Genomic DNA, 56,798 nt, shown 5'->3' with positions numbered 1-56,798 from the left:
TCTCGGCGCCGACGAGTACCGGGCGCTGACGGTGTCGAACCCGGCGGCCTCGTATCCGCAGCTGGCCGCCGCCGCGAAGGCCAAGTACGGCTCGGGCGCCGGGATCGCGGACCTCGCGACCGGGTGGCTCAACGACCGGGCCGACGTGATGCGCGGGCACGACCGGACCGTACGGGCCTGGAACGACGGGTTCTTCCCCGGGGGCGCGGTGCAGGCCGACGACGACATCCAGGTCGCGTACTGGACGGGCAAGGAGATCGGCGCGCGGCAGCCGGCCGAGTACCTGCGGGCCGGGCGCGAGGTCATCAACTACAACGACGAGTACCTGTACTACGTGCTCGGGCAGCCCAACGCCTTCGTCTACCCGACCGGGCAGCGCATCTACGAGCAGTGGACCCCGCTCGTCGTGCGCGGGACGACGCCGGTGCCACGGGAGTACGACGACCAGATCCTCGGCGGCTACTTCGCCGTCTGGTGCGACCTCTCCGCCTCGCAGACCCAGGACCAGGTGGCGGCGGGGATCCGGATGCCGCTGCGGGCGCTGACACAGAAGCTCTGGGATCCGCGGAAGCCGGGGATGCCGTGGGCGGAGTTCAAGGAGCTCGCGGGGAAACTGGGCTGAGGATACGGACGAGGCGTACGTGACGGTCGTGTCGCGTGGACGTCAACGCCCAGGTGACGGTATGCAGGACGAAAAGGCCTGGCCTGGATCACGCGCCGGTGTGGCGCAGTTGCGGCGGCTTGCCCGTTTCGGTGGCGAACTGCCGTGCGTGTGTGGTGTATTCACGCTGGCCGAACCGATACACCGGGGGAGCGGGATGGGCTACTGGGGATATTTCGTCGTAGGCAGGAGCGAGCAGCCGCTCGCGGAACTGGAGGCGCTGTCGGGCGCGTCCGGCCTGACGCTGCACCAGACGGCGGAGGACGGCTGGCAGGTGTGGGAGTACCCGAACGCTCCCGACGACCCTGCCAAGGGTGACGTCGGCAACATGAACGACCTGGCCCAGGAGACGGGCGCGCCCGCGCTGTTCGGGTACGTGATGGACAGCGACTGCGTGGTCGTCGAGGCGGCCGCGCCCGAGAGCGGTGCCTGGACGACCTGCCTGGACAGGGACGCGATGGCCGGGTACCTCGGCGGCAACGAGGACGGGCTGGCCGTCGACGACTTCTTCCTCGAACCGCACGACGCTGTCGGACGGGCCGTCGCCTGGGCCGCCGAATCAGGGCGTCCCGTGCCCGAGGAGCCCCTCCTCGACGTGCTCACCTCCGACGCCGATCCGTCGGCCGAGATGCTTTTCTTCCGATTTCTGGACCGGCTCGGCGTTGTCCCCATGTAGATTTCGGCCAACTCGCAGTGTGACGTTCCGGCCACAGTGCACGCAGTAAGGGGAAGTGCGGGCTCCGTTACCAGAGGCGGCCCCACCGAGGGAGGCGTGATGAGCCTGGTGGAACTGATCGCTCAGGCCGACGAGCGTGGTCTTGCGGCGAGCGGGCTGGCGTGTCTGGACCGGTGCGTGCCGCTGTTGGGCGGGGACGACGAGATTCTGCGGCCGTTGTGGGCGAGCCTTGCCGAGAGCGAGGGGTGGGGCGAGGACTGGGGGGAGCGGGTCGAGCAGGCGCGCGCCAAGCTCGATGTGCCCGGTGTTGCTGCCGGCGGCCCGGGTGACGGGGGGTTTGCCGAGGGGGAGGCCACCGTGCTCGCTCATCGGATGCTCGGTGCCGTTCCGGTGGACCGTGGTGCCGGGAACCTTCGTGAGTGGGCTGACGCCTGTTCCGTCGCCGCGCTCCAGATTCACCGGCTCCTCGATGCCGCGGGCGACGGTGCGTCCTCGGTGACGGCTCGGCGGGAGGGGCGTACGCAGGACATGTCGCCGCTTGTCGCGGCCGAACTGCGGCGTCAGATCGCCATCCTGGAGCTGTTGTCCGCCCATGGTCCGGCGGGGATTCGTAAGGCGCTCGATCTGTCGACGGAGGGCCGCCGCGTCCTCCGCGCGGTCGTCTCGCGCCGGGCGCGCGGCCGAGTCTGAGGGGTTATCGCCCCCGCCGCCCCTACCCATTCCCGTCCCCTGGGGCTCCGCCCCAGGCCCCGTGGGGTGTGTTGTCGGGTGCGGGTGCGTTGTGGCTGGTCGCGCAGTTCCCCGCGCCCCTTAAAGGGGCGCGGGGAACTGCGCAATCTTTTGGCGGGGGTTCGGGGGCGGAGCCCCTGAGTTAGTGACGATGGGGGTCCCCCCGCTCGAGCGAAGCCGAGAGTGGGGGAGGGTAGGGGCGGCGGGGGCGAAGAAAAGCCGGAGCCCCAGACGTGCGGGCCCCGGCTCTCCCTCGTGGGGCTAAGGGGTCAAGAACTGCCCCAGGCGGCCAGCCGTCGGCGTGGTGAGTTGGGTTACGCCGTAGTACGCCGACTTGGCGACGGAGACGCCCGAGGCCGTCGTCGGGAGGTACAGGAGCGTGCCGTTACCCGCGTCCTCGCCCTCCGCGCCGATGAGGAGATGAGCGCGGCCGTGGCCGGAGACGTCCGTCAGGGAGACGGACGAGCCCAGCTTGTCGTCCTTCTCCGTGGAGCCGGGGATACCCGCCGTGTCCTGGGAGTAGGAGAGAGAGCCCGTGCCCGTGAGGCCCGACGAGGCGCCCTTGAAGAGCCAGATCGCGCCCGCGTTGGCGCGGTTGGTGGTGCGGGTGATGTCCTCGTTCGGGGCGCCGGCGAGGACGTCCGCGTAACCGTCGGCGTTGAAGTCGCCCACGGAGACCGAGGTACCCAGGGCGTCCCCGGACTCGTTGGCGCCCGCGACCCCCGCGGTGTCCTGGGTGATCTTCGTCATCCCGGTCGTGGTGAAGCCGGTCGACGTGCCCGGAACCATGGTGACCTGGCCGCCGGAGATGGCGCCGGACTCCGTGGCGTACGGCTGCCCGATGACGATGTCGTCGTAGCCGTTGCCGTTCACGTCGCCCGAGGCGATGGACCGGCCGCCCTTCACGGAGAGTGTCGAAACCTTAGACAGGCCCAGCGACTTGGAGCCCTTGAACCAGGTGACCTTGCCGACTCCGGACGCGTCGCGGTAGTTGAGCGCCACGTCCGCGTAGCCGTCCCGGTTGAAGTCACCGGTCGTGGCGTCCGCGTACGAGAGGGCGCCGGAGACGGTGGTGAGGTCGCCCGCGACCTCGTGGCCGTCGTTGAAGCGGGCCGCCCAGTTGCCGCCCGTGCCGGTGGCCGCGGTGAAGACGTCCGCCTTGCCGTCGGCGTTGAAGTCGCCGACCGCGACCGTCGCACCGAAGCGCGCGCCGACCGGCTCGTAGTCGTCGCCCAGCGCCATGGTGTCGGCGCCGGTGTCGAACTTCGGGCCGTACAGGATCGTTACGGCACCGCGGTCGGCGTGGCCAGTTGTGTCGTCCTCGCCGGGCGCACCGATCGCGAGGTCCGCGTAGCCGTCGGCGTTGATGTCGCCCCAGGCCGTGGCCGTGCCCCACTGGTCGCCGGACTCGGCGGCACCCGGAACACCGGCGCTGCCCTGGTTGAGCTTCACCTTCGAGGCGGAGACGGGGCCGTTGACGCCGCCCGGCACGAGTGTGAGCCAGCCGCTGCCCTGCTTGGGCGTGGCGGCGACGACGTCGCTGATGCCGTCACGGTTGAAGTCGGCCGTGGGGACAGCGGAGTTCTTGCCGGGGCTGGAGGCGTACCGGCGGATCTCGCTCAGCTTCGAGTACAGGTTCTTGCCGGGGCACGCGGTGGCGAAGCCGTCGCGGTGGCCGGAGATCGTGTTCAGCGTGGCCTGCTCGCCCGCCTTCCACACCCCCGTGTCGGCGGCGGCGGTCAGCGTGACCTGGCCGCTCGGGTTGCCCCCGTACTGGCCCAGCTTCCAGGCGGCGACGCGCGCCACGGACTCCAGGGCGGCGCGGGAAGGCCTGCCCGCGGCCTTGGCCGGAGTGGTGGAGGTGGCGGCAGCGCCCTCGAAGTCACCGAGGACGGCGATGCCCGCCGAGTCGCCGTTGAAGCCGTACGTGTGCGCGCCGCGCACCGGCAGGTCGATGCCGCCGCCGCGGCCCTCGAAGATCCGGCCGCACTTGTCGACCAGGAAGTTGTAGCCGAGGTCGTTCCACCCCTCGCTCTGCACGTGGTACGCCATGATGCCGCGGACCAGCGCCGGGGACTCGGCGCAGCTGTAGTCGTTCGTGCCGACCGTGTGGTGCACGAAGACCGCGCTGACCTTGTCGATGTACTCCGGCGGGTCCTTCACCATCGACTCGTTGGCGCCCCACTGTGCTCGGGAGATGATCGGCGGCTGCACCACGGTGGACGGCGGCGGGGACGGCACCGGGTCGGGGGTCGGCGAGGCGGACTCCGACGGGCTCTCCGAGGTGCTCTCGGTGGGCGACGCCGGCGCGCTGGTCGTGGGCTCCGTACCGGTGGACTCCGTCGGCGACGGGGAGTCCGAGGCCGGGTCGGTCGGGGTCGGGGAGTCGGTCGGGTCCTCGGCGACGAAGGCGGCGTTCTCCAGGGAGGTGCCGGTCGTCGTGCCGAGTGCCTTGTTCTTCGCCTCGGCCGAGGTCACACCCGGGTCGACCAGGCTGACCTCAAGGCCCTTGGGCAGCGGCGAACTCGTCGAACCTCCCCCAGACTCCGTCCGGGAGGTGCCCCCAGCCGCGACGACCCGCGCCTCGACACCGTCGCTCGGGCCGACCCACAGCGGGTCGGAGGCCCCGCGGGCTTCCTTGGCGCCCGGCTCGGCCTTGTCGACCGGGTGCGGCTCCAGATCCAGGTTCTGCCAGCCGGTCCACTCGCCCGTGGCCAGGTCGCGGGTGCGTACCTGGGCGGTGCCGTCCAGGTCGGTCTTCGCGCCGGTCCAGGTGACGCCGAGCAGCGAGAACTGCTCGGTGCTCGTCCGCTCGACCTCGCGCCGGCCCGAGCCGTCGCTCTGCATCGTGAGCTCGTGCACCTTCACGGGCCGCTTGCTGCGCGCGGCGTCCACGGCCGGGTCCGTGCTCGGGTTCGCGACGGCGTACGTCACGGCGCCCGTCCCGCCCAGCACCACGGCCCCTATCGTCAGCCACGCTCTCCGCTTCAGACTCAGCGGCTTGTACGCATGGGTCGTCCGGCGACTCAAATGCCCCACCCCTAGGAAATCCTCACAAAAAACCCACCCGTCACTGGGGTGGCTTTCTAATTCAGCGGTAAGACGAGGTTAAACATCACCCAACAGGGGTGTGGGGTACGTCACTTCAGGTTCGCGCGGACGCCCGAGAGGGTCGGATGGTTGTACGGGTATCGGCGACTTGTGGCGTGACCCTTGTCACTGTGGTGACGTGTGATGTTCGCGGCGCCCGCCCCGCTTGGTCTGCCAGAGGCAGATGCGTGACCACGGACGTGTGACCACGGACGTGTGACCACGGACGTGTGAGCCAGGGGGGCGGAAGCGGTGGAAAGGACAAGGCTGTCGGCCGATCTGCGGATGCGGCGGCACGCTGCGGAGTTCGTACGGGACGTCACGGCCCGCAGTCGGCTGCCGTTGGACTACTCGGTCGCGAGCCTGCGGGTGGTCGACTTCGTCGTCGACGGGCTGCGCAAGAGCGGCCGCGACCGCACGGCCGTGGGGCACGTGCTGTTCGGGCTGGGGGTGTACGCCGGTGAGGTGCTCGTCCGCCGGGCCGGTGCCGTGTGGGTCGAATTCGACGAAGGCCAGCGGGAGTTGTTCGGCCAGCCGGTGGGCGTACGGATGCCGGACGGGCGGGTCTGGAATCCGCTGGGCAAGGTCGTGAAGCGGTTCGAGGCGGGGGAACGGGAGTCGCTGCGGACGTTCTATCTGCAACTGCACGGGCGGACGCGGGCAGGGTTGCCCTGGCAACCCGGGCTCACCGACGCGGGCGGGACCGGTGACCGTGCCGGGCATGGCGCCGACCGCGAGGCCGGTCATGGCGTCGGCCGTAGGGTCGGTGGGCCATCTGACGGGCTGTGACATTTCCGTGCCGCCCGGCGCTGATGACCTTGGAGGCGCGCGGGCATGGCGACCCGCGCCGCGCGGTGCGCATTCGGTACGAACTCGGCGTGAACGAGGACACTGTTGGGCCAGGGAGGGGAACCCCACCGCGGGCGGACGTCCGACGGTGAACTCGGCGCGGCCGTCGCACGGGCGCAGGAGGGCGACGAGGCCGCCTTCGCCGTCGCGTACCGGATCGTGCAGCCCGGACTGCTCGGGTATCTGCGGGGGCTGGTCGGCGACGAGGCGGAGGACGTGGCGTCGGACGCGTGGCTGGAGATCGCCCGGGACCTGGGGCGGTTCCGCGGTGACGGGGCGGGGTTCCGCGGCTGGAGCGCGACCATCGCCCGGCACCGGGCCCTCGACCATCTGCGGCGGCTGAAGGTACGGCCGCGGGCGTCCGCGCTGGAACAGGACATGCTCGAACTGCCCGGCCCGCACAGCACGCACGACCAGGCCCTGGAGTCCCTCTCCACGGAGTACGCGCTCGAACTCGTCGCGAGTCTCCCGCGCGACCAGGCCGAGGCCGTACTGCTGCGTGTCGTCGTCGGTCTCGACGGCCCCGCGGCCGCGCGCGTCCTCGGCAAACGCCCCGGCGCGGTACGCACCGCCGCGCACCGGGGTCTGAAGCGCCTCGCGAGCCGGCTCGACGCGGAGAGTGTGACGGATGACGGGCCCAACGCGCTGGGGGAGTCGAGATGAACGGCAAGCGGTCCTTGGCCGGCGAGGGTGGATGCGGACATGCCTGAACGACACGACCCCGACGGCCCCCGGAATCTCCCTGCCGGGAACCCGCCCGACCTCGGCGAACTGCTCGCCGCCGCCGTGCGCGGCGACGCGGTCGATGCCGATGCCGAGCGGCGGGTCCTCGCCGCGTTCCGGGCGGCGCGGGACGAGGGGGCGCACCGGGCGGCGACGCGCAACCGGCGGCGGGACGACTGGCGGCCGGAGCGGCGGGGCGGCCGGCCGGTGCGGGCGACCCTGGTCGCGCTGGTGGCGAGCCTGACGCTCGGCGGGGTGGCGGTCGCGGCCATCGGCTCGGGGAGCGGCGGAACGCGGGACGAGGGTGCCGAGCGGGGCGGGCCCCTGCCCACGAGCAGTGCTCCGACCGGCCCGGCCGTCGCCGCGCCCGATCCGTCCGCGCCCGCGCAGGCCGACCGCGGTTTCCGCCGTCCGCCGTCCGCCCGGGACATCGAGGCCCACTGTCGCGCGTACGACTCCGTCAAGAAGCGCGGCAAGGCCCTCGACTCGACCGCCTGGCGGCGGCTGATACAAGCCGCGGGCGGCGAGGAGAACGTCGAGGCGTACTGCGCCGAGCAGTCGGCCGAGAAGAAGGAGAAGAAGAAGGAGAAGGGGGACGCCGGCAAGGACAAGCCGGGTAAATCACCCAAGGCGTCCAAGACTCCCGGCGTCGGCACCACGAAGAACCCGAAGAGTACGAAGAGCCCGAAGATCAAGGTCGACTGACCGAGAGCGGCCGATAAAAGGTGCAAAGCGGGATGAAACCCCAGTTCCACTGTGCCGATGGCAACGGCCGGAGCCGCCACCCCCCACAGGAGAGGCCCCGGCCGTCGCGCGGCACGGGCCGCGCGGCGGCCCGTACTTGCTTCAGCGTCGGAGGTGCGTTTTGTGTCACACCCCACGCCGTAACGCGTTAGTTGCACGTTGTACGGACATGGACGGGGAACGGTTTCACGCCGTAACGTGCCTTTCGCGCCGGGCTGTGGAGGAGTACTGAGTTCACGAAGGCTCCACGACCGCAACCATCGATTGAGCAACCACGACGGCGAGAACCCGGTCCGCGAGAGCGGCGCCGGTTTAAGGCGCAAAGAGGGGCGTTCGGTGCTGGGGGACGACGCGGAGCTGACCGCCGCGGTGCTTGCGGCACAGGACGGAGACGAGACCGCGTTCCGGACTGTGTACCGAGCCGTGCATCCACGGCTCCTGGGGTATGTACGGACGCTGGTCGGCGACCCGGACGCGGAGGACGTCACGTCCGAGGCCTGGCTGCAGATCGCCCGTGACATCGAACGGTTCAGCGGCGACGCCGACCGCTTCCGCGGCTGGGCGGCCCGGATCGCCCGCAACCGGGCCCTCGACCACATACGTATGCGCGGCCGCCGCCCCGCGATAGGCGGCGACGAGACCGAGCTCACCGGCCGGGCGGCCGAGTCCGACACCGCCGGTGAGGCCATCGAGGCCCTCTCCACCGGCAGCACCCTCTCCCTCATAGCCCAGCTCCCGCAGGACCAGGCCGAGGCCGTCGTGCTGCGCGTCGTCGTCGGCCTCGACGCGAAGACCGCCGCCGAGACCCTGGGCAAACGGCCGGGCGCCGTCCGCACGGCCGCGCACCGCGGTCTGAAGCGGCTCGCGGAGCTGATCGGCGCGGATCCGGAATCGGCCGGATCGCTGAGTTCCGTACCCCCACAAAGACCCCCACACGCAGAACCGCGTACCCGCGCGGTGACGTCCGCCGGTGTGACGCATACGCGTTCGCGGACGCAGAAGGACATGTGATGGCCGACGAGCAGTACAGATGGCTGGACCGCGAAACGGCGGAGCGGCTGCTGCGCGGCGAGCCGCTGGACGCCGTCGACGCCGGCAGCCGTGACCAGGCCGACCGGCTCACCGAGGCACTCGAAGCCCTCGACGCGCTGGGCGCGCAGACCGCCGAATCCAAGCCGGCCGACGCCGAACTCCCCGGCGAGGCAGCCGCGTTGGCAGCCTTCCGCAAAGCACGCACCGGCAAGAACGGCGAACAGGCGACCCTCGGCCCGCGCACCCGTACCCGCTCGGCGGCCTCGGCCACAGCCGCTTCCTCCGCGGCCTCCCACATCTCCTCCGACGCGGGTCTGATCCACCTAGGCCGCCCCGCCGAGCATCGGCGCGTCCCCTCCCGCTGGGGTCGACCGGTGCGATACGGACTCGCCGCCGCGCTGGCCGCGGGGATGATCGGCGGGGCCGCCATGGCCGCGACCTCCGGTGTCCTGCCGTTCGGCGGAGAGGAACCGGAACCCGGCTCGTCCGCGACGGTCTCCGTCACCACGGACCGCCCGCTCGTCTCGCCGTCCCCCGAGAAGAAGCCGGGCGGCGGCCCCGACAAGCCTCGGCCCGACGGCAGCGCGGGCGGCCCGGCCGGCAAGGATTCGGCCCCGGGCGGAGAGGCGCGCGGCGGTACGGACCCGGGCGTACGGCCCGATCCCGGCGACGACCGGCGCGAGGGGCGGACCGTCCGGGGGTGGCGCTGGCTCGCCACGGCCTGCCGCGACTACCGCGACGGCAAGAACCTCGACTCCGACCGCAGACGCGGTCTGGAGGACGCGGCGAACGGCTCCGAGCAGGTGAAGAAGTACTGCACAGGCATCCTGAAGAACTGGGACGGCCGCGACTCCGGTGACGGCCGGCGCGGCATCGGGTCGGGCCGGGGCGAGTCGGGCCGGAGCGGCTCGGGCTGGAACAACGACCGCGAGGACAGGGACGGCAGGAGCGACGATGACGACGGTGATGAGGGCGGGGACGGCTCGCACATAGGCGCGGGCGCGTTCCGGAGCGGCGGCGGCAGCGGCACGGTCCGCCTCGCCGCCGGCGCGGCCGAACCCACGGCCTTCGCCCCGGCCCGGCCCTCGACGACGCGGACTCCGGCACCTGTACGGACACTGCTCCAGACAACGAGCGCACCGAGCGCACCGAGCCGGACGCCGGTTCGGACGCCGATTCGAGCGCTCGCTTCCGATGCCGGCGCCCCGGCGCGACCCACGGCCGCCGCCACCGCCGCGCGCTCCACGCCGGACCGCTCCACCCCGGCCCGGTCCACGGGATCCAAGCCCCGGTCCACGGAGCCCAGGGCATCCGCCCCGCGCACCCCGCGGGCGCTCCCCGCGCTCTCGTCATCCTCCTGAACCGCCGCCCGACCTGGGCTTTCCCACCGATGCCCGGCCGCCGCCGCCCGGGTGTGACGTTTTCAGCCGCACTGACGCAGTAGTAAGCGAGCCGACTGGTCATCGGCTGTCGCACGAGCCGGGGTTCCCCCCGTACCCACGGCTCAGTGCACAGTGGCGCGGGCGGGACACGTTCCCCCGGTCCCGCCCGCGCCCACGTACTCCTCCCGCCGCCGGTTCCTCACCAGTAGACGACGACCTTGTCGCCGTTCCTCACCTGGGAGAACAGCGCCGCGATCTTCCCTTCGTCCCGTACGTTCACGCAGCCGTGCGAGGCTCCGTAGTAACCCGTCGCCGCGAAGTCCGAGGAGTAGTGGACGGCCTGGCCGCCGCTGAAGAACATCGCGTACGGCATGGGTGAGTCGTAGATCGTCGACACATGGTGGCGCGACTTGAAGTAGACGTTGAAGACACCTTCCCGGGTCGGCGTGTACTGCGAGCCGAAGCGCACGTCCATCGTCGAGACCGTGCGGCCGTCGATCATCCAGCGCAGGGTGCGGCTCGTCTTGCTGATGCACAGCACCCGGCCCGTGAGACAGCGCGGGTCCGGCGTCGCGGCCGGCTGGCCGCCCGACGCGTACAGCTCCCACTTGCCGGGCTCGCGCGTCATGTTCAGCAGTCGCTGCCACGTCACGGTGTCCGTCTTCCCGGTCTTCGGCAGGCCCCGCTTGCCCTGGAAGCCCTTGACCGCGGTGACGGTCGAGCCGTCGTACGTCCCGGTCGGACCCTCGAAGAGCCAGAACACCTGACGCAGCCGGGCCTGCAGCTCCCGCACGTCCCTGCCCCGGTCGCCCTTCGACCACAGGGTCTTGGGCGCGGGCGCGGGCGGCGCGGCGGGCTTCGGCTTCGACGGCTTGGCGTCGTCCGGGGACGTGTCGTCCAGGGAAGAGCCGGGCACCGATGACGTACCGGCCGGTGGCTTCCCGGTGGGTGTCTGTCCGCCGGTGGTCCCTTCGGCGGGCGTGCCGACGGTCTGGACGGTGCATCCGCTCACCGCGACGAGCGCCACCACCGTCGTCGCCACCGCGCCTGTTCGCCACATGACCGGAATACGCATCCGAACCCCCCGTTGCTCACCGACCCCCGGTGGCGCGTCGTGTCCCCTGAGAAGTTTCCCGCGCGTGCCTGGTTGCGAACTACGCGGCATTGTTGAGGGCGCAGGCCCGTCCCCGGTCCAGTGGGAGGCAGACATCATGGCGCGCGAGTCGGAGTCCGGACTGCCCATCGAGCCGGTCTACGGGCCGGACGCCCTGGAGGGCTGGGACCCGGCGGAGCAACTGGGCGAACCCGGTGCGTATCCCTTCACGCGGGGCGTCTACCCGTCGATGTACACCGGGCGGCCGTGGACCATGCGGCAGTACGCCGGGTTCGGTACGGCCGTCGAGTCCAACGCCCGCTACCAGCAGCTGATCGCGAACGGCACGACGGGCCTGTCGGTGGCGTTCGACCTGCCGACCCAGATGGGCCACGACTCCGACGCCCCGATCGCGCACGGCGAGGTGGGCAAGGTGGGGGTGGCGATCGACTCGGTCGAGGACATGCGGGTGCTGTTCGACGGGATCCCGCTGGACCAGGTGTCGACGTCGATGACGATCAACGCGCCCGCCGCGCTCCTGCTGCTGATGTACCAGCTGGTCGGCGAGGAGCAGGGCGTGCCGGCCGACCGGCTCACCGGCACGGTCCAGAACGACGTGCTGAAGGAGTACATCGCGCGCGGCACGTACATCTTCCCGCCCAAGCCGTCGCTGCGGCTGATCGCGGACATCTTCAAGTACTGCCGGGCCGAGATCCCGCGCTGGAACACCATCTCGATCTCCGGCTATCACATGGCGGAGGCGGGTGCCTCGCCCGCGCAGGAGATCGCGTTCACCCTCGCCGACGGCATCGAGTACGTGCGCACGGCCGTCGCGGCCGGCATGGACGTGGACGACTTCGCGCCCCGACTGTCGTTCTTCTTCGTGGCCCGTACGACGCTGCTGGAGGAGGTCGCCAAGTTCCGGGCGGCGCGCCGCATCTGGGCGCGGGTGATGCGCGAGGAGTTCGGGGCGAAGAACCCCAAGTCGCTGATGCTGCGCTTCCACACGCAGACGGCCGGGGTGCAGCTGACCGCGCAGCAGCCGGAGGTGAATCTGGTGAGGGTGGCGGTGCAGGGCCTGGCCGCCGTTCTCGGCGGCACCCAGTCGCTGCACACGAACTCGTTCGACGAGGCGATCGCCCTGCCGACGGACAAGAGCGCGCGCCTCGCGTTGCGCACCCAGCAGGTTCTCGCCTACGAGACGGACGTGACCGCGACCGTCGACCCGTTCGCCGGCTCGTACGTGATCGAGAGGATGACCGACGACGTCGAGGCGGCCGCGGTCGACCTGATGGGCCGGGTCGAGGAGCTGGGCGGCGCGGTCGACGCGATCGAGCACGGCTTCCAGAAGGGGGAGATCGAGCGCAGCGCGTACCGGATCGCCCAGGAGACCGACTCCGGCGAGCGGGTCGTGGTCGGCGTCAACCGCTTCCAGCTCGATGCGGAGGAGCCGTACGAGCCCCTGCACGTCGACCCGGCGATCGAGGCCCAGCAGGCCGAGCGCCTGGCCAGGCTCCGCGCCGAGCGCGACCAGCCGGCGGTGGACCTGGCCCTGGCCGCCCTGAAGAAGGCCGCCGAGGGCGAGGACAACGTCCTGTACCCGATGAAGGACGCGCTGCGGGCCCGGGCGACGGTCGGCGAGGTGTGCAACGCCCTGCGGGAGGTCTGGGGGACCTACGTGCCGAGCGACGCGTTCTGACCCCGCTCCCGGATCCCGCTCCCGGATCCCGCTCCCGGATCCCGCTCCCGGATCCCGCTCCCGGATCCCGGTCCCGGACACCGGTCCCGGACACCGCTCCCGGACCCCGGTCCCGGACCCCGGTCCCGGATCCCGCTCCCGGATCCCGGTCCCGGACACCGGTCCCGGACACCGCTCCCGGACCCCGGTCCCGGACGCCGCTCCCGGATCCCGCTCCCGGACCCCGGTCCCGGACGCCGTTCGAGGCGTCGCGGCGGGGCGGTTCGCCCGGCCCGCACGGCGGCTGTCCCGCAAGGTGAAACCCCCGGGCGGATTGTCGTACCCGCGTGCCACACTTCGTCCCATGCTTGGCGTAATCGACCTCCCCACCTATCTCGCGGGTCTCGTGCTGATCGTCCTGCTGCCCGGGCCCAACTCCCTCTATGTGCTGTCCGTCGCCGCGCGGCGGGGCATCAGGACCGGATACCGGGCCGCCGCGGGCGTCTGGTGCGGGGACGCCGTGCTGATGACACTGTCGGCGGCCGGAGTCGCGTCGCTGCTCCAGGCCAACGCACTGCTGTTCGGGATCGTGAAGTACGCGGGAGCCGGGTATCTGACCTGGCTGGCGATCGGCATGCTGCGGGCCGCGTGGGGCATGTGGCGGACCCGGAAGGAGCGGACCGAGTCGCAGGAGGTCTCCGCCCCGGGCGCCGAGGAGCGGCCCTTCCGGCGGGCGCTCGTCATCAGCCTGTTCAACCCGAAGGCGATCCTGTTCTTCGTCGCCTTCTTCGTGCAGTTCGTCGACCCGGCGTACGCGTACCCCGCCCTGTCCTTCGTCGTGCTCGGCGCCTTCGCCCAGCTGGCGAGCGTCCTCTACCTCAGCGCGCTGATATTCGGCGGTACGAAGCTGGCGGCGGCCTTCCGGCGGCGCAGGCGGCTCTCCGCCGGGGCCACCTCCGCGGCCGGCGCGCTCTTCCTCGGCTTCGCCGTGAAGCTCTCCCTCGCCAGCAGCGTCTAGCCGACGGCCTGCGACCCGGCCCGGTCACCGGCGCCCGGACCCACGCCCACACCCGCCGCGTACTCCGTGAGCCCCTCCGCGGTCTCGCCCGCCCAGCCCACGTAGCCGTCGGGCCGGACGAGGAACACCCCGGTTCCGTACGCCTCGTACGCCGGAATCCGGACCGTGCGGGCCGCGAGTCCGGGCAGGCCGGTGTCCGTGCCCACCGCGAGCAGCGTCCAGTGCGGACCGCGGAACGCGTCGAAGAGGCGTACGCCGCCGCGGGTGCCGTCCGGTGCGCGGTCGCCCGCCTGGAGGGCGTCCTCGGGCAGGTCCTCCCGGGTCTCCCGCGCGAGCGAGGAGCCCCGGTAGCCGAGGCCGAGCTGCTGCGTGGCCGTGCCGCGCCGGACCTCGCCCCGGTGGACGCGGGTGGAGAGCCCGAGCATGTGCGCGGCGATCGGCAGCCGCTCCTCCTCGTACGAGTCGAGGAGGGCCTCGGGAGCCTCGCCCCGCACGACGGCCGCGAGCTTCCAGCCGAGGTTGTAGGCGTCCTGGACGCTGGTGTTCAGGCCCTGTCCGCCCGCCGGTGAGTGGACGTGCGCCGCGTCGCCCGCGAGGAACACCCGCCCCTGCCGGAAACGGTCCGCCATCGCGGCGCGCGGCCGGAAGTCGGAGGCCCAGCGCACGTCGGTCACGTCGTCGGCAGCGAGGTGCGTCCGCGTGGCGACCAGCTTCCGGATGCCGTCGAGGGACAGGTCCGGTTCGGCGGCCGGATCCTCGAAGCCGCCCGCCAGCTGGAAGTCCTCCGTGTGCGGCAGTGGGCAGATCGCCAGGAAGCCCTCGCCGTCGGCGGGCGGGAACACATGCCAGTTGTCGCGGTCGAGTCCGCTGATGCGCAGGTCCGCCACGATCGCCGGACCCGGGTCCACGGTCTCCCCGGTCATGCCGATGCCGAGCGCGCGCCGCACGGCAGAGCGGCCGCCGTCCGCGGCGACGGCGTACCGGGCCCGGACCGGGGCGCCGGAGGCGAAGGCCGCGGTCACGCCGTCCGCGTCCTGGGAGAGGCCGGTCAGCTCCCGGCCGAAGGCCACGCTCCCGCCCAGCTCCTCCAGGCGCGCGAACAGGATCTCCTGCGTGCGCCACTGCGGAACCATCCAGGGGACGCCCGCGTAGGGCTCGGCCTCCGTCACCTCCGACGCGTCGAACATCCGGTGCTCGCCCTGCCGCGTCCCGTCCTGCCAGATCATCCCGACGGGATACACGCCGCCCCCGGCCCAGATCGCGTCCAGCACGCCGAGGTCCTCGAACACCTCCAGGGTCCGTGGCTGGATGCCCTTGCCACGCGAGCCGGGGAAGAGCTCGCCGGCCCGCTCGACGACGAGGGCGCGCACCCCGCGCCGGGCGAGGTCGACCGCGAGGGCGAGCCCGGTGGGGCCCGCGCCGACGATCAGCACGTCCGTGTCCGTCGTGTCCTTGTGTTCATGCGTATGCGTGGTCATACCCACACTCCTTAACGCTGTTAAGTTCGCTGCTCCATGAGAGTGGCCTTAACGCCGTTAAGCTGTCAAGTGTGAATACGGAACGCCGAGCGCCCCTCGACCGCAAACGGGTCGCGGACACCGCCCTGAAGCTGCTGAACGAGGTGGGCCTGGACGGCCTCAGCCTGCGGGCCATCGCGAAGGAGCTGGACGTCAAGGCGCCCGCTCTGTACTGGCACTTCAAGGACAAGCAGGCGCTGCTCGACGAGATGGCGACCGAGATGTACCGCCGGATGATCGCCGGCACCGCCCTCGACCCGGACGACACCTGGCAGGAGCGGCTGCGCAAGGCCAACCGGGGGCTGCGAGACGCGCTGCTCGGCTACCGGGACGGCGCGAAGGTGTTCAGCGGCTCACGCTTCACCGGCATCGAGCACGCCGGGCAGATGGAGGACAACCTGCGCCTGTTCACGGCCGCCGGTTTCACCCTCGCCCAGGCGGTCCGCGCGATGTCGACCACGTACCTCTACACCCTCGGCTTCATCACCGAGGAACAGGGCGTCGAGCCTCTGCCCGGCGAACGCCGAGAGGGCTACGACGTACAAGAACGCGCCCGCCTGATGGCCGACCATCCCTTGTCGGCGCAGGCGGGCGCAGAGATCTTCGAGAACTACGACGACCACTTCGAGGAGGGCCTGGAACTGGTGATCACGGGCATCGCGGTGCGATACAGGAGCGCCCCATAGGGGCGCGGGGAACTGCGCGACAAGCCCCCACCGGCCCGCAGACGGCACACCACGCTTCCGGGCGGAGCCGCGCGAAGCGCCCAGCCGCGCTCCGCGCGCTACGAACGCTTGGCGGCCCGGCTCCGCCGCACAGCCCGCGTGACGACCGGCGGCAACAGGTCGAGGGCGATACGGCGGGTACGAGACCGCCCGGCACCGCGACCCGCGGGCCGGACCGAGGCCTGCGCGGCGGCCGACGCGGGCGCCGGAACCAGCTCCGGTACGGGCTCCACGTAATGGCGGGAGTACGGAAACGGCGGCGGCTTCATCCCCTGGGACCGCGTCCGGATCAGCCGGTGCCCCGCGGCCATCTGCACACTCAGACCGAAGTCGTCCCGCTCCTTGATCATGGCGAGCAGCTTCTCCTGGAGCGGCTCGGGGTCGCCCCAGGTCCCGTACAGCTTCTGGGTGCTGAGGCAGATCGGCCGCAGACCGCGGTTGAGCACGGCCTCCCACGCGGCGACCGAGACCCCGGGGGTGTGCTCGGAGCGGAAGTCGTCGAGGACCACGATGCCGCCGGGCAGCAGGATGTCGTGGGCCGCGCCGATGTCGCCGTGGACGTGCTCGTACAGGTGCGAGGCGTCGATGTGGACGAAGCGACAGGTCGTGGGCGAGACCTCCTTGGAGATCACGGAGCTCGGTCCCTGGATGACCGTCGGCAGCGTGTCGTGGAAGGAGAGGTAGTTCCGCTCGAAGGCCTGCCTCGTCAGTGACGAGTACGACTTGGTCGCCTCGGCCCGGTTGGACTCGTCCGGCGCGTCCCCCTCGAACAGGTCGCACACCGTGAACTTCTCGCCGTCCCTCAGATGGTGGCCGAGGAGGATCGCGCTCTTGCCCATGTAGACGCCGAGCTCCAGCAGGTCGCCTTGTATCCCCTCCGTCTCCTGCTGTTCGAGCAGCCAGGTGAAGAGCACCTGGTCCAGCGGCGGGAACCAGCCCGGGACGTCCTTGAGCTCGCCGGGGTGGCTGGGGGTCTGCTGTGAGTTGGCCATGTGATGAGTCTTCTCCCTCGGTACGTGGCGAACTTTCGAGAACCTGAATGTCCGGTGAACAGAGCGCGCGCCGTCGCTGGAGAACCCGGCGTCAGCGCGGCTTGGAGAGCATCTTGCGCATGCGTGGTGTCAGCGGGTCCTCGACGAACCGGTTGAGGAGCCAGGCCAGGGTGAGCATCGTCAGAACCGTCAGGGGCAGGGTCGCGTACGCCGGGATGTCCAGCTTCTGGTGGTACGCCTCGATGGCCACCCAGCCCAGGTGCTCGTGCACCAGGTAGAAGGGGTATGTGAGGGCGCCCGCGACCGTCAGCCAGCGCCAGTTCGCCCAGTTCAGCCAGCCCAGGGCGATCACGGAGACGGCGACGAAGCCGAACGTGACGACGAGGACGATTCCGAACGAGGTGCGGTAGGAGAAGAAGTCCGGGTTCGGCGCGTGCCACAGCCCGCGCACCGCCTGGTTCTGGCCGATCAGCCAGCTCACGACGACGATGCCCCAGGCGTACGCGTCGTGCCGGTCGCGGTGGACCAGGTAGAGGCCGATGCCGCCGATGAAGAACGGCGCGTACTCGGGCATCACGACCAGGTCGAGCAGCGGCTCGTTCGCGGCCTGGGTGAGCACGGCGGCCAGGGTCCAGCCCGCGCAGAACATGATCACGCGCTGCCGGGTCGCGCCCGGCATCACGACGCACAGCGCGAACAGCGCGTAGAAGCGGACCTCCGCCCAGAGCGTCCAGCAGACCCCGAGCACCCGGTCCGCGCCGAGCGGCTGCTGCATCATGGTCAGGTTCACAAGTGCGTCGCTCGGCGAGACCGTCTTGTACGCCACCACGGGCAGCGCGAACACCACCGTCACGATGACGATCGCCGCCCAGTAGGACGGCAGCAGCCGGGACGCCCTGGAGGCGAAGAACGAGCGCAGCGGCCTTCCCCAGCCGCTCATGCAGATCACGAAGCCGCTGATGACGAAGAAGACCTGCACACCCAGACAGCCGTACGCGAACCACGAGTGCAGCGTCGGGAACTGGGCCTTCGCCGAGGTTCCCCATGCCTGTGTGACCTCGCCGCCGCGACCGCCGTAGTGGTACGCCGCCACCATCAGCGCGGCGATCAGCCGCAGCCCGTCCAGGGCGCGCAGCCGGTTCTCCCGCGGCCTCTTCACCTGCGGCGGGCTGGGCCTGTCGGCCGCCGGGAGGACGGCACGGACCACCGTGCCCACGGACGTCGTACGTGTGTCCTCGGGAATGTCGGTCACGGGTCCCCTCAACGGCCGTTCTGTGAAGTCGTGCGCACTGCGGGCCGTGGATTCCGTGACCCGGGGCCTCCGAGGGCCTCAGTTAATTCACAGCACACTAGTCCGACTCACAGGTGGCGCCCGGTTGAAGAACTGATCATTCCCCGACCGGACCCCATGAATTCACCGTCTGTTTGTTCTTGTTTCCCGGAGGAACTCAGCGGCCCACTGCTTTCTTCAGGGAGCGGGCGCGGCGGGCCACCCGGCGCACGGTCGCGTTGCGCGGAAGGAACGCCAACTGCGCCGGGACCGCGCCGGGCAGCGCCAGCGAGGTGAGGCGCTTGCGCTTGAAGTACCGCCAGGTGTGCGTGTTCAGATGCTTCGTCAGATAGGCCTCGGCGGCCGGGCGCAGGTCCGGGTAGATCTTCGGCTGCATCGCGTACCCGACGGCCCGCACAAGGTCGGTCAGGCCCTGCTCGTCCGTGCCGCGGCGCTGCCCGGTGACCGCCGTGCGGTCGGTCAGGTCCGGCAGCAGCGCGTCGACGACCGTCACCGGCACGCGGTTGCTGTTCTCGTACGGCGTCAGCCGGTCGAGCAGCGTGGCGGTGCCGACGCGGGCGACCGGCAGGCCGTACAGCGCGTAGGCCGTGAGCAGTGCCGTGGAGAAGCAGCCGACGACCAGGGCGGGACGCATCCGCTGGTAGAGGACCTCGGCGAGGACCGGGGTGTCGAGCACCGTCAGGTCGGCGCCCAGCTTCTCGGCCTCCTTCTCCAGACCGCGGGTCCAGCGGGCCGGCGCGGAGGGGTGCGGTTTGAACACCACGCGGGTGTGGCCGAGTTCGACGGCGCCCTTCAGCATCCGCACATGGAGGTCCTCCTCCTGCTCGGGCGTGAGGATGCCGAGCGCGGAGAGGTACTGGCCCAGCAGCAGGGCCGGTTCGTCGACCACCGGCAACGAGTCGCCCGTGTCGACCAGTTCGGCGAGCACCTTCACGAAGGCGTCCGTCGGCACGATCTCCGACTTCACACCGAACTCGGTGAGCAGGAGAGGCTGGAGCCCCGGAACCAGGTCGAGGTGGAGCAGCCGGTCCACGCGGGTGCCGACCAGCGGGTCGATCTTGTTGCGGGTGGGGCCGTAGCTCATCAGACCGTCGGCGTACACGGTGACGGGCGCGCCGGTGAAGATCTGCGTGACGCCGAGCGCCGGATTGACCTGGATCGACTCGACGGCGAGTTCCACGGGGTCGTCGCCCAGCTCCCACGCGAGACGCAGGTGCCGCTCCCAGATCGGGACGTCGTCGAGCCGGGGAGCCCAGCCGCCCGGGTGGAAGGGCGAGATGGTCTCGTTCCACGACACCACGTCGTCGAACCGCTCGCGCAGCCGCTCGAACCCGGGCATCTCGTCCACACCGGGCGTCGTCTCGGGCGTCGCCGTGTTGTTGCAGACCAGCAGGATGCGGCGGTCCGCCGGCGCGAAACAGTCGGAGTCGAGGGCGGCGGCGAGCGTGGCCGTGCCGTACAGCGTCGACGCCAGGAAGATCTGCGTGGTCACGCGGCGACCCCCGCGGCGGCCGGGCGGCGGCGCAGCCTGCGCAGCCGGGTGGCGCGCTGGATGTCCATGGAGTCGAGGGCCTCGTCGAGGACGTTCTGCGGCATACGGCGCAATGCCGCGGCGCTCATCGACTTCAGTTTCCGTGCCACCTGTGGCTCGAACCTTTCGATGGATCCCAGATGATGGGAAATAATCGCGCAATATGTGCGCACGGCCTTGGGAAGCAGTTTGTCCGCGTCCGGGTCCTGCGCGGTTTCCACGACGACCTGGTCGAACGCGCGAATGAAATCGAGTTGGCGCACATCGCCGATCTGGGTCAGCGAGGACGCGACACCACGCCGGTAGAACACGCCGAGCAGCCCCACCGTGGCGAACGACTCGGCCTCCCGGTGGAGCTTCCAGATCCACGGCCGGTCCTCGGCCGTGCGCAGCCCGTCGGTGAAGTGCAGCAGGCCCCGGTCGACCAGCCGGCGGTGGTAGATGCCCGCCCACGCGTACGCGTAGTCGACGGAGGTGGACCGGTCGGCGGGCAGGATCGCCTCGCGCGGGTTCAGCACGACACCGCGCCTGCCGTGCGGCACCCGGTGGATGGCGCGGGCCCGCGCGGTGCACTGGACATGGTCGGTACGGACGAAGTCGCACCCCAAGTCCTCGATGGCGGCGAGGAGTTGCTCGTAGTAGCCGGGGGCCAGCCAGTCGTCCCCGTCGAGGAACGTGAGATATTCGCCGCTTGCCGCGTCGATACCTGTGTTGCGCGCGGTGGCCAGCCCTCCGTTCTGCTCGTGTCTGACATGCACCGCGCCCGGGAGCTCGCGCTCCGCGCGCGCGAGAATGTCCGGGGTCTCGTCGCGCGAACAGTCGTCGACGAGAATGAATTCGAAGTCCTCGCGTGCGTTCGCACGCAGACTCCTCAGGGTGTCGGGTGCGTATTGCTGCACGTTGTAGAACGGCACGATGACGGAGAGCTTGACCACCCGTGTGACGTTAGGCGGCGGCCCGGCATTCGTCTTGACCGCCGGTGAGATGCAAGGTGAACGACGCGTGGCGGATTGGTGAATCAGGTCTTTTCCGCTGCCGATCCGAGGCCGATTCGCCATTCGGCGATGTGCTGTTAACCCTTTGTTGCATTCTGGTTGGGCCGCACATCGGAATCGCTTCCTAGCGTCTTGTACGTGCCAGCAAGTACCTCGAAGTCCCTGCGAGTCGCCGTCCTCGCCGATTCCGACACCCGGTGGAAATGGGGCTCGCTCACCGCGAACCGCATCGCACCGGCCGATTCGGACATCAGGCTCGACGGCTACCTCCTGCGTGGCCGTGCGACCCCCACCGCCCGACAGCTCGAAGAGGTCGGCGTGCGCGCCGACTCCCTCCGGGAGGTCACCGCCGTGGAGTTCCTGCGGGAGATGGCCCGCGCCTCCGAGGGAGCCGAGGGCACTGAAGAAGGGGCGCCCGCGTACGACCTCGTCGTGCTCTCGCTCGTCGGCGGGGCCGTCCAGGCGATGCTGCACGGACTCTCGTACCAGTGGCGGGAGCGCTTCGGACCGGGGCGCGTGAAGCGGCCCGTCGTCGTCACCGGCTATGTCGGGGTCGTCTACGAGAAGCTCGCCGACGGTCTGCTGCTGCGGCACGGCGCGGACCTCGTCCTCGCCAACTCCCGCCAGGACGCGGACCGTTTCACCGCCGTGTACGAGGGAGTGGGCGCCGACGCCTCCTCGGTGACCGAGGTCGCGCTGCCCTTCCTCGGCGGCGCCGCCTACGAGAAGCACGACCCGTACACGGTCGTCTTCGCCGCGCAGCCCTCCGTCCCGGAGAGCCGCAAGGACCGTACGTACCTGCTGAACCGGCTGGTGAAGCACGCCCGGCTGCACCCGGACCGCGAGGTCCTGCTGAAGCTGCGCTCCAAGCCGGGCGAGCACACCACGCACATCGAGGAGCAGCCCTACCAGCGCCTCGCGGAGCGGATCCCGGGCGGCCTGCCCGCCAACTTCCGCCTCGTGTACGGGCACATGGGCGAGGTCCTCGACCGTACGGACCTGCTGGTCACCATCAGCTCCACGGCGGCCCTGGAGTCCCTGCACCGCCGGATCCCCACCGTCGTCCTCACCGACCTCGGTGTGCGCGAGTCGCTCGGCAACCACCACTTCGTGGGCTCCGGGTGCCTCGCCTCCTGGGACGAACTCGACGCCGGGCACGAGCCGTCGCCCGACGAGCAGTGGGTCGCCCGCCAGGGTGTCGCCGCTGGGGGCACCTCCCGGACGGAGTCTGGGGGAGGCTCGTACGAGACGGCCTTCGACGCGGCCCGTGAGCGCATCGCGAAGCTGCTCGGCCAGGGCGGACTGACCGCCCTCGCCCCCTACTACACCCCCGCCACCGCGCCCGGCTATCTGCCCGGCATCCTCGCCCGCCACCACCTCGGCCCGGACGGCAGCCCGCTGCCCGGCGCCCCCGACGCCGACAGGGAACCGGGCCCGGTCCGGCAGATCGTGCGCCGGGCCGCGCGGGGTGCCTACCGGCACGGGGTGCAGCGGGTGGCGCCCGTCATCCGGCGCATGGGCGAGCTGTGACCGCCCTCCCGACGGATCCGCGAGCCGCGGGCGTCCAGAACCCTCCTCAAGGAGTACAGCCAATGACCAACTCGCAAGCGGGCCAGGCGACAGCGGGCCGGGCGAAGCCGGTGCGCCGGGTGCTCGCGGTGATCCCCGCGCGGGGCGGCTCCAAGGGCGTCCCCGCCAAGAACCTCCTCCCCGTCGGAGGCGTACCGCTGGTGGCCCGTGCGGTGCGCGAGTGCGTCGCGTCCCGGCTCGTGACGGACGTCGTGGTCTCCACCGACGACCAGGCGATCGCCGCCGCCGCCCGCGAGGCAGGCGCCGAGGTCGTGCTCCGCCCCGCCGCCATCGCCGGCGACACCGCCACCTCCGAGGCCGCCGTCCTGCACGCCATGGACGCCCACGAGGCGCTGCACGGCTCCGCCGTCGACGCCGTACTCCTCGTGCAGTGCACCAGCCCCTTCATCATCCGCGAGGACATCGACGGGGTCGCAGGCGCGGTCGTCGAGAACGGCGCGGACACCGCGCTGACCGTGGCGCCCTTCCACGGCTTCATCTGGCGGGACGCGGACGACGACCCGACCGCCGTCGACACCGAGCGCACCCGGTCCGTAGGCGGCGGCACCACCGTCGCCAACACCACGGCCACGGACGGCGGTTACGGCGTCAACCACGACAAGTCCTTCCGCCCGCGCCGCCAGGACCGCCCCCAGGACCTCCTGGAGACCGGCGCCGCCTACGCCATGAACGCGGCGGGGCTGCGCGAGCACAAGCACCGCTTCTTCGGCCGTACGGAACTCGTCCGCACCGACCCCGCCAGGGTCCTGGAGATCGACGACCCGCACGACCTCGCCCGCGCCCGGGCTTTGGCGCCCCTCTTCGACGCCAACCGGCCCGGCACCCTCCCGACCGCCGAAGACATCGACGCGGTCGTCCTCGACTTCGACGGCACCCAGACCGACGACAGGGTGCTGATCGACTCCGACGGACGGGAGTTCGTCTCCGTGCACCGTGGAGACGGACTCGGCATCGCGGCCCTCCGCAAGAGCGGCCTCACGATGCTGATCCTGTCCTCGGAGAAGAACCCGGTCGTCGCCGCCCGAGCCCGGAAGCTGCAGATCCCGGTGCTCCACGGCATCGACCGGAAAGACCTCGCACTGAAGCAGTGGTGCGAGGAGCAGGGCATCGCGCCAGAGCGCGTGCTCTACGTCGGCAACGACGTCAACGACCTCCCGTGCTTCGCCCTCGTGGGCTGGCCCGTGGCGGTCGCGAGCGCCCACGACGTCGTACGCGGCGCCGCACGCGCGGTCACCACCGTTCCCGGCGGCGACGGCGCGATCCGAGAGATCGCCAGCTGGATCCTCGGCCCCTCTCTCGACTCCCTCGACAGTTAAGGAACTTCTCCACCATGAGCACCAACTCCCGTCTGCGCCAGTTCGGTTCGAAGACCGCCGGCCCGGGTCACCCCGTCTACGTCGTCGGCGAGATCGGCATCAACCACAACGGCTCCCTCGAGAACGCCTTCAAGCTGATCGACGCCGCCGCCGAGGCCGGCTGCGACGCCGTGAAGTTCCAGAAGCGCACCCCGGAGATCTGCACCCCGCGCGACCAGTGGGACATCGAGCGCGACACCCCCTGGGGCCGCATGACCTACATCGACTACCGCCACCGCGTGGAGTTCGGCGAGGACGAGTACCGCCAGATCGACGAGTACTCCAAGTCGAAGAACATCGCCTGGTTCGCCTCCCCGTGGGACACCGAGGCCGTCGCCTTCCTGGAGAAGTTCGACGTCCCGGCCCACAAGGTCGCCTCCGCCTCCCTCACGGACGACGAGCTGCTGCGCGCCCTGCGCTCCACCAACCGCACGGTCATCCTCTCCACCGGCATGTCGACGCCGAAGCAGATCCGCCACGCGGTCGAGGTCCTCGGCAGCGACAACATCCTGATGTGCCACGCCACGTCGACCTACCCGGCGCAGGCCGAGGAGCTCAACCTCCGCGTCATCAACACCCTCCAGGCGGAGTTCCCGAACGTCCCGATCGGCTACTCCGGCCACGAGACGGGCCTGCAGACCACCCTCGCCGCGGTCGCGCTGGGCGCCACCTTCGTCGAGCGTCACATCACCCTCGACCGCGCGATGTGGGGCTCCGACCAGGCCGCCTCCGTCGAGCCGCAGGGCCTGACCCGCCTCGTCCGCGACATCCGCACCATCGAGGCCTCCCTCGGCGACGGCGTCAAGAAGGTCTACGAGTCCGAGCTCGGCCCGATGAAGAAGCTGCGCCGCGTCCCGGGCGTCGTCGCCGAGGCCGAGATCGCGGCGGCGGCGGGCGAGCCGGTCGCGGTCTGAGTCACCTCCGAATCCCGATCAGGATCAAGGGAAAGCGACGGTCGTACGTCGATGAGTCCCCGCGCCGGGTCCACCGGCCCCCAGTCACCCGCACCCGCCACACTGGCTTTCGTGGAGAGCCCGGTGCAGCTCCTCAACGTCCTGGAGTGGGCGCACGTCCACGCCCTCAGGACGGCCGCGGAGCCCTCCGGTCCCCCGGGTCCGGAGCTGGAGGGCGGGCGGCCCCGGCCCGGCGCGGGACTCACCCTTGTCGTGCTCTCGCCCACCGACCCGATGACCCGCGGACAGCTCCGGCGCATGGCCGAGCTGGCGCGGGACGAGGGTTACGAGGTGCGCTGGGAGGAGGCGAGAGGTGGCGCGACGGCCCCCTTCCACACGGTCGGCGGTCTGGCCCCTCTCCTGCGGCGGGCCGAGCGGATCGTGATGGGCGACCCCTTCTCCCGCTACGTACAACTGCTGCTCAGCATCACCCGGGCCCGTGATCTCGTCGTCGTCGACGACGGGACCGCGACGATGGAGTTCGTCTCCCAGCTCGCCAAGGGCGAACGGCTGGTGCGCTGGCACCGGCGCGGTGGTCGTCCCGGGGCCCGGGACCTGGTGTTCGCACCTGTCTCGGCCCGGGCCCGTCGGCGGCTCACGCCGGGGAACGGGCGGCGGGTGGAGGTCTTCTCCTCCATGCCGATCACCGAGACGCCCGAGGGTGTCACCATCACGGCCAACGACTTCTCCTGGACCCGGTCCCGGTTCGGCCCGCCCCGGCTCACGAAGGGCGCCGACCTGGTCGGAACGTCCCTGGTGGAGACAGGGGTAGTGGACCCCGACCGCTACCTGGAGGCCGTACAGGGCCTCGCCAGGACCTACGGCGCCACGCGCTATTTCGCGCACCGCCGGGAGAGCCCGGACAAGCTGCACCGGCTCGCGGTCGAGACCGGCCTGGAGATCGTCCGCCCGGACCTCCCCCTGGAACTCATCGCCCGCCGCGGCCCCATCGGCCGTACGATCCTGAGCTTCCCGTCGACCGTGGTGCACACGTTGCCGCTCGCGCTCGTCGGTACGGAGGTCAGGGTCGCCGTGTGCGACATCGATCCCGCCTGGCTCACGGAGAGTGCCTCCCCCCGGGCCCAGGGTTTCCTCTCGGGCGTCACGGGCACGGCCCGAGACGTCCACCGGTTGTCGGCCGTCTCGACGGCCACCTGATCCGGTACCTCGGGGTAACTGGTCGTACGCAGGGTGCGGGCCGGCGGTGGCTGGTCGCGCAGTTCCCCGCGCCCCTGAAAGCGGGGCTGCGCCCCTGGCTTTTGTCTTTTAGGGGCGCGGGGAACTGCGCGAGCAACCCCCACCCACCCGCACCCGGCACACCACCCAGCGCCGGCCCCGCCGTCCGGGCCCGTCCGCCAGGTGAACAGAACCGGCCAGGGCCACGTATGCGTGGTATGCGTAGAGAGCCCCTCCCCGGAGACCCGGGAATGGGCATCGCCGCCCGGAGGTTCTCCCATCAGGAGACCTGGACCACGATCCATTCGGCCACCGAAGACTCACATGGCTGAAAAGCCGGGCGAGTGTACCCATCCCAGTCAATATCTATGCGCCACGCGGCCAGGTTTTCGTCCCGAACGGGTTGAAGTTTTGTTGATCGTGGGTCAGTTGGCCGTCGCGTCGCCCTACCCTTCAGAGGGTGAACCAACTGATGTCCCGAGATTCCGAGGCCGACCAGCCCGGGGAAGCCACGCTTCCCGGCACGCTTCCGGGTGCGCTCGCAGACGCCCTCCCGGGCGCCCTCCCCGGCACGCTGCCCGAGGCACTCCGCACAGAACTCGTAGCCTTCCGCCGCGACCTGCACATGCACCCGGAGCTGGGCAACCAGGAGTTCCGCACCACCGCCGCCATCAAGGCGCGCCTGGAGCGGGCCGGTCTTCACCCCCGCGTGCTCGCCATCGGAACCGGTCTCATCTGTGACATCGGCGACCCGGACCCCGCGCGTCCGATGCTCGCCCTGCGTGCCGACATCGACGCCCTGCCCATCCCGGACACGAAGACCGAGTGCGCGTACCGCTCGACCGTGCCCGACCGGGCCCACGCCTGCGGCCACGACATCCACACGACCGTGGTCCTCGGGGCCGGTCTCGTCCTCGCCCAGCTGCACGAGCAGGGCCTGCTCACCCGGGCCGTGCGCCTGATCTTCCAGCCCGCCGAGGAAGTACTGCCCGGCGGCGCTCCGGACGTCATCGAGTGCGGCGCGCTGGACGGCGTCGGCCGGATCGTCGGGGTGCACTGCGACCCGAAGGTCGACGCGGGCCGGATCGGCCTGCGGCACGGCCCCATCACCTCCGCCTGCGACCGCCTGGAGGTGTCGCTGGACGGGGCCGGCGGGCACACCGCACGCCCCCACCTCACCACCGACCTCGTGACCGCCGCCGCCCGCGTCGTCACGGACGTGCCCGCCCTGGTCGCCCGGCGGGTCGACGCGCGGTCCGGCCTTGCCGTGACCTGGGGCCGGATCGAGTCGGGCCACGCCTGCAACGTCATCCCGCAGCACGCCGAGCTCTCCGGGACCGTACGGTGTCTGGATCTCGCCTCCTGGCGGGCCGCGCCCGATCTGGTGCACGCGGCCATCGACGAGATCGCGAACCTGTACCGGGCCAAGTCGGAGATCAACTACATCCGAGGGGTGCCGCCGGTCGTCAACGACCCGGACACCACCGACCTGCTGCGGGACGCCATGGCCGCGCGGCGCGGACTCCACTCCGTGGAGGACACCGAGCAGAGCCTCGGCGGCGAGGACTTCTCCTGGTACCTGGAGCACGTGCCCGGGGCTATGGCCAGGCTCGGAGTGCGCACCCCGGGGGAGCGGACCGTGAGGGATCTGCACCAGGGCGACTTCGATGCGGACGAGTCGGCGATCACCGCTGGGGTGGAGCTCTTCACCGCGGCCGCCCTCCTCGACGCCGGGGCCTGAGCGGCGGGCGCGGCCGGTCCTTCCGGTCGCGCCGTCCACCCCCGCGCAGTAGCGTGGTGCACTGTCAAGAACCACTCGTGTCGTCACGCGGACTCCACCGTGCCGGTTGCGGAGCGTGACTGCCGTGGTGGGTGTTGCGTCCCGATGTGCACCTTTCGATCCCGGGGTTCACAAGGACGTAACCGGCCATCGGCACGAATGGATAACGGCCAAGCGCTATCCCGTTCCCTCAAGGGTCTACGCGCGTTAATGTGCGCCGAACTCAGCACCCACTGCGGGGCTTGGAGAATGGGGAACTTCAGATGCGTCGGATATCCAGCCTGACCCGCGTCGCGGTGGGGGTCGCGTCGCTGGCACTGGCGGCGACCGCCTGTGGCGGCACCAGCAGCGACAGCAGCAGTAGCGACAGCAGCGAGAGCAAGGGCGGCAAGGGCCTTGCCATCGCGTACGACGTCGGCGGCAAGGGCGACCAGTCCTTCAACGACGCCGCGTACGCCGGTCTGGAGAAGGCGAAGAAGGAGTTCGGCTACCAGACCGCCGACATCGAGCCCACCGACGGTGAGACGGACGCCGACAAGGAACAGCGCCTCGTCTCGCTGGCCAAGCAGGGCTACAACCCGGTCGTCGGCGTCGGCTTCGCGTACGGCCCCGCACTGGAGGCCGCCGCCAAGAAGTACCCGAAGACCAGCTTCGGCATCGTGGACTCCGTGGTCGAGGGCGACAACGTCGCGTCGCTCGTCTTCGCCGAGCAGGAGGCCTCGTACCTCGCCGGTGTCGCGGCCGCCAAGGCGACCAAGACCAACACCGTCGGCTTCGTCGGCGGTGTGGACATCCCGCTGATCCACAAGTTCGAGGCCGGCTACACGCAGGGCGTCAAGGACACCAAGCCCGGCGTGAAGGTCCTCTCCCAGTACCTGACGCAGACCGCCGAAGAGGGCGGCTTCTCCAGCCCCGACAAGGGCAAGGCCGCCGCCGAGGGCCAGCTGGAGAAGAACGCGGACGTCATCTACCAGGCCGCCGGCCTGTCCGGCCAGGGTGTCATCGAGGCCGCGGCCAAGAAGAAGGTCTGGGCGATCGGTGTCGACTCCGACCAGTACAAGCAGGAGGCGCTGGCCGCGTACAAGGACTACATCCTGACGTCGGCGCTCAAGGACGTCGGCGGTGCGGTGTACTCCCTCGCCAAGTCGGTCGAGGACGGCAAGCCGCTGACCGGGGTGCAGACCTTCGACCTGAAGGTGAACGGCGTCGGCCTCGCCGACAGCAACCCGAAGATGGGCGAGATCGCCGGTCTCACCGACGCGGTGGCCAAGGCCAAGGCGAGCATCATCGACGGCACCATCAAGGTGAAGACCGAGTAGCAGTGGCCGAGGGCGGGCCTTCGGGCCCGTCACCGCCCGAACGGGCGAACCGCCACAAGTCGAACAAAGCGGTTGAAGTGATACGGAGCGGGCGGACATCCACGATGTCCGCCCGCTCCGGCGTTCCCCTCGCAGGTCATCCGCCGTGCACGGACCTTTGCGGTCGGCAAGCCCGCACCCGGTCGGCGGGAAGCCTCGGGCACAGCCGCATAACAAGGTGGACAGAGGGGGTTCTCTCGCGGGTCTACGCGCGTTAATCTGCGGCGAAGCCAGCGCCGAAGGTGTTCCGCCCGGCGCTAGGGGGTGCTGTGAAGGTCCCGCACAGCACCCACGGCGCCCGGCACGCGCCCTCGCCGCACCGGTCGAAGCCCCAAGTAGCTCCGCTACGAGGGACGTCGTCCGGCACGCCGAGGGCACGCACCGGACACCGCGGGCACCGCACGGGACTTTCACAGCACCCCCTTGTACGACAGGAGCACAACACATGCGCCGGGTTCCCCGCATCGCCCTCGCAGGCGCAGCGGCCGCCTCTTTCGCCCTCGTCCTCTCCGCCTGTGGCGGTACCTCGACCTCCTCCGGTGCGTCGGAGTCGAAGGGCGACAAGGGCCTCGCCATCGCGTACGACGTCGGCGGCAGGGGCGACCAGTCCTTCAACGACGCCGCGTACGAGGGACTGAAGAAGGCGAAGGGCGAGTTCGGCTACGAGACCGCCGACATCGAGCCCACCGACGGTGAGACGGACGCCGACAAGGAACAGCGCCTCGTCTCGCTGGCCAAGCAGGGTCACAACCCGGTCATCGGCATCGGCTACGCCTACGCGCCGGCCGTCAAGGCGGCCGCCGAGAAGTACCCCGACACCACCTTCGGCATCGTCGACGACTCCACCATCGAGGCGGACAACGTCGCGGACCTGGTCTTCTCCGAGCAGGAGGCCTCCTACCTCGCCGGTGTCGCGGCCGCCAAGGCCACCAAGACCAACACTGTCGGCTTCGTCGGCGGTGTGGACATCCCGCTGATCCACAAGTTCGGTGCGGGCTTCGCGCAGGGCGTCAAGGACACCAAGCCCGGCGTGAAGGTCCTCTCGCAGTACCTGACGCAGACCGCCGAGGAGGGTGGCTTCTCCAGCCCCGACAAGGGCAAGACGGCCGCCGAGGGCCAGATCGAGAAGAAGGCCGACGTCGTCTACGCGGCGGCCGGCCTGTCGGGTCAGGGCGTCATCGAGGCCGCCTCCGCCAACAAGGTGTGGGCGATCGGTGTCGACTCCGACCAGTACGAGCAGGAAGCTCTGAGCAAGTACAAGGACGCCATCCTCACCTCCGCTACGAAGGACGTCGCCAAGGCGGTGTACAACCTCGCGAAGTCGGTCGAGGACGGCAAGCCCGAGACCGGTATCGTCAGGGGCGACTTGAAGTCCGGTGAGGTCGGCCTCGCGGACTCCAACCCGAAGTTCAAGAGCGACACCGCGATCCAGGAAGCTGTTCAGGCGGCCAAGGAGAAGATCATCGGCGGCGAGATCAAGGTCAAGTCCAGCTGACAGCAGTACCTCAGGAGCAGCTCAGTGATCCGGGGAAGTTCGCGCATCGATCTTCCCCGGAGTCGCTCGTAACCGCGGGGTTACGTCCGCTCAACGGGGTACGGGGAGCCTGGCTCCCCGTACCCCGTTCTCGCGGCGCGTCGGCCCCTCATGTTGCCGTAGGGGCGCTACGCGCGTAGACGACCCCCTTTCCCTTCAGGAGAGTGCGCCATCAACGCGTCCAGCAGTCCTCCGGCCGGCGCGGTCAACGGATCGGTGACCGCAGTCGAACTCGCCGGGATCACCAAGCGGTTTCCCGGCGTCGTGGCCAACCACGACATCCACCTCAGCGTCCGCAAGGGCACGGTCCACGCGCTCGTCGGCGAGAACGGCGCCGGCAAGTCGACGCTGATGAAGATCCTCTACGGCATGCAGAAGCCGGACGAGGGGACCATCGCCGTCGACGGGGACCAGGTCACCTTCTCGTCGCCCGCCGACGCCATCGCCCGCGGCATCGGCATGGTGCACCAGCACTTCATGCTCGCCGACAACCTCACCGTCCTGGAGAACGTCGTCCTGGGCAGCGAGAAGTCGTACGGCATCGGCGCCAGGGCCCGTCGCCGGATCGTGGAGCTCTCCGAGCGCTACGGCCTCGGCGTGCGCCCCGACGCCCTCGTCGAGGAGCTCGGTGTCGCCGACCGCCAGCGCGTGGAGATCCTCAAGGTCCTCTACCGCGGCGCCCGGATCCTCATCCTCGACGAGCCCACCGCGGTCCTCGTGCCGCAGGAGGTCGACGCGCTCTTCGCCAACCTGCGCGAGCTCAGGTCCGAGGGCCTGTCGGTCATCTTCATCTCGCACAAGCTGGGCGAGGTCCTGGCGGTCGCCGACGACATCACGGTGATCCGCCGGGGCACGACGGTCGGCACGGCCGTCCCGTCCGAGACCACCTCGCGCCAGCTCGCCGAGCTGATGGTCGGCAGCGAACTGCCCACCCCGGAGACCGCCGAGTCCACGGTCACCGACCGGCCGGTGCTCACCGTCGAGGACCTGCGCCTGGTCGCCCCGGGCGGCAAGGCACTCCTCGACGACATCAGCTTCACCATCCACGAGGGCGAGATCCTCGGCCTCGCCGGTGTCGAGGGCAACGGCCAGACCGAGCTGATCGAGGCCCTCATCGGCCTCAAGGCGGCCGACTCCGGCACCATCACGCTGGCCGCCGAGGAGATCACCTCCTGGGCCACCCGCAGGCGCCGCGAACAGGGCATCGGCTACATCCCCGAGGACCGCCACCGCCACGGCCTGCTCCTGGAGGCCCCGCTCTGGGAGAACCGCATCCTCGGCCACGTCACCGAGAAGCCCAACGCGAAGGGCGTCTGGCTCGACATCAAGGGCGCCCAGGACGACACCCGCCGCATCGTCGAGGCGTACGACGTCCGTACGCCCGGCATCGACGTCACCGCCGCCTCGCTGTCCGGCGGCAACCAGCAGAAGCTGATCGTCGGCCGCGAGATGACCCACAAGCCGCGCTTCCTGATCGCCGCCCACCCCACCCGGGGTGTGGACGTCGGCGCGCAGGCCGCGATCTGGGACCACATCCGCGAGGCCCGCCGCGAGGGCCTGGCCGTCCTGCTGATCTCCGCCGACCTGGACGAGTTGATCGGCCTGTCCGACACCCTCCGGGTGATCTACAACGGCAAGCTGGTCGCGGACGCCGATCCGGCGACCATCACCCCGGAGGAGCTCGGCTCGGCCATGACCGGCGCCGCCTCCGGACACCTGGAGAACGAAGAGCTCGTGGAACAGCTGGAAGAAGAGCAGGCAGAGCTCGAAGAGCCTGCCGAGACGCCGGCGGACGGCCCGGCAGACGCCCCGGAAGACGAGGCCCGCTGATGAAGAAGTTCGACAAGGAGCGACTGCTCCTCGCGGTGGCCGGACCGGTCATCGCGCTCGTCGTGGCCGTGGCGCTGACCTCGGTCGTGCTGATCGCCTCGGGGAAGAACCCGTTCGAGCCGTACTCGATCATGTTCGAGCAGGCCACGTTCTCCGACATCCAGGTCCTGATCATCAACCAGGCCTCGCTGTACTACATCGCGGCGCTCGCGGTGGCCATCGGCTTCCGGATGAACCTGTTCAACATCGGTGTGGACGGCCAGTACCAGCTCGCCGCCATGATGGCCGCGGTGGTCGGCGCCCACGCCAGCCTGCCGGCCGTCCTCCAGGTACCGCTGCTCCTGCTGACCGCGGTCCTCACCGGCGCGTTCTGGTCCGGCATCGCCGGTGTCCTCAAGGTCACCCGAGGGGTCAGCGAGGTCGTCGCGACGATCATGCTCAACGCGATCGCGACCTCCCTCATCGCCTACTTCTGGCTGCCCAACGTCTTCGGCGTCAAGGTCGGCAACAACAACACCACCGGCGAGATGCACGAGTCCGGCTGGATCCCCGGCTTCGACATGGGCGACGCCGGCGAGATCTACGGCCTCGTCGTCCTCGCGGCCCTGCTCGGCATCGGCTACTGGGTCGTCCTCAACCGCACCCGCTTCGGCTTCGACCTGCGCGCCTCCGGCGCCTCGGAGACCGCCGCCGCGGCCAGCGGTGTGAACCCCAAGCGCATGGTGCTCACGGCCATGCTGATCTCCGGCGGCCTGGCCGGTCTCGCGGGCCTGCCGATCCTGCTCGGCGACTCGCACACGTACAGCCTGAACTTCCCGACCGGCATCGGCTTCCTCGGTATCGGCATCGCCCTGCTCGGCCGCAACAACCCGACGGGCATCGCCTTCGCGGCCCTCCTGTGGGCCTGGCTGGACAAGGCCTCGCCCGAGCTCGACTTCCACGGGTACGACAAGGAGATCGCGGTCATCATGCAGGGCCTGATCGTGATCGCGGTCGTCGTCTCGTACGAGGCCGTGCGCGAGTGGGGTCTGCGCCGCCAGCAGCGCCGCGTCGGCGCCGAACTCGCGGCGGGCCACGTGCTCGGCGCCACCTCCGACAACTCGATCCAGAAGGAGGTGGCCGGACGATGACCACCGTGACCGACCTCAACCAGCCCTCGCTGCAGCCCACGGCGCCCAAGGGCCGCCGGCTCACGCTCCCCGTCCTCCTGCTGGTCATCGCGGGCGGCCTCGCGCTGACCTCGATCGTGCGCATCATCACCGGCGCCGACGGCATCACCAACGTCAGCCAGATGTCGACCGCGCTCGAACTGGCCGTCCCGATCGGCCTGGCCGGTCTCGGCGGTCTGTGGGCCGAGCGCGCGGGCGTCGTCAACATCGGCCTCGAAGGCATGATGATCCTCGGCACCTGGTTCGGCGCCTGGGCCGGTTACCAGTGGGGCCCGTGGAACGGCGTCCTCATCGGCATCGTCGGCGGCTGCGTCGGCGGTCTGCTGCACGCGATCGTCACGGTCACCTTCAACGTCAACCACATCGTCTCCGGTGTGGCCATCAACATCCTGGCCCTCGGTGCCACCCGCTACCTCGCCCCGCTCGCCTTCGAGGGCGTGCAGGGCGGCTCGGCCAAGCAGTCCCCGCCCGTCGAGTCGATCGGCAACTTCACGGTGCCGGGACTGTCCGACGCGCTCGTCGACCTCAACGACAAGGGCTGGTTCTTCATCTCGGACGTCGCGGGTCTGCTCGGCGGCCTGGTCACCAACGTCTCCTGGCTGACCCTGATCGCCGTCGCGCTGATCCCGGCCACCTGGTGGATCCTGTGGCGCACCGCCTTCGGCCTGCGGCTGCGGTCCTGCGGCGAGAACCCGGTCGCGGCCGAGTCGCTCGGCGTCAACGTCTACAAGTACAAGTACCTGGCCGTGATCATTTCCGGCGGCCTGGCCGGCCTCGGCGGTGTCTTCCTCTCCATCGTCGCCAACCCCTTCTACCTGGAGGGCCAGACCAGCGGCCGCGGCTACATCGGACTCGCGGCGATGATCTTCGGCAACTGGATGCCGGGCGGACTCGCCCTCGGCGCGGGCCTGTTCGGCTACACCGACAGCCTCAACCTGCGCGGCGGCGCCGAGAACGTCCACGCGCTGCTGCTGCTCGGCGCCATACTGCTGGCCATCGGCGCGGTCTGGCTGCTGGTCAAGAAGAGGTACGTGCCCGGCGTGATCACGCTGGCCGTCGGCATCCTGATGTTCACCTGGTACTCGCTCACCGACGAGGTGCCGAACCAGGTCGTCTCCGCCACGCCGTACGTCATCACGCTCCTCGTCCTCTCCCTGTCCGCGCAGCGGCTGCGGATGCCGAAGGCGGACGGCATGCCGTACCGGCGGGGGCAAGGGAAGTGACGTCCGCCGGAACCGGATCCGCCGCCGAGGTCGACTGGGAGGCCCTGCGGGAGGTGGCCCGCGAGGCCATGTCCCGCGCCTACGCCCCGTACTCGGGTTTCCCGGTCGGCGTGGCGGCCCTGGTCGACGACGGCCGGGTGATCTCCGGGTGCAACGTCGAGAACGCCTCGTACGGGCTCGGCCTGTGCGCCGAGTGCGGTCTGGTCTCGCAGCTCCACAACACCGGGGGCGGCCGGCTCACGCACTTCACCTGCGTGGACGGCCGCGGCGAGATCCTGGTCCCGTGCGGCCGCTGCCGCCAGCTGCTGTACGAGTTCGGCGGCCCCGATCTGATCCTGGAGACACCGGCCGGGATCCTGCCGCTCTCGGAGATGCTGCCGCAGGCCTTCGGGCCGGGGCATCTGCGCAAGTAGTTCACGGTCGGCCCCTCCGCGTCGCGTGCCTCCAGGGCACCGGGAGGGGCCGCTGCACTTCGGAAGGAAAGGCCATGGCTTTGTTGTCGATGGATGCCATCTCCGTCATCCGCACCAAGCGCGACCGCGGCGAGCTGAGCGACGAGCAGATCGACTGGGTCATCGACGCGTACACACGCGGCGAGGTCGCCGACTACCAGATGGCCGCCCTGAACATGGCGATCCTGCTCAACGGCATGAACCGCGGCGAGATCGCCCGCTGGACGGCCGCGATGATCGCCTCCGGCGAGCGCATGGACTTCTCGTCCCTGTCCCGCCCGACCGCCGACAAGCACTCCACGGGCGGCGTCGGCGACAAGATCACCCTCCCGCTGGCCCCGCTCGTCGCGGCCTGCGGCGCGGCCGTCCCGCAGCTCTCGGGCCGGGGCCTCGGCCACACCGGCGGCACCCTCGACAAGCTGGAGTCGATCCCCGGCTGGCGCGCCCTGCTCTCGAACGAGGAGATGCTCTCCGTACTCGACGAGGTCGGTGCGGTGATCTGCGCGGCGGGCGACGGCCTGGCCCCGGCGGACAAGAAGCTGTACGCGCTCCGGGACGTCACGGGAACGGTCGAGGCGATCCCCCTGATCGCCTCCTCCATCATGTCGAAGAAGATCGCGGAGGGAACGGGCTCGCTCGTCCTGGACGTGAAGGTGGGCACGGGCGCCTTCATGAAGACGATCGAGGACGCGCGCGAACTGGCCTCCACGATGGTCGGGCTGGGCACGGACCACGGAGTGAGGACGGTCGCGCTCCTCACGGACATGTCGACCCCGCTGGGCCTGACGGCGGGCAACGCCCTGGAGGTCCGCGAGTCGGTGGAGGTCCTTGCCGGCGGCGGCCCCGCGGACGTCGTCGAACTGACCCTCGCCCTGGCCCGCGAGATGCTCGACGCGGCGGGCGTGAAGGACGCCGACCCCGCGAAGGCCCTGGCCGACGGCTCGGCGATGGACGCCTGGCGCCGCATGATCGCCGCGCAGGGCGGCGACCCGGACGCCCCGCTCCCGACGTCGAGGGAACAGCACGTGATCAAGGCGGAGGCCTCGGGCGTACTGACCCGCCTCGACGCGTACGACATCGGCATCGCCGCCTGGCGCCTCGGCGCTGGCCGCGCCCGCAAGGAGGACCCCGTCCAGGCGGCGGCGGGCGTCGAGATGCACGCCAAGCCGGGCGACACGGTGACGGAGGGCCAGCCGCTGCTGACCCTCCACACGGACACCCCGGAACGCTTCGAGTACGCACTGGCGGCCATCGAGGGCTCGTACGACGTGGCGGCACCTGGCACGGACTTCACGGCTGCGCCGGTGGTGCTGGAACGTATCGCCTGACCTGGAGTTCTCTCGTACGGGTGAACGGGATCGGTGGACCTGCACCGGTCCCGTTCGGCATGCTGGACTCGGTGACGCAACGAATGGAGACCGCCATGAGCGCACTCACCGTCGGCCACGACCCCGAGCAGAGCTGGGACGACCTCGTCCGGTTCTGGGAGGAGATGGAATGGCCTGAGGGCAGCAAGGTGGAGATCATCGAGGGGATCATCACCGTGTCACCTGCTCCCGCGTACCGCCACAACGTGATCGCAGAACGAATCCAGCGTCGCCTCTACTCAGTGATCCCTGAGGACTGGGGAGTCTTTCAGACGCTGGCTATCGCAGTGCCGTCGCGCCTGGGCATGCTCATCCCGGACATCGTGGTGGCCCCTGTGCGGGAGGACGCCGAATCGGACACCCACATTCCGGCTGCTCTCGCCGAACTCGTCGTCGAGGTCACCTCCAAGTCCAACGCCCGCCACGACCGCATCAGCAAGCCCGCCGCCTACGCCACCGCAGGCATCCCTCTGTACCTCCTTGTCGACCGCTGGGGGCCCGAAGGCCCCACCGCGACGCTCTACGGAGAACCGAAGGGCGACGTCTACCGCCCCCTGAGCATCGCCAAGTTCGGGGAGACCATCAAGTTGCCCGCCCCCTTCGACCTCGCCATCGACACCAGCGAGTTCCCCGAACGCTGAATCACCCGAGCACGGCCGCCACCACCACGAGCACCGGCACCGCCACCATCGTCGACAACAGGATCGACTCGCGGGCCAGCACCTCGCCCACGCGGTAGCGGGACGCGTACGTGAAGAGGTTCTGGGCGGCCGGCAGGGCCGAGGTGACCACCACGTCGAGCAGCGGGGCGCCGCGCAGGCCGAAGACGCCTGCCGCAAGGGCCCAGGCGGCCAGGGGCTGGCCCACCGACTTCAGGGCTACGGAGAGAAGGACAGGGGTCCGGTCGGGGCCGCGGCCCGGCATCGTGCTGCCGCAGAGGGAGATGCCGAAGGCCAGGAGGACGGCCGGGACCGACATGTTGCCGATCAGGGTGAGCGGGTCGAGGACCGGGCCCGGGACCGTCAGGCCGGACGCGGAGACGGCGACGCCGGACAGGGAGCCGATGCCGACGGGGTTGCGGACGGGAGTGGTCACCCGCCGCCACAGGGAGGTCTTCTCGCCCGGTCCGGAGAGGTCGAGGACCGTCAGGGCCACCGGGGTCATCACGATCTGCTGGAAGAGGAGCACGGGGGCCACGAGTGAGGCGTCGCCCAGAACGTACACCGCGATCGGGATGCCGAGATTGCCCGCGTTGACGTAACTGGAGCACAGGGCGCCGATCGTCGTACGGCCCACGCCCCAGCGGCGTACGGCACCGACCGCGACGAACACCCCGGCCACCGCGAACGTACTGATCGCCGTCACCAGCAGCCGGTCGGAGAGGATCACCGACAGGTCGGCCTGCGCGAGTGTGGTGAACAGGAGCGCGGGGGTGGCCACGTGGAACGCGAGCTTGGTCAGCACCTCCCGGCCGTTGTCCCCGAGATAGCCGCGGCGGCCGATCAGATAGCCGACGCCGATGACGACGGCGATCACCGCGAAGCCGTTCAGCACCCCCTGCACGGCACCTCCCCGAGCTCCCGGGGGTGGCCGGGGGCTGCGCGGAGGCGGTCGCGTATTCGGTCGGGGAGCAGCGCGGGCAGGCGGAGGGGCGCCAATTCGTGGGGCATACACCGAACCCTCTTGGGTAGGCCCTGCCCAGGTCAATGTGACCTTGCGCTACCTGAACTTCGTGCTCGGTGAGCACGCAGCGATGAGTTCCGCGCCGCCGCCCGGTCTACCGCACGTGGACGCCATGACACCTGCTGTACTCGTACTGCCCGGCCCCGTCACCCGAGACGAGGTGCCGAGGCTCTGCGAGGACGTGCGCGCACGGCTCGAAAGCAGCAGAGCCGACGTCCTGGTCTGCGACGTCGCCGGTCTCGGACCACCAGGTCTGACCACCGTCGACGCGCTCGCCAGGATGCAGCTCGCCGCCCGTCGCGCCGGGGGACGGATCAGACTGCGCGACCCGGACCCCGCCCTCCGTGCGCTACTCGGTCTTGTCGGCATCCCCTTCGAGGTCGAGGGGCAGCCCGAACAGCGGGAACCACCGCTTCGTGTCGAGGAAGCAGTGGAACCCGGTGATCCGGCCCTCTGACGTCTCCAGGACCTGCACGGCCCATGCCGTGTAGCCGCCCGTGTCCGGGTCCGGCTTGTACTGGGCGAAGCCCGGCAGGCCGTTCACCGCGACCGGCACCAGATGCGAGTTCGCACAGGGCGCGCCGAGTGTCGTCATGAAGCCCGTGATGTCCTCGGGGCCGGACAGCCACAGGTCGAACGGCGGCATCGTCATCACGGCGTCCTCGTGCAGGAGTGCCGTGAGGGCCGTCATGTCGTACCCCTCGAAGGCCGCCACATAGCGCTCCAGGAGCTTCTGCTGCTCCTCGTCGAGCGGGTCGGACGTGGCGGCCCGGGCCGCGGCGCCGTCGCTCTCGGCGAGCGTCGCACGGGCCCGCTGGAGCGCGCTGTTGACCGAGGCGACCGTCGTGCCGAGCAGCTCGGCGACCTCGCTCGCCTTCCAGGCCAGCACCTCGCGCAGGATGAGCACGGCCCGCTGCTTGGGCGGCAGTTGCTGCAGGGTGGCCATGAAGGCGAGGCGCACCGACTCCTTGGCGACGGCGGCCTCGGCGGGGTCCTCGACCACGGGCAGTACGCGCGCGTCCGGCATCGGCTCCAGCCAGGTGTGGTCGGGGCGCGGATTCAGCGCCGCCTGTGTGAGTGGTGTCGAGTCAGTCAGGTCCATCGGGCGGGCCCGCTTGTTCCCCGCCGACAGCATGTCCAGGCACACGTTCGTCGCGATCCGGTACAGCCACGAGCGCATCGAGGAGCGGCCCTCGAACTTGTCGTAGCTCCTCCAGGCGCGCACGAGCGTGTCCTGGACCGCGTCCTCCGCCTCGAAGGACGAGCCGAGCATGCGGTAGCAGTAGCCCGTCAGCTCGACCCGGTGCTTCTCAAGCCGGACGTCGAGGTCCTCCACCGTCGTCGTTCCGTCGCTCATGGCCAACCCACCCCTGTGGCATGTTCGTCGTCCCCTTCACCGCCTCTTTGCGATGCCGGCACTTCGGAAGCTACCGCAGCCCACTGACAATGGCCCCCCGAGATGCAAAAGGTGCAGGTCAGGACAGTTAATGTCCCGACCTGCACCCGTACGTTCGAAAGTCGACCCGCCGTGCCTCAGTGCTGCACGGCCACCAGCCGCCGCTGCGTCCTGGCCGCGTGCGACCCGACCACCGTGATCGTCACGACCCCGAGGACCGCCAGCAGACCGAGTGCCACCGTCCCGGCCCAGCCGCCGGCGTGGAAGGCGACCGCGCCGAGCGTGCCGCCCGCGCTGGAGCCCAGGTAGTAGGCGGACTGGTAGAGGGCGGAGGCCTGCGCGCGGCCCTCCTTGGCGGTGTGACTGACCGAGGAGGACGCGACCGCGTGCCCCGCGAAGAAGCCCGCGGTGATCAGGACCAGGCCGAGGAGTATCAGCGGCAGGGAGTCGGCCAGCGAGACCAGCAGACCCGCGGTCGTCGTGCCGCCCGCCAGGTACAGCGCGCCGCGCCGGCCGAGCCGTCCCACCAGCTTCCCGGCGGTCGACGCCGAGACCGTGCCGACCAGGTAGACGAGGAAGATCGAGCCGATGATGCCCTGCGGCAGCGAGAACGGGGCGTCCGCGAGGCGGTAGCCGATCACCGTGTAGACGGCGCCGAACACCGTCATGAACAGCGCGCCGATCGCGTACAGCCTGCACAGCAGCGGGTTCGCGAGGTGACCGCGGACCGTGCGGACCAGCACCGCGGGCCGCAGTGAACCGGCCTTGAAGTGCTTCGGCGCCGGGAGCAGCAGCCGGAAGGCCACCGTGCAGCCCACCGCGATCAGCCCGATGGTCCCGACGGCGACCCGCCAGCCCCACTCCTGCGCGACCCAGCCGGTGATGACCCGGCCGCTCATGCCGCCGACGCTGTTGCCCGCGACGAACAGACCGATCGCGGTGATCAGCGCCTTCGGCCGTACTTCCTCCGCCAGATAGGCCATCGCCGAGACCGGCAGCCCGGCCAGCGCCGCACCCTGCACGGCCCGCAGCGCGACCAGCCAGCCGACCGACGGGGCGAAGGGCACCAGCAGTCCGACGGACACCGCGATCGCCAGGGACGCCGTCATCAACGTACGCCGGCCGAACCGCTCGGAGAGCGCGCTCAACGGCAGGACGAACAGCGCCAGCGCTCCGGTCGCCGCCGACACCGTCCAGCTCGCCGTGCTCGCCGTGACCCCGAAGTCGCCGGAGATCAGCGGCAGAAGGGCCTGGGTGGAGTAGAGAAGCGCGAAGGTCGCGACACCCGCGAGGAAGAGCGCGAGGCTCATCCGGCGATAGCCGGGCCCGCCGGGGGTCATACGGGAATCGACGGGAACGACTTCGAGGGGAGCGGCTTCGGTACGAACGGCGGTGGCTGCGGAGGCGTCCACGATCGTGGACGCCCCGGTACTTGCGGAAGGCATGCTTCGAACCTAAAACCGTCCCGCTCATCCGTCCAATGCATGGAATCGTCATAATCGTTCCTGTGATGCATCAGCAGAGGTCAGAGCCTCACCTGTCACCGTCCAGTGACACAGAAGACATCGTCGCGATCCTCGCCCCGCGCCTCGCGTACTTCGCCGGGGTCGCCCGCACCGAGCACGTCACGCGGGCCGCGCAGGAGATGCAGGTCCCGCAGTCGACCCTGTCCCGAGCGATGGTCCGTCTCGAACACGACCTGGGCGTGGACCTGTTCGCCCGCCGCGGCCGCACGGTCTCCCTCACCCCCGCCGGACGCACCTTCCTGTCGTCCGTCGAACGGGCCCTCGCCGAGATCGAGCGGGCCGCCGACGAGGTGCGCGCCGACGCCGACCCGGCCACCGGAAAGGTCGCCTTCGGCTTCCTGCACACCATGGGCTCCGAGACGGTCCCCGGCCTGATCCGCGCCTTCCGCGCCGACCACCCCCGCGTCCGCTTCAGCCTCGTCCAGAACTACGGCGAGGCCATGATCGAACGCCTGCGCTCCGGCGAACTGGACCTCTGCCTCACGTCCCCCGTCCCGGACGCCCCCGACCTGGTCGCCCGCCGCCTCGACGAACAGAAACTCCGCCTGGTCGTCCCCGCGGACCACCGCCTCGCCTCCCGCCGCCGCATCCGCCTGGCGGAGGCCGCCGACGAAACCTTCGTCACCCTGGAACCCGGCTACGGCCTCCGCCGCATCACCGACGACCTCTGCCAACAGGCGGGCTTCCGCCCCCGAGTCGCCTTCGAGGGCGAGGAGGCGGAGACCCTGCGGGGCCTGGTGGCGGCGGGCCTGGGCGTGGCCCTCCTCCCCCCACCGGCCGTACCCCGCCCAGGAGTTGTGGAACTGACGGTCACGGCCCCACGGGCGGCCCGAGAGATCGGCGTGGCCTGGCTGGACGGCCACCCCGATACGCCCCCGGTGGCGGCTTTCAAGAGATTCCTCTTGTCAAGGAGGGGCAACCTGCTCCCCAACTGAGGTTCGCTATCAACTCAGCCCCGCAAAGGAGCGCCTTCTTTTAGGGGCGCGGGGCTGTATCGATATGCGGCTCCGCCGCGTGGGCGCGACGAGCCCCCACCGAACCCGCACGCCACCACAGCCCCACGGAACTAACGGCGAAGGGACCGCCCAAAGCCGGAGGCAAGCGGCATCCGCAACCCCAAAGGAGGCGGAGCCGCAAGCGCATCCTCCACGGGCCGGGCAAAAGCCCGCCCGAACAACGCCCCCATCACAAAGTCCTCGGCCAACGCGTGCACCTCATCCCGAAACGCGTGCAACGCATGCCCGTCGGAATGCACCTCGAACCGGCACACATCCCGGTTCGCCTTCTTCGCCCGGGACGCCAGCCGGAACGACAACTCGGGATCGGTCCGCTCGTCGTTCGTGCCGTGCACGATCAACACCCGCCGCCCCACGAGCTGCTTCACCGGTTCGGGCGGCGCGGCGACATCCTCCTCGGGCAGCCAAGGGGACAACGCCAGCACGGAGTTGACGGCGGTGTGCCCGCCCGAGTGCAGAGCGGCCCGCCCGCCCATGTCCATCCCCGCGAGACACACGGGAACGTCCCCGTACCGCCGTACGACCTCGTCCGCGGCCCACGAGGCGTCCCGTGCCTGATCCGCCTGCGTGCCGTTCCAGCCCCGGAACCGGTAGTGCACCACGTGCACGACCAGGCCGTCGTCGCGTCCCGCACGGGTCAGCCGGCGCCCCAACGCCCGTACGGACGCGGTCGCCAGCATCGGTGAGGGTCTGCGGGCCGAGGTCTCCTCGCCGCCCGGCAGCAGCAGCACCACGCCGCTCACCGCCGTCGGTTCCGTTCCGAGTGCCCGCCCGAGCCGGGCCGTGCGAACCGGCGTCGCTTGCTGTGCCATGACAGAACAGTGTCAGAAGCGATGGTGTACGCCATCCGTCCGCACGGTCACCGTTACGTATCGACGGTTTCGTACAACAGGAGATCTACGCGCGTAGGCGGTAGAGTGCGGAGATGACGAGCCAGACCAAGAACACCCCGAGCTCGGAGCAGATCCGCCGGGCGCCGAAGGTCCTGCTGCACGATCACCTCGACGGGGGCCTGCGCCCCGGGACGATCGTCGACCTGGCCCGCGATTCGGGCTACAAAAACCTCCCCGAGACGGATCCCGACAAGCTCGGCATCTGGTTCCGCGAGGCGGCCGACTCCGGTTCCCTGGAGCGGTACTTGGAGACCTTCGCGCACACCTGTGCCGTCATGCAGACCCGCGAGGCGCTCGTCCGCGTGGCCGCCGAGTGCGCCGAGGACCTCGCCGAGGACGGCGTCGTCTACGCCGAGGTGCGGTACGCGCCCGAGCAGCACCTCGAAGCCGGGCTCACCCTCGAAGAGGTCGTCGAGGCCGTCAACGAGGGCTTCCGGGAAGGCGAGCGGCTGGCCCGCGAGAACGGCCACCGGATCCGCGTCGGCGCCCTGCTGACCGCCATGCGGCACGCGGCCCGTTCCCTGGAGATCGCCGAACTCGCCAACCACTACCGCGGCCCCGGCCCCAATAACGGAGTGGTCGGCTTCGACATCGCGGGCGCCGAGGCGGGCTTCCCGCCCACCCGTCATCTGGACGCCTTCGAGTATCTGAAGCGGGAGAACAACCACTTCACGATCCACGCGGGCGAGGCCTTCGGGCTCCCGTCCATCTGGCAGGCCCTCCAGTGGTGCGGCGCCGACCGGCTCGGTCACGGCGTGCGCATCATCGACGACATCCAGGTCCACGAGGACGGCTCCGTGAAGCTGGGCCGCCTCGCCTCGTACGTACGCGACAAGCGCATCCCGCTGGAGCTGTGCCCCAGTTCCAACCTCCAGACGGGCGCCGCCGACTCGTACGCCGAGCACCCCATCGGGCTGCTGCGGCGGCTGCACTTCCGGGCGACGGTGAACACCGACAACCGTCTGATGTCCGGCACCAGCATGACCCGTGAATTCGAGCACCTTGTCGACGCGTTCGGCTATTCGCTCGACGACATGCAGTGGTTCACAGTCAATGCGATGAAATCAGCATTCATTCCTTTCGATGAACGACTGGCCATGATCAATGACGTGATCAAGCCCGGTTATGCCGAGCTGAAGTCCGAATGGCTGTTCCAGCAGACCGCTTCCACCAGCGGTTCTGTGAGCGAAGAGGGCTGAAGAAGAAGGACGGGAAGCGGCCGGGTGATGACGACTCGGCCGCTTTTCGATGTTTGCGGGGCGAGCTCGCACGTGATTACCGTTTCGGACCGCTCAAATCCCCGTCACAGCATGCAAGGACGAAGATGAAGCAGTCTGCTGCCAAGACCCTCGGTGTCGCCGCTCTCGGTGCCGCCTTCGCCGCCGCGGGCGCGGGTGCTGCCAACGCGGCCCCGGCGGTCCCGGACGCCACCTCGGCGCTCTCCACCGCCACCAGCGCGCTGCCGTTGGGCCAGGCCGCCAAGACCCTGCCCGCCGGTGCGCCCGAGGCGCTCGCTCAGGGTGAGGGCGCGCTCGGCAGTGGCCTCGCCGCCGCCCAGCCGGCCGTCGCGAACCTCCTCGCCGAGGGTCCGGCCGCGCCGGGCGCCGGTCTGCTCGGGGGCCTGCCGGTCCAGGGCCTGCCCACGCACGGCCTGCCGGTGAACGGGATTCCGCTGGGCTGAGTCCCCGGCACCTGAGCACCACCCTTTCCGCGCCGATGGGGCGCACCCGGACCGGGTGCGCCCCATCGGCGTTCGTGCCGGTGCGTCACCAGGCCGTACGCGCCGCCTTGCCCTCGGAGGGGAACAGGATCCACAGCGCTATGTAGAGCAGGAACTGCGGGCCCGGCAGCAGGCAGGACACCAGGAAGATCACCCGCATCGTGGTCGCGGAGGTGCCGAAGCGCCGAGCCAGCGCTGCGCACACTCCGCCGATCATCCGGCCGTTGGTGGGGCGGGCAAGGCGGTTCATGAACGGCTCCTTCGTGAGCGTCGGTCCGAGGCCTCCCGTGTGGCTGCCTCATCTGTCGTCAACGCTACGGAGACGAAGGGTGCAAAGCGTCGCTCTAGGGGGCGATCCCGACCCTGGGAATCGTCGGGGTCCGACCCTGAGTCGCCTCCTCGGCCGCCTGCTTGCGGCGGAGGGCGGCGGCGATCCGGCGCCGGGTCTCGGCCCGGCGGCGCAGCAGGGCCCGGGCGGCGGGCACCACGGCGACATGGGCCAGTGCCACGCCCAGGGTGTTCAGGAGCAGCGAGTCGACGTCCACGACCTGCCCGGGCACGCCGGTCTGCAGGAGCTCGATGCCCAGCGAGAGCAGGGCGCCGGCGGCGACCGTACGCATCAGGGACAGCAGCGGGGAGACGGCGAGTCTGCCGCCCGCCATGGGCAGCAGCACACCGAGCGGGGCGAGCAGCAGCAGGCCCTTGCCGATGTTGCGGGCGGCCGCCTCGGGGCCCAGCGCCAGATCGGCCCGGATGCTCGCGAACGGGCGCAGATTCGCGGCGCTCACCCACGGCACGTCCAGGGGCCGCAGCGTGACCCAGGCAACAAGCGCGAGATGTGCGACGAGGAGGACACCCCCCGCCGCACGAAAGCGGATCACGGCGCTGCTGCCGTTCGAGCCTTGACGCTGCACGATCCCCAAGACGCGGGCACCGGCAGGATCGGTTCCGTGTGACGGCGGCGCTTGGCCCGCACGGGTGAGGCGTGCGCCACAGACGGGGTCCGGCCGGGGGGCTCAGGCCCCCTCGGCCTCCGTCTGCGGCGGGGTCTCCGTGCCGGGGCGGGAGCGCACCGACTCCGTGCACTCGTAGCGGCGCGGGGCGTCCGTGCCGGGCCCGCCGAGCGTCACCGAGTCGCCGTCCGAGGCGGCCGCCGAATCGCTGAACGTGCAGATGACCTGGGCCAGCGCGTACGGCGTCAGCTCCGCGGGCGGGGTGCTCAGGCGCAGTGTGTCGTCCGGTTCGCCGCGGCCAGGGCCGCTCACCGTGAGGCCCTGCGGCACGTCCGTCGTGTAGTTCGCCTGCTTCTCGGCGTCCGACGGGGACTCGGAGAGCTCGTCCAGGAGCGCCTGAGAGGCCCGTACACGGTCCGTCGCCGCGGGTCCGGCCTCGATGCGCACGGTCCGGTCCACCGGCGCCAGCTGCGAGGAGCAGAGCAGGAAGACCTGGACGAGGATCCCGCGCGAGGACTGCGTACCGACGTCGGGCTCGTTGAGCGTGCACGGCACCCGGGAGGGCGCGGGACCGAAGTCGGTCGGCACCTCCGTCGCCCTGATCCCGCACCCGGCGAGCGTCACGGCGAGCAACGGCACGGCGAGCACGAGACGAGCCGCACGCATCCGGCGTACGCCCCCTTCGTAGATCGCACGCGTCCGGCGTACGCCCCATGTGTGGCGTTCGGACATCACGCGCCCCCCTCGGTGCGGTCGTCGGCGACGGCCGCACCCGGGCCCCCGGGGTTGTCGGGGTCTTCCAACTCCGAGGCGTCGCGCGGCAGACGCAGGGTGAAGACCGCGCCGCCCTTGGGCGAGTTCGCCGCGGTGATCTCGCCGCCGTGGATATGGGCGTTCTCCACGGCGATCGACAGACCGAGGCCGCTGCCCTCCGAACGCGGCCGGGAGGCGCTCGCCTTGTAGAAGCGGTCGAAGACGTGCGGCAGGACGTCCTCGGGGATGCCGGGACCGTGGTCCTGGACCTCGATGACCAGGTCGTTGCCCTCGTCCCGCACACTCACGCGCACCGGGGAGCCGCCGTGCTTGAGGGCGTTGCCGATGAGGTTCGCCATGATCACGTCCAGCCGGCGCGGGTCGACCCGCGCCATGAGGCCGCGCTCGGCGTCCAGGTCCACCGCATCCAGCCAGGCCCGCGCGTCGATGCACGCGGTGATCTGGTCGACGATGTCGACGTTGTCGACGACGAGCCGGGCCGTGCCCGCGTCGAAGCGGGTGACCTCCATGAGGTTCTCCACGAGGTTGTTCAGCCGCCGGGTCTCGCTGACGACGAGCCGGACGGCGGGCTCGATCATCGGGTCGACGCTGCCGGTCTCCGCGTCGAGCTCCTCCTCCAGCACCTCGGTCACGGCGGTGATCGCGGTCAGCGGCGTCCGCAGCTCGTGCGACATGTCCGCCACGAACCGCCGGGACGCCTGCTCACGGGCGCTCATGTCCTCGACCCGTCTCTCCAGCGACTCCGCCGTGCGGTTGAACGTCCGTGACAGATCCGCGAGTTCGTCCGTGCCCGACACCCGCAGCCGGGTATCCAGCTTGCCCTCGCCGAGCCGCCGGGCCGCGGTGCCAAGACGGTGCACCGGCTTCAGTACGGTCGTCGCGGCGGCCTGCGCGAGCAGCGCCGAGCCGATCAGCGCGAGCCCGGTCGCGATCCCCAGCGACCAGGCGAGGGAGTTGAGGTCCTTCGCCTCGGGCTCCAGCGACTTGAGCATGTATCCGGTGGGCCCGCCGCCGATCACCTTCGCGCCGCCCACGAGATACGGCTTGTCGCCCTGGACTGTCCGCTGCCAGTACAGGTGGTACGTGTACTTGTTGTTCGAGGAGATCTCCTGCTCCTTGTTCACCGCCTTCTGGAGGGACTTCGGTACGTCCTCCAGCGTGAAGGTGTCCAGGTCGGAGTTCCCGCGGACCGTCTTGCCGGCCTCGTCCTCGGCGATCAGCAGCACGCTGAAGCGCTGGCTGCTGTTCGCCATCTGCCCGGCGGCGCGCTGCAGTTCCTCCTGCGTGGGATGCGGCCGCAGCGCGCTGGCGCGGGTCTGCATCGCCTGCTGGAAGTCGCCGAGCACCGCGTCCTGCGTACGGGTGAGCACCGCCTCGCGGTTGAGCCAGTACGCGATCCCGGACGCCGACACGGCGGCGGTGAGCGCGACGAGCCCGAACACCACGACCAGACGCAGCCGCAGGCTGGTGAAGCGCAGACCCGCCAGTATCGTCTTGCGCGCCGCGGCCCAGCCGCGGAGCCTGTCCTGCGGTTTTGTCACTGAGGACTGTCCAGCCGGTAGCCGACTCCCCGAACCGTACGGATCAGGGTGGGGGAGGACGGCACGTCCTCCACCTTCGCGCGCAGCCGCTGCACACACGCGTCGACGAGCCGTGAGTCGCCGAGGTAGTCGTGCTCCCACACCAGCCGCAGCAACTGCTGGCGGGACAGCGCCTGCCCCGGCCGCCGGCTCAGTTCCAGGAGCAGCCGCAGCTCGGTCGGCGTCAGCTGCAGATCCTCGCCGTTCTTCGTCACGGTCATCGCCGCACGGTCGATGACCAGCGAACCGAAGGTCGCCGCGTCGTTCGCCTCGCGCTCGCCGCGGCGCAGCACGGCCCGGATACGGGCGTCGAGCACACGCCCCTGTACGGGTTTCACCACATAGTCGTCGGCGCCGGACTCCAGCCCGACCACCACGTCGATGTCGTCACTGCGCGCGGTCAGCAGAATGATCGGCAGCTGGTCCGTACGCCGGATGCGGCGGCACACCTCGAATCCGTCGATGCCCGGCAGCATCACATCGAGGACGATCAGATCGGGCCGTTGCTCGCGCAACAGCTTCAGACCGTCCTCGCCGGTGGCAGCGGTGGCCACCCGGTGTCCCTGGCGCGTCAGAGAGAGCTCCAGGGCCGTCCGGATGGCGTCGTCGTCCTCGATCAGCAACAGGGAAGGCACGGACGTCATTCTGTCCCATGACATGGGCGTGTATCGACTGTTGGAGCGCTCCCACACATGTCCCGCGTACGAGTGGGGGTCCGTGTGCCGGATGAGTAGCCGTACGACGCTTCTCTGTGATCGGTCTGTGGGCCGGCTGGGGCAAGCCCCTGTGACAGGTCTGTGACAGTCGGCGGACACCGTCATGAAGTGGCCCCGGCAAGCTTTTGGTCACAGGCAAGGAAGCACCACAGCGAAGTACCGAAGAACCGGAACTCCACGACGGGGGGCGCGAGATGAACACGCTGCACAGCACCAGTACTGGCGCAGTTGTCACGCGGCTCCACGACGTCACGAGGAGCACGGAGAAGTCCGGTGCCGTGAGCGGGCGGGGGTGCGCTCGCGGCACCGGGCGTCAGCACACCGGATACATGACGGTGGTTGACGCACATGCGGGGGGAAGCAGCACGGGGGTTGCCCACGGGGGAACGGGGGCAGCGTACGGGGAGGTCACGGGGGAGCGTCGTTCGGTGTCGGAGGCGGAGTTCACCGCCTACGTCCAGGAGCGCCGCGCCTCCCTGTACGCAACCGCCTACCACCTGACCGGTGACCGCTTCGAGGCCGAGGACCTGCTGCAGAGCGCGCTGTTCTCGACCTACCGGGCGTGGGACCGGATCAGCGACAAGGCGGCGGTCGGGGGCTACCTCCGCCGCACGATGACCAATCTGCACATCAGCGCGTGGCGCCGCCGCAAGCTGAACGAGTACCCGACCGAGGAGCTGCCGGAGACGGCCGGCGACACGGACGCGATGCGCGGCACCGAGCTGCGCGCCGTCCTGTGGCAGGCGCTCGCCCGGCTGCCCGAACTCCAGCGCACCATGCTGGTCCTCCGTTACTACGAGGGCCGCACGGACCCGGAGATCGCGGAGATCCTCGACATCAGTGTCGGCACGGTGAAGTCCAGCATCTGGCGGTCACTCCGCCGGCTGCGCGAGGACCAGGTCCTCAGCTTCGGCCGTGACGAGGAAGAGTCCTTCGGGGAGCTTGTCGCCTGAAGGGTGTGGGGGGATGCCCGTCACTCCGGGGGGAGGTAGCGGGCAGGGTGTTCGTCACTCCGGGGGGAGGCGGCGGACAGCACGGGGGAGCAGTACCGGGGGGAACCAACGGGGTCACGGGGGACCACGGGGGGAAACGAGAGTGGGTCCAGGCAGACCGGGGGGTCTGTTTGGACCTTCTTTCGTGTGCGCCGACGCGCGTGCCGTCCCGTGCGTATCGTGTGCGCGCTTGTTGCCGCGCTTGCTACAGCGCTTGCTACGGCGCTTGTTGCGGAGTCGTCGGGCGTGGTGCCGCGCGGCGCCCGGTGGCCGCGGCGGCCAGCCGGTCCAGGGCCTCGTCCTTGTCGCAGGGGAACGCGCCGAGCGCGGTCTGCCGGCTCACGATCGACCGCTCGGCCCGCATCAGCCGCCAGCCGCGACGCAGCAGGAACGGCACGGACTTGCGCCCCTCCCGCAGATCCCGCAGGAACCGCCGCCGGAACGTGGCCACCGCCCCCCGGTTCAGGCACAGCGCGTCGGCGAGCAGTCCGGCCTCGCGGCACCGCTCCACGATCTCCGCGGCGAAGATGCCCTCCGCGATGAAGGCGGACGACCCCTCGATGTCCACGGTCTCCTCGCCCGTACGCGCGCTGAGGGAGATGTCGTACATGGGAACGCCGGTACGCCCGTTCCGGCACAGCTCGGATATCGCCGCGACCGCGGCGTCCGCGTCCCAGGACAGCGGGTGGTCCCAGTCGATGTCCGAACTCCCCGCCACCTGCGGCAGCGTCGGGTCGTCGCCCTCTTTGTAGAAGTCGTCGAGCCGCAGTACCGGAAGGCCGGAGCGGGCCGCGACCAGGGACTTGCCGGAGCCCGAGGGGCCGCACAGCAGCACGACGCGGGCGGTTGTCGCGGAATTCGGGAGATGTGAACTCACGAGACACCAGTCTGACGCATCGAGCGCCCCCGGCCGACCCCGCGGGTCGCCTTTGGAGCGGGCATCACACCTCAACTACCCTTCGTGTCGACCTGATTGCTTTGCGCAGCATAAGGTGGCAGCAGCCATGGCACGATTCCCGGCCCACCAGAACCTGACCGCCCGGCGCGCGTTGCTGGCCCTCACGACCGCGGGCATCGCGGTGGGCGTGGGAGCGGCCTCGGCGGCCGCGGACACCGAACCCGTCGTCGACGTGGTCCGCACCAGGCCCACCTCACTGGGCAACGTCAACCCGCAGGCGGGCGTCCAGGCACTGACCGGGACCGTCGGTCACGTGACCGGGCCGGTCGCGGGCCTGAAGCCCAACCCGCTGGCCGGCACGGGTGTCGACCCTCTCGACAACGGACTCGCCACCCAGGTCGCCGACTTCCCCCCGCTGGCCACGACCATGCTGACGGCCCCGGTCGCCCAGGCCCAGTCGCTGGGCGCCGTTCCGGTGCTGGGACAGGTGACGGGCCTGCTGCACTGAGCCGTACAACAGCCCGCGGCGCGGCGGCGAGTCGCGCGAGGCCGAAGAGAGAGCCGCGCCTCCCCCGGACGGTGGGGAAGCGCGGCTCTCCCGTCTTCGGCGGCCGTCGGTACGACGGACGCGGTGGCCGTCAGTACGACGAGCCGGAGGCGCCCAGTGCGCCCGTGGGGTGCCAGACCGTCTTCGTTTCGAGGAAGGCGGTGAGGCGCTCGATGCCCGGTGCCGCAAAGTAATCCACAGCCTGTGGACGGACGACCCGCTTGAGGTTGTCCGCGGCCGCGACCTCCAGTTCCTTCGCGAGTACGTCGTCCGCGCCCGCGAGGTCGATCGCGTTGACGTCCTGGTGCGCGGCCAGCGGGGTCGCGATCTCCGCCGTCTTTCCGGAGAGGATGTTGACGACCCCGCCCGGAACGTCGGAGGTGGCCAGCACCTCGCCCAGCGACAGCGCCGGGAGCGGGGACCTCTCGCTCGCGACCACGATCACCGTGTTGCCGGTCGCGATCACCGGGGCGATCACCGAGACCAGACCGAGGAACGACGACTCCTGGGGGGCCAGGACCGTCACCACACCCGTCGGCTCGGGGGTGGAGAGGTTGAAGTACGGGCCCGCGACCGGGTTGCCGCCGCCCACGACCTGGGCGATCTTGTCGGTCCAGCCCGCGTACCAGACCCAGCGGTCGATCGCCGCGTCGACGACCCCCGCGGCCTTGGACTTCGAGAGTCCTTCCGAGTCCGCGACCTCCCGTACGAACTGGTCCCTGCGGCCCTCCAGCATCTCCGCGACGCGGTAGAGGACCTGGCCGCGGTTGTACGCGGTCGCGCCGGACCAGCCGCCGAAGGCCTTGCGGGCGGCGACGACCGCGTCACGGGCGTCCTTGCGGGAGGACAGCGGCGCGTTGGCCAGCCACTCGCCCTTCGAGTCCGTCACCTCGTACACCCGGCCGCTCTCGCTGCGGGGGAACTTGCCCCCGACGTACAGCTTGTAGGTCTTGAAGACGCTCAGGCGCTGCTGCTCCGCCTTTTCGGCGCTCTTGGGCTTCTCGGTGTTCTTGGGCTTCTCAGACATCGAGGTACGCCTCCAGGCCGTGGCGGCCGCCCTCGCGGCCGAAGCCCGACTCCTTGTAACCGCCGAACGGCGACGTGGGGTCGAACTTGTTGAACGTGTTGGACCAGATCACGCCCGCGCGCAGCTTGTTCGCGACGGCCAGGATCCGGGAGCCCTTCTCCGTCCAGATGCCCGCGGAGAGGCCGTACTGGCTGTTGTTGGCCTTGGCGACCGCCTCGTCCGGCGTGCGGAAGGAGAGGACGGACAGGACCGGGCCGAAGATCTCGTCGCGGGCGATCGTGTGCGCCTGGGTGACGTTCGTGAAGAGCGTCGGGGCGAACCAGTAGCCGGAGGAGGGGAGTTCGCAGGCCGGGGACCAGCGCTCGGCGCCCTCGGCCTCGCCCTGCTCGACGAGCGTGGTGATGCGCGAGAGCTGCTCGGCGGAGTTGATCGCGCCGATGTCCGTGTTCTTGTCGAGCGGGTCGCCGAGGCGCAGGGTCGACAGGCGCCGCTTCAGGGAGTCCAGCAGTTCGTCCTGGATCGACTCCTGGACGAGGAGGCGGGAGCCCGCGCAGCAGACCTGGCCCTGGTTGAAGAAGATGCCCGAGACGATGCCCTCGACGGCCTGGTCGATGGGGGCGTCGTCGAAGACGATGTTCGCGCCCTTGCCGCCCAGTTCGAGCGTGACCTTCTTGCTGGTGCCCGCCACTTGGCGCGCGATGGCCTTGCCGACGGCGGTGGAGCCGGTGAAGGCCACCTTGTTCACGTCCGGGTGCTCGACGAGCGCAGCGCCCGTGTCGCCGTACCCCGGAAGGATGTTGACGACGCCCTTGGGGAGGCCCGCCTGGCGGCAGATGTCCGCGAAGAACAGAGCGGACAGGGGGGTCGTCTCGGCGGGCTTCAGGACGACCGTGTTGCCGGTCGCAAGCGCCGGGGCGATCTTCCACGCCAGCATCAGGAGCGGGAAGTTCCAGGGGATGACCTGGCCCGCGACGCCGAGGGGCTGCGGGTTGGCGCCGAAGCCGGCGTGGTCGAGCTTGTCGGCCCAGCCCGCGTAGTAGAAGAAGTGCGCGGCGACCAGGGGGAGGTCCGCGTCGCGGGTCTCCTTGATCGGCTTGCCGTTGTCCAGCGTCTCCAGGACGGCCAGTTCGCGGCTGCGCTCCTGGATGACGCGGGCGATGCGGAAGAGGTACTTGGCGCGCTCGGAACCGGGGAGCGCGGACCACTTCCCGAAGGCCCTGCGGGCCGCCTTCACCGCGCGGTCGACGTCCGCCTCGCCCGCCTGGGCGATCTCGGAGAGGACCTCTTCGGTGGAGGGGGAGACCGTCTTGAAGACCTTGCCGTCCGCCGCCTCCACGAACTCGCCGTCGATGAACAGGCCGTACGAGGGCGCGATGTCGACGACGGAGCGTGACTCGGGCGCGGGTGCGTACGCGAAAGCGGACGACCGCTTTTCGATGTTTGCCGTGGTCTTCGTGTTCTCAGTGGTCATGGTGATCAGTCCACCGTCACGTAGTCGGGGCCGGAGTAACGGCCGGTGGCCAGCTTCTGCCGCTGCATCAGCAGATCGTTCAGGAGCGAGGACGCGCCGAAGCGGAACCAGTGGTTGTCCAGCCAGTCCTCGCCCGCGGTCTCGTTGACCACGACCAGGAACTTGATGGCGTCCTTGCTGGTGCGGATGCCGCCGGCGGGCTTCACGCCGACCTGCACACCGGTCTGGGCGCGGAAGTCGCGGACCGCCTCCAGCATGAGGAGAGTGTTCGAGGGCGTCGCGTTGACGGCGACCTTGCCCGTCGAGGTCTTGATGAAGTCCGCCCCCGCCAGCATGCCGAGCCAGCTCGCGCGGCGGATGTTGTCGTACGTCGACAGCTCGCCCGTCTCGAAGATGACCTTGAGGCGGGCCGCCCCGGAGGCCTCCTTCACGGCGACGATCTCCTCGTACACCTTCGCGTAGTTGCCCGCGAGGAACGCTCCGCGGTCGATGACCATGTCGATCTCGTCGGCGCCCGCCGCGACTGCGTCCCGCACGTCGGCCAGCTTCACGTCGAGCGCGGCGCGGCCGGCCGGGAAGGCGGTGGCGACGGAGGCGACCTTCACGCCGGAGCCGGCGACGGCCTCCTTGGCGGTGGCCACCATGTCGGGGTAGACGCAGACGGCGGCGGTCGACGGGGCCGTGCGGTCCGTGGGGTCCGGGCGGACCGCCTTGGCGCCGAGTGCCCGGACCTTGCCCGGGGTGTCCGCGCCTTCCAGCGTCGTCAGGTCGACCATCGAGATGGCGAGGTCGATGGCGTACGCCTTCGCGGTGGTCTTGATGGAACGGGTGCCGAGGGAGGCGGCGCGTGCCTCCAGGCCGACCGCGTCCACGCCGGGGAGCCCGTGGAGGAAGCGGCGCAGTGTGCTGTCGGACGTGGTCACGTCTGTGAGTGCGTGTGCTGCGGGTGCAGTGGTGGGCATGGTCACCAGACGAGCATATCTACGCGCGTAGCGGCTGTACAGCCCTGGGTTTGGGTGAGGGCGAGGGTGCGGGTGGGTGGGTGCGTGGGATTTCGCCCCCGCCGCCCTTACCCATTCCCTTCCCTTCCCTTACTCAGGGGCTCCGCCCCCGAACCCCCGCTCCTCAAACGCCGGAGGGGCTGAAAAGACAAGTGCCGGCGGGGCTGAATTGGACGCGCGCCCCAGCGGCTGGAAGCCACGTGCCGGAGGGGCTGGAAATCGGTCCCAGGTCGCGTCGGGCAGAATCGGGGGTATGACGACGCCCGACCAGCAGCCGACCGCGCCGGAGACACCGGATCCTCAGTTCAAGGATCGGGTCTATCGGTCGCCCTCCGGTATTGCGGGTGGGGTGCTGTTGCTCGCGATCGCGGGGTGGCTCGGGATCGATGCGCTGGTCACCGGGGAGGGGCGGGCGCCGTGGGTGGCGCTGGCCGCGTTGCTCTTTCTCGTTCCGCTGGTGCTCGCGTTCACCGTGCGTCCGGCCGTGTACGCCAACGAGCAGCGGCTGCGTGTCCGCAACCCCTTCCGGGTGATCGTGCTGCCCTGGGGGACGGTCGAGGGGTTCAGGTCGGGCTACTCGAACGAGGTGCTCGACAAGGCCGGCGCCAAGTACCAGGTGTGGGCCGTGCCCGTCTCGCTGCGGGGCCGCAAGCGGGCGGCGCGGCGGGAGGCGCGCGGGGAGGCCCGCGGGGCCGCGGAGGCAGCCCGTGGCGGTCAGCAGCACCATGCCGCGGCGGTGGCCACCGGACCCGTGCGCGCCGCGGGCGACCAGATCATGGAGGAGCTGCGCGAGCTGCTGGAGGCCCGGGGCAAGGATCCGCGGGCACAGGGCGAGGCGTCGGTGCGGTGGGCGTACGAGATCGTGGCGCCTGCGGCGGCCGGTGCTGTGCTGCTGGCGATTCTGCTGGCTGTGGGCTGAGGCCGCCGGGACCTGCTGGATGGTGTCGGTGAATTCCGTCACCGGCTGTCGAGTGGTGTGAGAGTCCCGGCGACGCGGTGTGCGGACGGCTTGTCGCTGGGACCGCGCGCCCACTTGGCTCTCGCTCGGCGATTCGCCGGCAGCATCCCGGCCGGCCGGGGCCGTCGGGCGTGCGCGCTCGGTCCTGGCGGTTTCTTGAAGGGGCTCTCGGTTTTCGTGGCCCGACGTCCCCGCCCGTTTGAGGCGATGGGCGCGTCCGGCCGTACGAGAGGGCGGCACCTCGGTGGGAGCGGAGCCGGTCCGGTGGCCCGGGCAGGGGCGTCCGGTCGCTACTGTCACCACCTGTGCCGGCGCCGGTGTCATCACCGGCGTTCCCACGCGATCCAGGAGTGCATGTGTCGTACGACGAGCCGCTGCGACTGCCCGTGGCCGCGATACCCGACGGCTGCAGGGACTGGACGGCCGGGCGGGCCGGCGTCTGGTCGGCCGCGCTGCCTCCGCGCTGGTCGTTCCTGGGGGTGCGCAGGTCGGTCGCGGCAGCCGTGTCCACCTTCGCGCTGTGCGCGGGCGCCTGGGCGGCGATGCTCGGCGGACTGTGGCCGTTCGTCGCCGCGGGATTCGCGGTGTACGTCCTGTGGGTGCTCGCACGCCCCGAGCTGGTCTGGGTCGGTGCGCCCGTCCTGCTGCTGGCGCTCGCCATGGAGGCGCGGTCGCTGCCGTGGGTCGTGACCGCCGTCGTGGCGTTCGTCGTGGTGGTCACCTGGGCCGCCGTCGCGGTACGCCTGCGGGCCCGGAGCGGCCAGCTCGAACGGGCGCTGGAGGCCGCCGGGGACATCACGGCACGTACCCCGGACGCGGACGCCGTGCTCCAGCGCGGCCGTTTCCTGCTCCCGCTCGGCCTCACGGTGCTCGGAATCGGCGTGCTCATCGGCGCCACCGCGGGCCTCTGGGGCACGCCCGACGACGAGCGGGGCTCCTGGGTCGTGGCCATCTACCTGGCCGGGCTCGCCGTGACCGCCCTGGCCTCGGCGTGGCTGGGCCGCCACCGGGCCCTCGCCCTGCGCCGGGCCCCCGCGCCCGTACTGCGCGTCCTCGTGCGCGACGACGCGCAGGGCACCACGGAGGTGTACGCGGCGGATGACCTCGCCGCGATGCGCCCGCTCTTCACGGTGG

Annotated in this window: 52 protein-coding genes (2 of these 52 running past the window's edge); 32 read left to right on the top strand and 20 right to left on the bottom strand. The window is 70.6% G+C overall.

From position 1 onward, the window contains the following. The 3 genes from QF035_RS20770 to QF035_RS20760 form a co-directional block, all read left to right on the top strand. Positions 1–622 carry the 3' end of a beta-N-acetylhexosaminidase gene (locus QF035_RS20770; RefSeq protein WP_307531274.1) on the top strand. It extends 965 nt beyond the left edge of the window, so only the last 622 of its 1,587 coding nucleotides appear in the window; its start codon lies beyond the left edge, outside the window; its stop codon occupies positions 620–622. A 196-nt stretch (positions 623–818) separates the two neighbouring features. Continuing rightward, positions 819–1,337, top strand: a complete 519-nt coding sequence (locus tag QF035_RS20765; RefSeq protein ID WP_307531272.1) for a hypothetical protein — start codon at positions 819–821, stop codon at positions 1,335–1,337. Between the two features lie 99 nt (positions 1,338–1,436). Continuing rightward, entirely contained in the window at positions 1,437–2,027 is a 591-nt protein-coding gene (locus QF035_RS20760; protein ID WP_307521935.1) for a hypothetical protein, read from the top strand. A gap of 300 nt (positions 2,028–2,327) precedes the next feature. Here QF035_RS20760 and QF035_RS20755 read toward each other — a convergent pair whose 3' ends face one another. Then, on the bottom strand, positions 2,328–5,021 hold the full coding sequence (locus tag QF035_RS20755) for an FG-GAP-like repeat-containing protein (protein ID WP_373466966.1): 2,694 nt from the start codon (positions 5,019–5,021) through the stop codon (positions 2,328–2,330). 387 nt (positions 5,022–5,408) lie between these two features. Between QF035_RS20755 and QF035_RS20750 the strand changes: the two genes are divergently transcribed. The 5 genes from QF035_RS20750 (at position 5,409) to QF035_RS20730 (ending at position 9,865) form a co-directional block, all read left to right on the top strand. After that, a complete protein-coding gene (locus tag QF035_RS20750; protein ID WP_307521934.1) occupies positions 5,409–5,945 on the top strand; it encodes a hypothetical protein in 537 nt (178 codons plus the stop codon). A 105-nt stretch (positions 5,946–6,050) separates the two neighbouring features. After that, the gene (locus QF035_RS20745; protein ID WP_307521933.1) at positions 6,051–6,668 is read left to right on the top strand and encodes an RNA polymerase sigma factor; all 618 of its coding nucleotides are present in this window, start codon (positions 6,051–6,053) and stop codon (positions 6,666–6,668) included. Positions 6,669–6,707: 39 nt separating this feature from the next. Then, the gene (locus tag QF035_RS20740) at positions 6,708–7,433 is read left to right on the top strand and encodes a hypothetical protein (RefSeq protein WP_307521932.1); all 726 of its coding nucleotides are present in this window, start codon (positions 6,708–6,710) and stop codon (positions 7,431–7,433) included. 375 nt (positions 7,434–7,808) lie between these two features. After that, entirely contained in the window at positions 7,809–8,483 is a 675-nt protein-coding gene (locus QF035_RS20735; protein ID WP_307531268.1) for an RNA polymerase sigma factor, read from the top strand. Next, entirely contained in the window at positions 8,483–9,865 is a 1,383-nt protein-coding gene (locus QF035_RS20730; protein ID WP_307521931.1) for a hypothetical protein, read from the top strand. Before QF035_RS20735 ends, QF035_RS20730 begins: the two co-directional genes overlap by 1 nt. Before the next feature lie 220 nt (positions 9,866–10,085). Here the strand turns inward: QF035_RS20730 and QF035_RS20725 are convergent, their stop codons facing one another. Continuing rightward, positions 10,086–10,961 (bottom strand): L,D-transpeptidase family protein, encoded by an 876-nt coding sequence (locus QF035_RS20725; protein ID WP_307521929.1) that lies wholly within the window; start codon positions 10,959–10,961, stop codon positions 10,086–10,088. Between the two features lie 136 nt (positions 10,962–11,097). On the opposite strand from QF035_RS20725, the gene QF035_RS20720 reads away from it, so the two are divergent. Further along, a complete protein-coding gene (locus tag QF035_RS20720; RefSeq protein ID WP_307521928.1) occupies positions 11,098–12,678 on the top strand; it encodes an acyl-CoA mutase large subunit family protein in 1,581 nt (526 codons plus the stop codon). Positions 12,679–13,021: 343 nt separating this feature from the next. Next, on the top strand, positions 13,022–13,675 hold the full coding sequence (leuE, locus tag QF035_RS20715; RefSeq protein ID WP_307521927.1) for a leucine efflux protein LeuE: 654 nt from the start codon (positions 13,022–13,024) through the stop codon (positions 13,673–13,675). On the opposite strand, the gene QF035_RS20710 is transcribed toward leuE, so the two are convergent. Beyond that, on the bottom strand, positions 13,672–15,153 hold the full coding sequence (locus QF035_RS20710; protein ID WP_307521926.1) for an FAD-dependent oxidoreductase: 1,482 nt from the start codon (positions 15,151–15,153) through the stop codon (positions 13,672–13,674). The genes leuE and QF035_RS20710 overlap by 4 nt on opposite strands. A 71-nt stretch (positions 15,154–15,224) precedes the next feature. Between QF035_RS20710 and QF035_RS20705 the strand changes: the two genes are divergently transcribed. Then, positions 15,225–15,878 (top strand): TetR/AcrR family transcriptional regulator C-terminal domain-containing protein, encoded by a 654-nt coding sequence (locus QF035_RS20705; protein WP_307521925.1) that lies wholly within the window; start codon positions 15,225–15,227, stop codon positions 15,876–15,878. A 98-nt stretch (positions 15,879–15,976) separates the two neighbouring features. Here QF035_RS20705 and QF035_RS20700 read toward each other — a convergent pair whose 3' ends face one another. The 4 genes from QF035_RS20700 to QF035_RS20685 all read right to left on the bottom strand — a co-directional run bounded on the left by QF035_RS20700 (position 15,977) and on the right by QF035_RS20685 (position 20,666). Next, the gene (locus tag QF035_RS20700; protein ID WP_307521924.1) at positions 15,977–16,909 is read right to left on the bottom strand and encodes a class I SAM-dependent methyltransferase; all 933 of its coding nucleotides are present in this window, start codon (positions 16,907–16,909) and stop codon (positions 15,977–15,979) included. 91 nt (positions 16,910–17,000) lie between these two features. Further along, positions 17,001–18,161 carry an acyltransferase family protein gene (locus QF035_RS20695; protein WP_373466689.1) on the bottom strand — a complete coding sequence of 387 codons (1,161 nt, stop codon included), beginning with the start codon at positions 18,159–18,161 and terminating at the stop codon, positions 17,001–17,003. A 196-nt stretch (positions 18,162–18,357) separates the two neighbouring features. Next, positions 18,358–19,692, bottom strand: a complete 1,335-nt coding sequence (locus tag QF035_RS20690) for an alpha-2,8-polysialyltransferase family protein (protein ID WP_307521923.1) — start codon at positions 19,690–19,692, stop codon at positions 18,358–18,360. Continuing rightward, entirely contained in the window at positions 19,689–20,666 is a 978-nt protein-coding gene (locus QF035_RS20685; RefSeq protein ID WP_266755655.1) for a glycosyltransferase family 2 protein, read from the bottom strand. Before QF035_RS20685 ends, QF035_RS20690 begins: the two co-directional genes overlap by 4 nt. A 198-nt stretch (positions 20,667–20,864) precedes the next feature. Between QF035_RS20685 and QF035_RS20680 the strand changes: the two genes are divergently transcribed. The 13 genes from QF035_RS20680 (at position 20,865) to QF035_RS20620 (ending at position 37,154) form a co-directional block, all read left to right on the top strand. Further along, the gene (locus tag QF035_RS20680; protein ID WP_307521920.1) at positions 20,865–22,256 is read left to right on the top strand and encodes a DUF6716 putative glycosyltransferase; all 1,392 of its coding nucleotides are present in this window, start codon (positions 20,865–20,867) and stop codon (positions 22,254–22,256) included. 62 nt (positions 22,257–22,318) lie between these two features. Then, entirely contained in the window at positions 22,319–23,632 is a 1,314-nt protein-coding gene (locus QF035_RS20675) for an N-acylneuraminate cytidylyltransferase (RefSeq protein ID WP_307521919.1), read from the top strand. Between the two features lie 14 nt (positions 23,633–23,646). Further along, a complete protein-coding gene (locus tag QF035_RS20670) occupies positions 23,647–24,585 on the top strand; it encodes an N-acetylneuraminate synthase family protein (protein ID WP_055611272.1) in 939 nt (312 codons plus the stop codon). 51 nt (positions 24,586–24,636) lie between these two features. Continuing rightward, positions 24,637–25,782, top strand: a complete 1,146-nt coding sequence (locus tag QF035_RS20665) for a hypothetical protein (RefSeq protein ID WP_307521917.1) — start codon at positions 24,637–24,639, stop codon at positions 25,780–25,782. A 490-nt stretch (positions 25,783–26,272) separates the two neighbouring features. Continuing rightward, complete coding sequence (locus tag QF035_RS20660; protein WP_307521916.1) at positions 26,273–27,541, top strand: amidohydrolase; 1,269 nt, start codon at positions 26,273–26,275, stop codon at positions 27,539–27,541. A 302-nt stretch (positions 27,542–27,843) separates the two neighbouring features. Beyond that, a complete protein-coding gene (locus QF035_RS20655) occupies positions 27,844–28,899 on the top strand; it encodes a BMP family lipoprotein (RefSeq protein ID WP_307521915.1) in 1,056 nt (351 codons plus the stop codon). A 484-nt stretch (positions 28,900–29,383) separates the two neighbouring features. Continuing rightward, the gene (locus QF035_RS20650; RefSeq protein WP_307521914.1) at positions 29,384–30,433 is read left to right on the top strand and encodes a BMP family lipoprotein; all 1,050 of its coding nucleotides are present in this window, start codon (positions 29,384–29,386) and stop codon (positions 30,431–30,433) included. A 255-nt stretch (positions 30,434–30,688) separates the two neighbouring features. Further along, positions 30,689–32,302 (top strand): ABC transporter ATP-binding protein, encoded by a 1,614-nt coding sequence (locus QF035_RS20645; RefSeq protein WP_307521913.1) that lies wholly within the window; start codon positions 30,689–30,691, stop codon positions 32,300–32,302. Next, on the top strand, positions 32,302–33,432 hold the full coding sequence (locus QF035_RS20640) for an ABC transporter permease (RefSeq protein WP_307521912.1): 1,131 nt from the start codon (positions 32,302–32,304) through the stop codon (positions 33,430–33,432). Before QF035_RS20645 ends, QF035_RS20640 begins: the two co-directional genes overlap by 1 nt. Beyond that, on the top strand, positions 33,429–34,694 hold the full coding sequence (locus QF035_RS20635) for an ABC transporter permease (RefSeq protein WP_307521911.1): 1,266 nt from the start codon (positions 33,429–33,431) through the stop codon (positions 34,692–34,694). Before QF035_RS20640 ends, QF035_RS20635 begins: the two co-directional genes overlap by 4 nt. Continuing rightward, positions 34,691–35,107 carry a cytidine deaminase gene (locus tag QF035_RS20630; RefSeq protein ID WP_269647911.1) on the top strand — a complete coding sequence of 139 codons (417 nt, stop codon included), beginning with the start codon at positions 34,691–34,693 and terminating at the stop codon, positions 35,105–35,107. The genes QF035_RS20635 and QF035_RS20630 overlap by 4 nt, the downstream gene beginning before the upstream one ends. Before the next feature lie 83 nt (positions 35,108–35,190). Continuing rightward, positions 35,191–36,474: a thymidine phosphorylase gene (locus QF035_RS20625; RefSeq protein ID WP_307531264.1), complete on the top strand. Its 1,284-nt coding sequence runs from the start codon at positions 35,191–35,193 to the stop codon at positions 36,472–36,474. A gap of 95 nt (positions 36,475–36,569) precedes the next feature. Continuing rightward, positions 36,570–37,154: a Uma2 family endonuclease gene (locus QF035_RS20620; protein ID WP_307521909.1), complete on the top strand. Its 585-nt coding sequence runs from the start codon at positions 36,570–36,572 to the stop codon at positions 37,152–37,154. A gap of 1 nt (position 37,155) precedes the next feature. Here QF035_RS20620 and QF035_RS20615 read toward each other — a convergent pair whose 3' ends face one another. Beyond that, entirely contained in the window at positions 37,156–38,076 is a 921-nt protein-coding gene (locus QF035_RS20615) for an AEC family transporter (protein ID WP_307521907.1), read from the bottom strand. Positions 38,077–38,266: 190 nt separating this feature from the next. On the opposite strand from QF035_RS20615, the gene QF035_RS20610 reads away from it, so the two are divergent. Beyond that, entirely contained in the window at positions 38,267–38,653 is a 387-nt protein-coding gene (locus QF035_RS20610; protein ID WP_307531262.1) for an STAS domain-containing protein, read from the top strand. On the opposite strand, the gene QF035_RS20605 is transcribed toward QF035_RS20610, so the two are convergent. Together QF035_RS20605 and QF035_RS20600 are read right to left on the bottom strand one after the other, a co-directional pair. Next, a complete protein-coding gene (locus QF035_RS20605; RefSeq protein WP_307521906.1) occupies positions 38,546–39,553 on the bottom strand; it encodes a sigma-70 family RNA polymerase sigma factor in 1,008 nt (335 codons plus the stop codon). The genes QF035_RS20610 and QF035_RS20605 overlap by 108 nt on opposite strands. Positions 39,554–39,729: 176 nt before the next feature. Further along, complete coding sequence (locus QF035_RS20600) at positions 39,730–41,037, bottom strand: MFS transporter (protein WP_307521904.1); 1,308 nt, start codon at positions 41,035–41,037, stop codon at positions 39,730–39,732. A 62-nt stretch (positions 41,038–41,099) separates the two neighbouring features. On the opposite strand from QF035_RS20600, the gene QF035_RS20595 reads away from it, so the two are divergent. Then, entirely contained in the window at positions 41,100–42,053 is a 954-nt protein-coding gene (locus tag QF035_RS20595) for a LysR family transcriptional regulator (protein ID WP_307521903.1), read from the top strand. Between the two features lie 131 nt (positions 42,054–42,184). Here QF035_RS20595 and QF035_RS20590 read toward each other — a convergent pair whose 3' ends face one another. Further along, a complete protein-coding gene (locus tag QF035_RS20590) occupies positions 42,185–42,946 on the bottom strand; it encodes an alpha/beta hydrolase (RefSeq protein ID WP_307521901.1) in 762 nt (253 codons plus the stop codon). 113 nt (positions 42,947–43,059) lie between these two features. On the opposite strand from QF035_RS20590, the gene QF035_RS20585 reads away from it, so the two are divergent. Together QF035_RS20585 and QF035_RS20580 are read left to right on the top strand one after the other, a co-directional pair. After that, positions 43,060–44,226, top strand: a complete 1,167-nt coding sequence (locus QF035_RS20585) for an adenosine deaminase (protein ID WP_307521899.1) — start codon at positions 43,060–43,062, stop codon at positions 44,224–44,226. 125 nt (positions 44,227–44,351) lie between these two features. After that, entirely contained in the window at positions 44,352–44,708 is a 357-nt protein-coding gene (locus QF035_RS20580; RefSeq protein ID WP_307521897.1) for an ATP-binding protein, read from the top strand. An 85-nt stretch (positions 44,709–44,793) separates the two neighbouring features. On the opposite strand, the gene QF035_RS20575 is transcribed toward QF035_RS20580, so the two are convergent. From QF035_RS20575 to afsQ1, 5 genes are all read right to left on the bottom strand, one after another. Next, entirely contained in the window at positions 44,794–44,997 is a 204-nt protein-coding gene (locus QF035_RS20575) for a PspC domain-containing protein (protein WP_143644509.1), read from the bottom strand. A 94-nt stretch (positions 44,998–45,091) separates the two neighbouring features. After that, positions 45,092–45,661: a VanZ family protein gene (locus QF035_RS20570; RefSeq protein ID WP_307521896.1), complete on the bottom strand. Its 570-nt coding sequence runs from the start codon at positions 45,659–45,661 to the stop codon at positions 45,092–45,094. Between the two features lie 102 nt (positions 45,662–45,763). After that, positions 45,764–46,366, bottom strand: coding sequence for a hypothetical protein (locus QF035_RS20565; RefSeq protein WP_307531260.1), 603 nt, complete (start codon positions 46,364–46,366; stop codon positions 45,764–45,766). Positions 46,367–46,431: 65 nt separating this feature from the next. Then, positions 46,432–48,015: a sensor histidine kinase gene (locus QF035_RS20560; protein ID WP_307521894.1), complete on the bottom strand. Its 1,584-nt coding sequence runs from the start codon at positions 48,013–48,015 to the stop codon at positions 46,432–46,434. Further along, positions 48,012–48,689: a two-component system response regulator AfsQ1 gene (gene afsQ1 / locus QF035_RS20555; protein WP_055611283.1), complete on the bottom strand. Its 678-nt coding sequence runs from the start codon at positions 48,687–48,689 to the stop codon at positions 48,012–48,014. The genes QF035_RS20560 and afsQ1 overlap by 4 nt, the downstream gene beginning before the upstream one ends. 275 nt (positions 48,690–48,964) lie before the next feature. Between afsQ1 and QF035_RS20550 the strand changes: the two genes are divergently transcribed. Next, positions 48,965–49,723: a SigE family RNA polymerase sigma factor gene (locus tag QF035_RS20550; RefSeq protein WP_269647923.1), complete on the top strand. Its 759-nt coding sequence runs from the start codon at positions 48,965–48,967 to the stop codon at positions 49,721–49,723. 256 nt (positions 49,724–49,979) lie between these two features. Here the strand turns inward: QF035_RS20550 and QF035_RS20545 are convergent, their stop codons facing one another. Then, positions 49,980–50,714 carry a uridine kinase family protein gene (locus tag QF035_RS20545; RefSeq protein WP_307521893.1) on the bottom strand — a complete coding sequence of 245 codons (735 nt, stop codon included), beginning with the start codon at positions 50,712–50,714 and terminating at the stop codon, positions 49,980–49,982. Positions 50,715–50,766: 52 nt separating this feature from the next. On the opposite strand from QF035_RS20545, the gene QF035_RS20540 reads away from it, so the two are divergent. Beyond that, positions 50,767–51,168 carry a hypothetical protein gene (locus QF035_RS20540; protein ID WP_307521892.1) on the top strand — a complete coding sequence of 134 codons (402 nt, stop codon included), beginning with the start codon at positions 50,767–50,769 and terminating at the stop codon, positions 51,166–51,168. Positions 51,169–51,298: 130 nt separating this feature from the next. On the opposite strand, the gene QF035_RS20535 is transcribed toward QF035_RS20540, so the two are convergent. From QF035_RS20535 to deoC, 3 genes are read right to left on the bottom strand one after another with little or no spacing between them, the layout of a single operon-like run. Then, on the bottom strand, positions 51,299–52,234 hold the full coding sequence (locus QF035_RS20535) for an aldehyde dehydrogenase family protein (RefSeq protein WP_307521891.1): 936 nt from the start codon (positions 52,232–52,234) through the stop codon (positions 51,299–51,301). Then, positions 52,227–53,705 (bottom strand): aldehyde dehydrogenase family protein, encoded by a 1,479-nt coding sequence (locus tag QF035_RS20530; protein ID WP_307521890.1) that lies wholly within the window; start codon positions 53,703–53,705, stop codon positions 52,227–52,229. The genes QF035_RS20535 and QF035_RS20530 overlap by 8 nt, the downstream gene beginning before the upstream one ends. A 5-nt stretch (positions 53,706–53,710) precedes the next feature. Then, on the bottom strand, positions 53,711–54,667 hold the full coding sequence (gene deoC, locus QF035_RS20525) for a deoxyribose-phosphate aldolase (RefSeq protein ID WP_307531258.1): 957 nt from the start codon (positions 54,665–54,667) through the stop codon (positions 53,711–53,713). Positions 54,668–54,959: 292 nt separating this feature from the next. On the opposite strand from deoC, the gene QF035_RS20520 reads away from it, so the two are divergent. Next, positions 54,960–55,625, top strand: a complete 666-nt coding sequence (locus tag QF035_RS20520) for a PH domain-containing protein (RefSeq protein ID WP_307521889.1) — start codon at positions 54,960–54,962, stop codon at positions 55,623–55,625. Positions 55,626–56,020: 395 nt separating this feature from the next. Continuing rightward, positions 56,021–56,798, top strand: partial view of a hypothetical protein gene (locus QF035_RS20515; RefSeq protein ID WP_307521888.1) — the 5' portion only. It continues 878 nt past the right edge of the window; the window shows 778 of its 1,656 coding nt (coding positions 1–778); it begins with the start codon at positions 56,021–56,023; the stop codon falls past the right edge of the window.

Source organism: Streptomyces umbrinus, assembly GCF_030817415.1.
GTDB lineage: Bacteria > Actinomycetota > Actinomycetes > Streptomycetales > Streptomycetaceae > Streptomyces > Streptomyces umbrinus_A.
The sequence above is the reverse complement of the archived record's forward strand: the minus strand, read 5'-3'. Positions and strand labels throughout refer to the sequence as shown.

What these genes read in the sequence shown, in the direction of transcription:
- QF035_RS20765 (WP_307531272.1), top strand. Translation starts at nt 819, where the DNA reads ATGGGCTACTGGGGATATTTCGTCGTAGGCAGGAGCGAGCAGCCGCTC.
- QF035_RS20760 (WP_307521935.1), top strand. Translation starts at nt 1,437, where the DNA reads ATGAGCCTGGTGGAACTGATCGCTCAGGCCGACGAGCGTGGTCTTGCG.
- QF035_RS20740 (WP_307521932.1), top strand. Translation starts at nt 6,708, where the DNA reads ATGCCTGAACGACACGACCCCGACGGCCCCCGGAATCTCCCTGCCGGG.
- QF035_RS20730 (WP_307521931.1), top strand. Translation starts at nt 8,483, where the DNA reads ATGGCCGACGAGCAGTACAGATGGCTGGACCGCGAAACGGCGGAGCGG.
- QF035_RS20725 (WP_307521929.1), bottom strand. Translation starts at nt 10,961, where the DNA reads ATGCGTATTCCGGTCATGTGGCGAACAGGCGCGGTGGCGACGACGGTG.
- QF035_RS20720 (WP_307521928.1), top strand. Translation starts at nt 11,098, where the DNA reads ATGGCGCGCGAGTCGGAGTCCGGACTGCCCATCGAGCCGGTCTACGGG.
- leuE (WP_307521927.1), top strand. Translation starts at nt 13,022, where the DNA reads ATGCTTGGCGTAATCGACCTCCCCACCTATCTCGCGGGTCTCGTGCTG.
- QF035_RS20710 (WP_307521926.1), bottom strand. Translation starts at nt 15,153, where the DNA reads ATGACCACGCATACGCATGAACACAAGGACACGACGGACACGGACGTG.
- QF035_RS20700 (WP_307521924.1), bottom strand. Translation starts at nt 16,909, where the DNA reads ATGGCCAACTCACAGCAGACCCCCAGCCACCCCGGCGAGCTCAAGGAC.
- QF035_RS20675 (WP_307521919.1), top strand. Translation starts at nt 22,319, where the DNA reads ATGACCAACTCGCAAGCGGGCCAGGCGACAGCGGGCCGGGCGAAGCCG.
- QF035_RS20670 (WP_055611272.1), top strand. Translation starts at nt 23,647, where the DNA reads ATGAGCACCAACTCCCGTCTGCGCCAGTTCGGTTCGAAGACCGCCGGC.
- QF035_RS20665 (WP_307521917.1), top strand. Translation starts at nt 24,637, where the DNA reads ATGAGTCCCCGCGCCGGGTCCACCGGCCCCCAGTCACCCGCACCCGCC.
- QF035_RS20660 (WP_307521916.1), top strand. Translation starts at nt 26,273, where the DNA reads ATGTCCCGAGATTCCGAGGCCGACCAGCCCGGGGAAGCCACGCTTCCC.
- QF035_RS20655 (WP_307521915.1), top strand. Translation starts at nt 27,844, where the DNA reads ATGCGTCGGATATCCAGCCTGACCCGCGTCGCGGTGGGGGTCGCGTCG.
- QF035_RS20650 (WP_307521914.1), top strand. Translation starts at nt 29,384, where the DNA reads ATGCGCCGGGTTCCCCGCATCGCCCTCGCAGGCGCAGCGGCCGCCTCT.
- QF035_RS20640 (WP_307521912.1), top strand. Translation starts at nt 32,302, where the DNA reads ATGAAGAAGTTCGACAAGGAGCGACTGCTCCTCGCGGTGGCCGGACCG.
- QF035_RS20635 (WP_307521911.1), top strand. Translation starts at nt 33,429, where the DNA reads ATGACCACCGTGACCGACCTCAACCAGCCCTCGCTGCAGCCCACGGCG.
- QF035_RS20620 (WP_307521909.1), top strand. Translation starts at nt 36,570, where the DNA reads ATGAGCGCACTCACCGTCGGCCACGACCCCGAGCAGAGCTGGGACGAC.
- QF035_RS20610 (WP_307531262.1), top strand. Translation starts at nt 38,267, where the DNA reads ATGAGTTCCGCGCCGCCGCCCGGTCTACCGCACGTGGACGCCATGACA.
- QF035_RS20605 (WP_307521906.1), bottom strand. Translation starts at nt 39,553, where the DNA reads ATGAGCGACGGAACGACGACGGTGGAGGACCTCGACGTCCGGCTTGAG.
- QF035_RS20600 (WP_307521904.1), bottom strand. Translation starts at nt 41,037, where the DNA reads ATGCCTTCCGCAAGTACCGGGGCGTCCACGATCGTGGACGCCTCCGCA.
- QF035_RS20590 (WP_307521901.1), bottom strand. Translation starts at nt 42,946, where the DNA reads ATGGCACAGCAAGCGACGCCGGTTCGCACGGCCCGGCTCGGGCGGGCA.
- QF035_RS20585 (WP_307521899.1), top strand. Translation starts at nt 43,060, where the DNA reads ATGACGAGCCAGACCAAGAACACCCCGAGCTCGGAGCAGATCCGCCGG.
- QF035_RS20580 (WP_307521897.1), top strand. Translation starts at nt 44,352, where the DNA reads ATGAAGCAGTCTGCTGCCAAGACCCTCGGTGTCGCCGCTCTCGGTGCC.
- QF035_RS20575 (WP_143644509.1), bottom strand. Translation starts at nt 44,997, where the DNA reads ATGAACCGCCTTGCCCGCCCCACCAACGGCCGGATGATCGGCGGAGTG.
- QF035_RS20565 (WP_307531260.1), bottom strand. Translation starts at nt 46,366, where the DNA reads ATGCGTGCGGCTCGTCTCGTGCTCGCCGTGCCGTTGCTCGCCGTGACG.
- QF035_RS20550 (WP_269647923.1), top strand. Translation starts at nt 48,965, where the DNA reads ATGAACACGCTGCACAGCACCAGTACTGGCGCAGTTGTCACGCGGCTC.
- QF035_RS20540 (WP_307521892.1), top strand. Translation starts at nt 50,767, where the DNA reads ATGGCACGATTCCCGGCCCACCAGAACCTGACCGCCCGGCGCGCGTTG.
- QF035_RS20535 (WP_307521891.1), bottom strand. Translation starts at nt 52,234, where the DNA reads ATGTCTGAGAAGCCCAAGAACACCGAGAAGCCCAAGAGCGCCGAAAAG.
- QF035_RS20530 (WP_307521890.1), bottom strand. Translation starts at nt 53,705, where the DNA reads ATGACCACTGAGAACACGAAGACCACGGCAAACATCGAAAAGCGGTCG.
- deoC (WP_307531258.1), bottom strand. Translation starts at nt 54,667, where the DNA reads ATGCCCACCACTGCACCCGCAGCACACGCACTCACAGACGTGACCACG.
- QF035_RS20520 (WP_307521889.1), top strand. Translation starts at nt 54,960, where the DNA reads ATGACGACGCCCGACCAGCAGCCGACCGCGCCGGAGACACCGGATCCT.